Origin of the sequence: Chitinophaga tropicalis, from assembly GCF_009758205.1 — a bacterium.
Taxonomy (GTDB): domain Bacteria; phylum Bacteroidota; class Bacteroidia; order Chitinophagales; family Chitinophagaceae; genus Chitinophaga; species Chitinophaga tropicalis.
Genome location: NZ_WRXN01000025.1, coordinates 1 through 46,897 on the forward strand (window position 1 = coordinate 1; position 46,897 = coordinate 46,897).

Annotated in this window: 46 protein-coding genes; 21 read left to right on the forward strand and 25 right to left on the reverse strand. The window is 45.6% G+C overall.

The window, feature by feature from the left end:
- Positions 1-133: 133 nt before the first annotated feature.
- From GO493_RS29355 to GO493_RS29395, 9 genes are all read right to left on the reverse strand, one after another.
- Positions 134-1,114 (reverse strand): hypothetical protein, encoded by a 981-nt coding sequence (locus GO493_RS29355; protein ID WP_157309813.1) that lies wholly within the window; start codon positions 1,112-1,114, stop codon positions 134-136.
- A 55-nt stretch (positions 1,115-1,169) separates the two neighbouring features.
- On the reverse strand, positions 1,170-1,712 hold the full coding sequence (locus tag GO493_RS29360) for a D-glycero-alpha-D-manno-heptose-1,7-bisphosphate 7-phosphatase (RefSeq protein ID WP_232539154.1): 543 nt from the start codon (positions 1,710-1,712) through the stop codon (positions 1,170-1,172).
- A gap of 14 nt (positions 1,713-1,726) precedes the next feature.
- Positions 1,727-2,422, reverse strand: coding sequence for a nucleotidyltransferase family protein (locus tag GO493_RS29365; RefSeq protein WP_157309814.1), 696 nt, complete (start codon positions 2,420-2,422; stop codon positions 1,727-1,729).
- Positions 2,419-2,994 (reverse strand): D-sedoheptulose-7-phosphate isomerase, encoded by a 576-nt coding sequence (locus tag GO493_RS29370; protein WP_157309815.1) that lies wholly within the window; start codon positions 2,992-2,994, stop codon positions 2,419-2,421. Before GO493_RS29370 ends, GO493_RS29365 begins: the two co-directional genes overlap by 4 nt.
- 18 nt (positions 2,995-3,012) lie before the next feature.
- A complete protein-coding gene (locus GO493_RS29375; RefSeq protein WP_317165475.1) occupies positions 3,013-4,032 on the reverse strand; it encodes a GHMP family kinase ATP-binding protein in 1,020 nt (339 codons plus the stop codon).
- Between the two features lie 96 nt (positions 4,033-4,128).
- Positions 4,129-5,259, reverse strand: a complete 1,131-nt coding sequence (locus tag GO493_RS29380; RefSeq protein WP_157309817.1) for a glycosyltransferase — start codon at positions 5,257-5,259, stop codon at positions 4,129-4,131.
- Positions 5,260-5,265: 6 nt separating this feature from the next.
- Positions 5,266-6,213: a glycosyltransferase family 2 protein gene (locus tag GO493_RS29385; RefSeq protein WP_157309818.1), complete on the reverse strand. Its 948-nt coding sequence runs from the start codon at positions 6,211-6,213 to the stop codon at positions 5,266-5,268.
- 51 nt (positions 6,214-6,264) lie between these two features.
- Positions 6,265-6,807 carry a DUF4199 domain-containing protein gene (locus GO493_RS29390; RefSeq protein ID WP_157309819.1) on the reverse strand — a complete coding sequence of 181 codons (543 nt, stop codon included), beginning with the start codon at positions 6,805-6,807 and terminating at the stop codon, positions 6,265-6,267.
- 15 nt (positions 6,808-6,822) lie between these two features.
- Positions 6,823-8,082, reverse strand: coding sequence for a dihydroorotase (locus GO493_RS29395; RefSeq protein WP_157309820.1), 1,260 nt, complete (start codon positions 8,080-8,082; stop codon positions 6,823-6,825).
- Between the two features lie 274 nt (positions 8,083-8,356).
- On the opposite strand from GO493_RS29395, the gene GO493_RS29400 reads away from it, so the two are divergent.
- Complete coding sequence (locus GO493_RS29400; protein ID WP_198315863.1) at positions 8,357-9,688, forward strand: hypothetical protein; 1,332 nt, start codon at positions 8,357-8,359, stop codon at positions 9,686-9,688.
- A 100-nt stretch (positions 9,689-9,788) separates the two neighbouring features.
- Here the strand turns inward: GO493_RS29400 and GO493_RS29405 are convergent, their stop codons facing one another.
- Positions 9,789-10,850, reverse strand: coding sequence for a saccharopine dehydrogenase family protein (locus tag GO493_RS29405; RefSeq protein ID WP_157309821.1), 1,062 nt, complete (start codon positions 10,848-10,850; stop codon positions 9,789-9,791).
- 106 nt (positions 10,851-10,956) lie between these two features.
- Here GO493_RS29405 and GO493_RS29410 point away from each other — a divergent pair, with 106 nt between their 5' ends.
- The 3 genes from GO493_RS29410 to GO493_RS29420 all read left to right on the forward strand — a co-directional run bounded on the left by GO493_RS29410 (position 10,957) and on the right by GO493_RS29420 (position 13,914).
- Positions 10,957-11,604 carry a TetR/AcrR family transcriptional regulator gene (locus tag GO493_RS29410; RefSeq protein WP_157309822.1) on the forward strand — a complete coding sequence of 216 codons (648 nt, stop codon included), beginning with the start codon at positions 10,957-10,959 and terminating at the stop codon, positions 11,602-11,604.
- Positions 11,604-11,957 (forward strand): GIY-YIG nuclease family protein, encoded by a 354-nt coding sequence (locus GO493_RS29415; RefSeq protein ID WP_157309823.1) that lies wholly within the window; start codon positions 11,604-11,606, stop codon positions 11,955-11,957. Before GO493_RS29410 ends, GO493_RS29415 begins: the two co-directional genes overlap by 1 nt.
- 166 nt (positions 11,958-12,123) lie before the next feature.
- Positions 12,124-13,914: a glycoside hydrolase family 2 protein gene (locus tag GO493_RS29420; RefSeq protein WP_232539155.1), complete on the forward strand. Its 1,791-nt coding sequence runs from the start codon at positions 12,124-12,126 to the stop codon at positions 13,912-13,914.
- 74 nt (positions 13,915-13,988) lie between these two features.
- Here GO493_RS29420 and GO493_RS29425 read toward each other — a convergent pair whose 3' ends face one another.
- The 4 genes from GO493_RS29425 to GO493_RS29440 form a co-directional block, all read right to left on the reverse strand.
- Positions 13,989-15,275: an amidohydrolase gene (locus tag GO493_RS29425; RefSeq protein ID WP_157309824.1), complete on the reverse strand. Its 1,287-nt coding sequence runs from the start codon at positions 15,273-15,275 to the stop codon at positions 13,989-13,991.
- 163 nt (positions 15,276-15,438) lie between these two features.
- Positions 15,439-15,921 carry a molybdopterin-dependent oxidoreductase gene (locus GO493_RS29430; RefSeq protein WP_157309825.1) on the reverse strand — a complete coding sequence of 161 codons (483 nt, stop codon included), beginning with the start codon at positions 15,919-15,921 and terminating at the stop codon, positions 15,439-15,441.
- 6 nt (positions 15,922-15,927) lie between these two features.
- On the reverse strand, positions 15,928-16,941 hold the full coding sequence (locus GO493_RS29435) for a cytochrome-c peroxidase (protein WP_232539156.1): 1,014 nt from the start codon (positions 16,939-16,941) through the stop codon (positions 15,928-15,930).
- Between the two features lie 20 nt (positions 16,942-16,961).
- Positions 16,962-18,959 carry a TonB-dependent receptor plug domain-containing protein gene (locus GO493_RS29440; RefSeq protein ID WP_157309827.1) on the reverse strand — a complete coding sequence of 666 codons (1,998 nt, stop codon included), beginning with the start codon at positions 18,957-18,959 and terminating at the stop codon, positions 16,962-16,964.
- Between the two features lie 390 nt (positions 18,960-19,349).
- Here GO493_RS29440 and GO493_RS29445 point away from each other — a divergent pair, with 390 nt between their 5' ends.
- Both GO493_RS29445 and GO493_RS29450 read left to right on the forward strand, forming a co-directional pair.
- Entirely contained in the window at positions 19,350-19,913 is a 564-nt protein-coding gene (locus GO493_RS29445; protein WP_157309828.1) for a YceI family protein, read from the forward strand.
- Between the two features lie 99 nt (positions 19,914-20,012).
- The gene (locus GO493_RS29450; protein WP_157309829.1) at positions 20,013-21,434 is read left to right on the forward strand and encodes an alpha-L-fucosidase; all 1,422 of its coding nucleotides are present in this window, start codon (positions 20,013-20,015) and stop codon (positions 21,432-21,434) included.
- Positions 21,435-21,484: 50 nt separating this feature from the next.
- Here GO493_RS29450 and GO493_RS29455 read toward each other — a convergent pair whose 3' ends face one another.
- Positions 21,485-21,985, reverse strand: coding sequence for an ankyrin repeat domain-containing protein (locus tag GO493_RS29455; protein ID WP_157309830.1), 501 nt, complete (start codon positions 21,983-21,985; stop codon positions 21,485-21,487).
- A 67-nt stretch (positions 21,986-22,052) separates the two neighbouring features.
- A complete protein-coding gene (locus tag GO493_RS29460) occupies positions 22,053-23,573 on the reverse strand; it encodes a catalase (protein WP_157309831.1) in 1,521 nt (506 codons plus the stop codon).
- A gap of 222 nt (positions 23,574-23,795) precedes the next feature.
- Between GO493_RS29460 and GO493_RS29465 the strand changes: the two genes are divergently transcribed.
- The 3 genes from GO493_RS29465 to GO493_RS29475 all read left to right on the forward strand — a co-directional run bounded on the left by GO493_RS29465 (position 23,796) and on the right by GO493_RS29475 (position 26,264).
- The gene (locus tag GO493_RS29465) at positions 23,796-25,079 is read left to right on the forward strand and encodes an HAD-IB family phosphatase (RefSeq protein ID WP_317165476.1); all 1,284 of its coding nucleotides are present in this window, start codon (positions 23,796-23,798) and stop codon (positions 25,077-25,079) included.
- A 113-nt stretch (positions 25,080-25,192) separates the two neighbouring features.
- On the forward strand, positions 25,193-25,630 hold the full coding sequence (locus tag GO493_RS29470) for an SRPBCC family protein (RefSeq protein ID WP_157309832.1): 438 nt from the start codon (positions 25,193-25,195) through the stop codon (positions 25,628-25,630).
- 121 nt (positions 25,631-25,751) lie between these two features.
- Complete coding sequence (locus tag GO493_RS29475; protein WP_157309833.1) at positions 25,752-26,264, forward strand: hypothetical protein; 513 nt, start codon at positions 25,752-25,754, stop codon at positions 26,262-26,264.
- A 47-nt stretch (positions 26,265-26,311) separates the two neighbouring features.
- Here GO493_RS29475 and GO493_RS29480 read toward each other — a convergent pair whose 3' ends face one another.
- Positions 26,312-26,530 carry a DUF6965 family protein gene (locus GO493_RS29480; RefSeq protein ID WP_157309834.1) on the reverse strand — a complete coding sequence of 73 codons (219 nt, stop codon included), beginning with the start codon at positions 26,528-26,530 and terminating at the stop codon, positions 26,312-26,314.
- A gap of 44 nt (positions 26,531-26,574) precedes the next feature.
- On the opposite strand from GO493_RS29480, the gene GO493_RS29485 reads away from it, so the two are divergent.
- Positions 26,575-28,161: an alpha-N-arabinofuranosidase gene (locus tag GO493_RS29485; RefSeq protein ID WP_157309835.1), complete on the forward strand. Its 1,587-nt coding sequence runs from the start codon at positions 26,575-26,577 to the stop codon at positions 28,159-28,161.
- Here the strand turns inward: GO493_RS29485 and GO493_RS29490 are convergent.
- Positions 28,138-28,344: a YwbE family protein gene (locus GO493_RS29490; RefSeq protein WP_157309853.1), complete on the reverse strand. Its 207-nt coding sequence runs from the start codon at positions 28,342-28,344 to the stop codon at positions 28,138-28,140. The two genes, GO493_RS29485 and GO493_RS29490, sit on opposite strands and share 24 nt — an antisense overlap.
- A 100-nt stretch (positions 28,345-28,444) precedes the next feature.
- Between GO493_RS29490 and GO493_RS29495 the strand changes: the two genes are divergently transcribed.
- A complete protein-coding gene (locus tag GO493_RS29495; RefSeq protein WP_157309836.1) occupies positions 28,445-29,290 on the forward strand; it encodes a LamG domain-containing protein in 846 nt (281 codons plus the stop codon).
- Between the two features lie 38 nt (positions 29,291-29,328).
- On the opposite strand, the gene GO493_RS29500 is transcribed toward GO493_RS29495, so the two are convergent.
- From GO493_RS29500 to cysC, 3 genes are all read right to left on the reverse strand, one after another.
- Positions 29,329-31,716 (reverse strand): ABC transporter permease, encoded by a 2,388-nt coding sequence (locus GO493_RS29500; RefSeq protein WP_157309837.1) that lies wholly within the window; start codon positions 31,714-31,716, stop codon positions 29,329-29,331.
- 123 nt (positions 31,717-31,839) lie between these two features.
- Positions 31,840-32,667 (reverse strand): sulfotransferase family protein, encoded by an 828-nt coding sequence (locus tag GO493_RS29505; protein WP_157309838.1) that lies wholly within the window; start codon positions 32,665-32,667, stop codon positions 31,840-31,842.
- A gap of 6 nt (positions 32,668-32,673) precedes the next feature.
- On the reverse strand, positions 32,674-33,234 hold the full coding sequence (gene cysC, locus GO493_RS29510; RefSeq protein ID WP_157309839.1) for an adenylyl-sulfate kinase: 561 nt from the start codon (positions 33,232-33,234) through the stop codon (positions 32,674-32,676).
- Between the two features lie 333 nt (positions 33,235-33,567).
- On the opposite strand from cysC, the gene GO493_RS29515 reads away from it, so the two are divergent.
- From GO493_RS29515 to GO493_RS29525, 3 genes are read left to right on the forward strand one after another with little or no spacing between them, the layout of a single operon-like run.
- On the forward strand, positions 33,568-36,285 hold the full coding sequence (locus GO493_RS29515; RefSeq protein WP_157309840.1) for an exo-rhamnogalacturonan lyase family protein: 2,718 nt from the start codon (positions 33,568-33,570) through the stop codon (positions 36,283-36,285).
- A 22-nt stretch (positions 36,286-36,307) separates the two neighbouring features.
- Complete coding sequence (locus GO493_RS29520; protein WP_157309841.1) at positions 36,308-37,003, forward strand: DUF6250 domain-containing protein; 696 nt, start codon at positions 36,308-36,310, stop codon at positions 37,001-37,003.
- Between the two features lie 10 nt (positions 37,004-37,013).
- Positions 37,014-37,784, forward strand: a complete 771-nt coding sequence (locus GO493_RS29525) for a rhamnogalacturonan acetylesterase (RefSeq protein ID WP_198315864.1) — start codon at positions 37,014-37,016, stop codon at positions 37,782-37,784.
- A 42-nt stretch (positions 37,785-37,826) separates the two neighbouring features.
- On the opposite strand, the gene GO493_RS29530 is transcribed toward GO493_RS29525, so the two are convergent.
- Positions 37,827-39,008: an AhpC/TSA family protein gene (locus GO493_RS29530; RefSeq protein ID WP_157309842.1), complete on the reverse strand. Its 1,182-nt coding sequence runs from the start codon at positions 39,006-39,008 to the stop codon at positions 37,827-37,829.
- 138 nt (positions 39,009-39,146) lie between these two features.
- Positions 39,147-39,776, reverse strand: a complete 630-nt coding sequence (locus GO493_RS29535; protein ID WP_157309843.1) for a response regulator — start codon at positions 39,774-39,776, stop codon at positions 39,147-39,149.
- Positions 39,777-40,205: 429 nt separating this feature from the next.
- Here GO493_RS29535 and GO493_RS29540 point away from each other — a divergent pair, with 429 nt between their 5' ends.
- The 5 genes from GO493_RS29540 (at position 40,206) to GO493_RS31465 (ending at position 43,897) form a co-directional block, all read left to right on the forward strand.
- The gene (locus tag GO493_RS29540) at positions 40,206-40,517 is read left to right on the forward strand and encodes a hypothetical protein (protein WP_157309844.1); all 312 of its coding nucleotides are present in this window, start codon (positions 40,206-40,208) and stop codon (positions 40,515-40,517) included.
- A 160-nt stretch (positions 40,518-40,677) separates the two neighbouring features.
- The gene (locus GO493_RS29545; protein WP_157309845.1) at positions 40,678-41,652 is read left to right on the forward strand and encodes a sugar phosphate isomerase/epimerase family protein; all 975 of its coding nucleotides are present in this window, start codon (positions 40,678-40,680) and stop codon (positions 41,650-41,652) included.
- 80 nt (positions 41,653-41,732) lie between these two features.
- Positions 41,733-42,164: a nuclear transport factor 2 family protein gene (locus GO493_RS29550; RefSeq protein WP_157309846.1), complete on the forward strand. Its 432-nt coding sequence runs from the start codon at positions 41,733-41,735 to the stop codon at positions 42,162-42,164.
- A gap of 237 nt (positions 42,165-42,401) precedes the next feature.
- The gene (locus tag GO493_RS29555; RefSeq protein ID WP_157309847.1) at positions 42,402-43,469 is read left to right on the forward strand and encodes a phosphatidylinositol-specific phospholipase C1-like protein; all 1,068 of its coding nucleotides are present in this window, start codon (positions 42,402-42,404) and stop codon (positions 43,467-43,469) included.
- 35 nt (positions 43,470-43,504) lie between these two features.
- Positions 43,505-43,897, forward strand: coding sequence for a DUF6266 family protein (locus GO493_RS31465; RefSeq protein ID WP_394350753.1), 393 nt, complete (start codon positions 43,505-43,507; stop codon positions 43,895-43,897).
- A gap of 9 nt (positions 43,898-43,906) precedes the next feature.
- On the opposite strand, the gene GO493_RS29560 is transcribed toward GO493_RS31465, so the two are convergent.
- The gene (locus GO493_RS29560; protein WP_157309848.1) at positions 43,907-44,170 is read right to left on the reverse strand and encodes a hypothetical protein; all 264 of its coding nucleotides are present in this window, start codon (positions 44,168-44,170) and stop codon (positions 43,907-43,909) included.
- A gap of 479 nt (positions 44,171-44,649) precedes the next feature.
- Between GO493_RS29560 and GO493_RS29565 the strand changes: the two genes are divergently transcribed.
- On the forward strand, positions 44,650-46,107 hold the full coding sequence (locus GO493_RS29565) for an McrB family protein (RefSeq protein ID WP_157309849.1): 1,458 nt from the start codon (positions 44,650-44,652) through the stop codon (positions 46,105-46,107).
- A gap of 31 nt (positions 46,108-46,138) precedes the next feature.
- Positions 46,139-46,396, forward strand: a complete 258-nt coding sequence (locus GO493_RS29570) for a hypothetical protein (RefSeq protein ID WP_157309850.1) — start codon at positions 46,139-46,141, stop codon at positions 46,394-46,396.
- Between the two features lie 139 nt (positions 46,397-46,535).
- Here GO493_RS29570 and GO493_RS29575 read toward each other — a convergent pair.
- Positions 46,536-46,897: transposase (locus tag GO493_RS29575; protein ID WP_198315523.1), on the reverse strand; the 362-nt coding region annotated here is incomplete at its 5' end.

A 46,897-nucleotide genomic window follows, 5' to 3' on the forward strand; every position in this document is an offset into this window, starting at 1 on the left:
ACCTATCTCTATGTGAGTTAAGTACCCTTCCCAATGCTTTATTCTGATGGGCCGCCGTATACGGAACCGTACGTACGGTGGCTAGAGGGGACAGGTAGGGAACTAATCCCTACCTTCCTACTCAATAATAATATTATTGCTTCTTCTTAGGCGCTGCCTGCTTTAGCTTCTCGGCATTAATATCTTCAGCAGTCCTGGGTTTCGTCATATTCTTCTGCTTCTGGTCCAGGGGTGCAACGACGGGGAACTTCCCTAGCTGCAATGCATCATGAAAAACCTTTTCCACGTGTACCCATTTCCCTGCCTTCCATTTAAACCCTTCATAATCAAGATCAGGTACAAAAGTAGAAGGCTTTTTAGGCTGGTTGGTCTCTGAAATGAGATGATCAAACACGATCATATCCATATCAGGGTTGTAACTCAGGCTGATAGTCGCATCTTTCTTGTATTCCAGTATAAACCTGTTACGTGTAGGTTTACGGATGGTATCTTCCATAAAGGAAAAATAAGGGCCGCCAAACACTGGTACGCTATCTTTAAATGTCAGCATATCCAGCAGCTTCTTCTGGCTGCGTATGTTATTGGCATCCCATCCAAAGAGGGTATAATAATCTTTGTTGAAGTAGCGGCGGTGTAAGATCTTATAGTACAGGCATCCATACCAGCTTTTAGGGCCGGCAATGGTATCTGGGTTATTCATGTAATCGGAATTATCGAAGAGAGGGAACAACTTCAGTTTCCCATCATCCGTTCTCACCTGGATAGCGCCATAATGGCGGTAGAAGCTGGTTTCCTGTTCCAGTCCCCAGGAAAAAATACGGAATGCGCTGTCCTGCGGGTATTGTATGGAGATTGTGCTCAATGAATCGAAAGGGAAGTAGAAGGAGCTGGGAGTTTTGAGCGCCTTTACCAGCAAAGGTATGAACCTGTCGTTGGCAGTCTGCCTGGTAGATTCATCTTTACCTCTCAGTATCTGTTGTGAATAGTACTGCAGGGAATCCTGCTGAATACGCAGAAGAGAATCGTTTTCAGTGCTTAATCTCACCCTTTGTGCATGTATGCCGGTGCATATCAGCATGAAGCTGAGAAGAAAAAAGAGACAGTTCCTGATCATATGTAGGTTCTGGTTAATGTAGCTGCTACCTGCTATTACGTTATATTAGTCAAATTTATTGTATGATCCGCGAAAATTCAAGCAAACTATCACAACGATAATCCATCAGCGGATGGGGGAATGGAAGTTCCGGTAACGTAGAAGGAATAAATACAGTGGTCATTCCTTGTGATTTACCAAATTTCATGTCACTCAGCGTATTTCCCACCATCACGGAACGTGAAAAATCGATCTGCGGAAAATCTGCCTGCGCCTGCAGCGCCATGCCTGGTTGTGGCTTACGGCAGGGGCTGTCATTATTCACATCCGGACAATAGTAGATCTTATCTATCCTTCCCCCTTGTTCCCTGATGATACTCAGCATATTATGGTGTATCTCTTCCAGTCCCTGTTCGGTCAGTAACCCTTTTCCTATACAACGCTGATTAGTGGTAAGTATGATCCTGCTGAAACGTTGTGCCAGGACGGGCAGGGCGGTTAATACACCGTCTTCAAAACGGAACATGTCCCAACTCAGTACATAACCGTTCTTTATTTCATTGTTGATGACACCGTCACGGTCCAGGAATAAAGTCCAGGAAGAATCAATTTGCATCATGTGAAGATAGTATCTTATTTGAGGAAGTCGCTCTGCGCCTGTGCATAATCTTCCGGAATACCAATATCAATAAAATACTGGTCAGCTATAAAGCCGTATACCTGTTTATTCTTCACTTGTTGCTCCAGCACCTCTTTCTCAAAAGAAAATTGTTGTGGCAGTTGTAACCCTTGCAGGTATTCTTTTGACGTCAGGTAAATACCTCCGTTAATAAGTCCCTGTTCACAGAATTTCTTTTCAAGAAAAGCAGTGATACGTGCATTCTCATCCAGTTCCACACTACCATAGCGTTCAAACTGCTGCATAGGCTTAAGCGCCAGTGAAAGCGCGCTTTGTTTTTCTTTATGAAAACTGTGATAATCAGCTAATGGCACATGGAAAAAAGTATCGCCATTCGCAACAAAAAATTCATTGCCCCTGATCTCAGATGAAGCCAGTATAATGCCGCCGCCAGTACCCAGTGGTTCAGATTCAATAACGTAGGAAATTTCCAGTGGCAGCTGTGTTTGCTGGCACCAGTCTATTACCTGTTCAGATCTATAACCGAGAGAAAGCACCACATGTGTAATACCTTGTTCCGCCAGGTATTGCAGCAGGTAATAGAGAAAAGGCCGATCGCCTATGGGCGCCATGCACTTGGGCTTATCTGCCACCACACTGCGTAGACGTGTCCCCAATCCGCCGGCTAAAACTATACATTCTGTGGTCATTCGCCGAAGAGGTTTTTTTCTACTATTTCGCAGATGATATGCCCTATGGTAATATGAGATTCCTGTATACGCGGAGTATCAGTAGAGGGTACGTTGATCAGGTAATCGCTGCCATCTTTCATTTTACCGCCTGCCTGGCCGGTCATGCTCACTACTATCATCCCTTTGTTCTTGGCTACTTTAATGGCTTCCAGGATGTTGGCAGAGTTGCCGGAGGTAGAGATACCTACCAGCACATCTCCCGGTTGACCAATACCACGCAGCATCCGTGCATATACCTGGTCATATCCGTAGTCATTACCTACAGCCGTAAGATAGGAAGTATTGCAATGCAGGGCCTCAGCATACAGCGGAGTCCTGTCTTTATAAAAGCGGCCGGAAAACTCCGCCGCCAGGTGCTGGGCATCAGCTGCGCTGCCGCCGTTGCCACAGAAGAGTATTTTATGTCCCTGTTGCAGGCTGCCTGTAATTACAGTCGCTACCTGCTGTATGGTCTGTATCAGTGTTTCATCTTTGCAGATAGCCTCTTTTACGGCAATGCTCTGCTGTATAACTTGTATAATATTGGTCATGGTCCCTTTTTTAAAAGATCAGATACACCAGGTGTTGATGCCATTGTGTGTAAAATGGTAGCGTTTCACCTGGCCGCCGAAAGCCTGTAAAGCATCTACCACACTGTAACGGCTATTACCTGGGCAATAGAAGATCATAAAGCCTCCGCCACCGGCGCCGGATATCTTACCACCGGAAGCGCCTGCACGTTTTGCCGCTTCGTAGATATCATCCAGCTGGGAGTTGGAAATGCCTTTGGCCATGTTCTTCTTATGCTGAAAACCATAATCAAGAATATCGCCAATTTTATCAATGGTACCGCGCAGCAGAGCTTCCTTCATCATCACCGCCTGTTCTTTGAGATGGTGCATAGCTTCTATAGATGCCTCTTTCTTCTCATTCACGTTCTTCTGCTGTTCAGATATAATGCTGCTTGACAGGCGGCTGGTAGAGGTGTAATAGAGCACCAGGTTATTCTCCAGCTCATCGAGGTATTTCTCTTTGATGCGCAGGGGATTGACGATGACTTTATCATTGTTATAGAATTCCATGAAGTTCACGCCCCCGAAGGTTGCCGCGTACTGGTCCTGTTTACCGCCCGCCTGTTTCAGGTCTTCCCGTTCTATCATATATGCCAGGTGCGCCATATCGTATTCTCCCAATGGCAGTTTCAGCCATTCTGCAAAGGCGCCCAGTACGGCCACTACCAGGGTAGAGGAGGTACCCAGGCCTGAACCGGCAGGTGCATCTACAAATGTGGTGAGCCTGAAGCCAGAGGGAATACCGTAGTCTTTCGCTACCCGGTTGATCACTCCTTTCAGCAGGTCCAGTTTCCCGTCTATAGGAAGAGGGAATACGGCATCGCAGGTAAGGAGCTCTTTCCTGTCGGCAGATTCAAAAATCACCTTGTTCTCCTTTATCGGTTCTATGGCTGCGCGGGCGTAGAGAGAAATAGTGGCATTCAGAATGGCGCCTCCATACATGTCAGAGTAGGGGCTTACATCGGTACCACCGCCGGCCAGGCCAATACGTAAAGGTGCTTTGCTACGATAAATCACAGTATTATCTGGTTTTAAAAACGGCAAGATAAAACAAATGCCATTGCATCCGTCTCTATGACGTTTAAAAAGAAGTTAAAATATATAATGAATATGTTATACAGTGGTGAGCCTGTGTATTTCTGCTGCCAGTCTGTGCCATGAATACTGCTGCTTTTCTATGCGCAGCGCAGCGATCATATCGGCTTCCCGGTTCTCTTTGTAGTACCTGGTTATGGCGGCGGCAATATCTGCCGGTATGGGCTCACACTGGAAGCCCACTACATTGTCAGGCACCATTTCCACCAGACCACCTACGCGGGTTACAACCATAGGTTTATCAAAGTGGTAGGCTATCTGGGAAATACCGCTTTGTGTGGCGCTTTTATAAGGCTGTACAACCAGGTCGGCCGCGCAGAAGTAATTCTTAACGGCATCGTTGGGGATGAAATCTGTATGCATCAGTACTTTGTCGCCCAGGTTCAGTTTTTCAAGCAGCTGCTGATAAGGGGTGGCGTCTTCATAGAACTCGCCGGCCACTATCAGGCGGATGTCCTGGTCTTTTACCTCCTGTTCTGCCATTGCCTGCAGCAGGAGGTCCAGCCCTTTATACTGGCGGATGAAGCCGAAGAAGAGGATGTACCGCTTATCCTGTTCCAGTTTCAATGCCTCCCGGGCCTGTTGTTTGGATACGGGCGTACCGTAGTTATCGTAGATGGGGTGTGGGATCAGGGAAGCCGGCTTCTGTGGCTCAAACTGCCGGAGGTCGTCCAGTACGGACTGGCTCATGGCAATGAAGGCATCTACGGGTTTAAGGAAATATTTTGTGAAGGCCACATCTCCCGGCCTTTTTTCATGTGGTACGACGTTATCGAGTATGGAAACTGCTTTGGTATGTTTGCGCTTTCCCAGCCGCAATAGTGAGCCCAGGCATGGCCCCATTAGCGGGAGCCAGTATTTGGTGACTATCATGTCCGGGTTCCATTTGCGTATCATACGGCCAACACGCAGCCAGTTGAGGGGATTGATGGAATTGATCCGCCTGTGGATACGGAGGTTGGCAGGAGCGGGTTCTGTAGCATACTGGCTTTTGCCGGGAAAGAGGAATTTGGGATACTGTACCGTAAAGGTCCATATCTCTACTTCTGCATCCTTCTGCAGTTCTTCCGCCAGTCGTTCGTTATAAGCTGCCAGACCGCCTCTGTAAGGCCATGCCGGTCCGAGGAGGAGTATTCTTTTTTTCCCCATCTGTAATTATTTGGTACGGTCAATTGTTGTTTCCACCAGGTATTCGTTCCTTTCCGGCGCATTGCGTGTTACCAGTTCCCCGATAAAACCGGTGAGGAACAGCTGTGATCCGATGATCATGGCCAGCAATGCCAGGTAGAAGATGGGGCGTTCTGTCATTTTATAGCCCGCAAAGCCTATCTTCATAACGGCCAGGTAGAGAGCAATGGCGAAACCCAGGATAAAGGAGAGTGTGCCCAGTGCGCCGAAGAGGTGCATAGGACGTTTCCCGAATTTGCTGATGAACATAATGGACGCCAGGTCCAGGAAACCGTTGATAAAGCGTTCCAGGCCAAATTTGGAAGTACCGTATTTGCGGGCGCGGTGTTCCACTACTTTTTCACCTATCTTCCTGAAGCCGTTCCATTTGGCAATGACAGGAATGTACCTGTGCATTTCGCCGTAAACCTCTATGCTTTTGATCACTTTCTTACGATAGGATTTCAGGCCACAGTTCATATCATGCAGCCTTACGCCGCTCATGCGGGTAGTGGTCCAGTTATAGAGTTTGGAAGGCAGGTTCTTGGTGAGGGCGCTGTCATAGCGTTTTTTCTTCCAGCCGCTTACCAGGTCAAAGCCGTCTTCTTTGATAAGGCGGTAAAGTTCCGGTATTTCGTCCGGGCTGTCCTGCAGATCGGCATCCATGGTAATGATCACATTCCCCTGGGCTGCTCTGAAGCCTTCATTGAGAGCGGCAGACTTGCCGTAGTTGCGCTGGAATTTGATGCCTTTTATATTCGGATTGGCGGTAGCCAGTTGTTGAATTACATCCCACGAAGTGTCTGTGCTGCCATCATCTATCATCCATACCTCATAGGAAAAACGGTTTTCCTGCATGACACGGTCAATCCATGCTGCCAGTTCCGGCAGGGACTCTTCTTCGTTTTTCAAAGGAACGATAACGGAAATATCCATGTTCTTATAGTAATATGTTAAGGATGTTTACCTATCTAATATAATACCAATCTATGCTGTTCGTTGTTTGCGGATGGTGAGCGCCAGCAGGAGCGATACCACAAAATAGAGGATAAGTCCGCGCAGGTAGAGCAGGAAACTGCCTGCAAAGGTCAGGCGGAAGTCCTGCTGTGCCTGCAGGTCTGCCAGTCCCTTTTCATAATCCTGTTGTGTGGCGCCCATAGCACGGGAAACATTCTCCATTGCCTTATAGCTTTCAATAGCAGATTGTTTCATCTTCACTGTAACAGAAGGATCAATATAATTGACAAGTATATAGGTAAACAGGGTACTCATGAGGGACCCTATCACAAATGTGGTAAAGACAGGCTGAAGGCCTTCCCTGATGCCAAGTATGCCGGATTGTCTGCGTTTCTTTTCAAGACCTGCCATAAGAGCGCAGATGGAATAGATGATAAGCAGTATGCCGGAAAATTTCAGGCTGAAAAGTACCAGGGCATCTGTGAGATACAGGACTATGCCTGCTATTACAGCTACCACACCGGCAATCAGTCCCCATTTGATACCAGGGTTAGGATATGTTGCATTACTCATACACAAAATGACATTTTAAAGTTGGGCATACTGGCCGTTGATAACTCCTTTCACACTGCCTTTCAGTTCCGCGCCAATATACGCTGAATTTTTGGACCTTCCTGCCAGGTCGGAGGTGTTGAACACCCATTCCTCTTCCGGATCAAAGATGGTGAGATTGGCGATGGCGCCTTCTTCCAGCTTGTGTTCCTGTAAGTTGAAGATCTTACGGGATTGTACGGAAAGCATGTCTATCAGCTTATCCAGCGGTACTTGCGGCAGGTGTTTGCGCAGTACGCCGAAAGCGCTTTCCAGTCCAACCATACCATTCTTCGCATATTCAAATTCCACTTGTTTGGCGTCCCAGTCCTGCGGCAGGTGATGTGTGGCAAAGCAGTCTATCACACCATATTTCACGGCTTCCTGCAGTGCTTTCACGTCTTCTGCAGTGCGCAGGGGAGGGTTTACTTTAAAATGAGTATCGTAAGAAACGAGGTGCCCGTCTGTCAGTGAGAGGTGGTAAGGCGTTACAGAGCAGGTAACCCTGATGCCTTTGCCTTTGGCTTCTGCTATCAGGTCTACAGATCTGCGTGTACTGATGCCCGTGAAGTGCAGTTTTGAATCTGAGTACTGTGCCAGTTCCAGGTCCCGCTGTATGATCAGCTCTTCCGCTATGGCTGGTTTGCCGGGCATGCCCAGCTGTGTGCTGTAGATGCCTTCGTGCATCAGGCCATGTGCGGAGATGCTCAGATCGTCAGGCAGTTGTATAACTGTGCCGTTCACTGCTTTTACATATTGCAGGGCTTTCAGCATGATACCGGGGGACTGTATAGGTTTCAGTCCGTCGGAAAACGCTACTGCCCCTGCCTGCTCCATTTCATACATCTCGGCCAGGGAAGTACCTTCCAGGTTTTTGGTCACCGCGCCTATGGGCAGTACCTGTACGGCGCTGTTGCGCGTTCTGCTGAGCACATATTCTACCTGTGGTTTGGTGTGCAGGGCCGGCTGGGTGTTGGGAACTATCAGTACAGTAGTGTATCCCCCTTTGGCAGCGGCTTTAATACCACTCTGGAGATCTTCCTTGTATTCCTGTCCGGGATCACAGAAGTGTGCAAATACATCCGTCCATCCGGTAGAGACATGCAGGTTAGTGCCGGTTACTACCTGCGCCTGGGGAGCCGAAATGTTTCCCCCGATCTGCCGGATAGTGCCGTTTTCAATTAAAATGTCTTGTTTTTGTCCGTGAAAAGAGGACGAAGGTGCAATTACCTGTACGTTTTTGAGTAGTATATGCATGCTTAGCTTTACTGTGTCTGTCCAAAAAATACCGGCCACAAAAGTAATAGAAAATAAGCTTAAGGAGAGCAGCCTATAGCGGCATTTTGTAAATAAATGATAATCAATTATATATTGATGTATTTTAACGTGGGTTTTAAGCTGTGTGCAGCATAAAAAATCCCTCCCTCAAAAAATTACTTATTTTCGTGCCCCTGACTTCCCTCTCCGGGAAGCTGTATATGACTCTATTTGCATTGGCGATGTAAACATTCATCATCGATAAAAAACGTAAATGAACTTCAGGAAGTTTTTAAAAGGGACGGCAGCTGCAATGGTTCTCGTCACCGTCATGTTTTCAGACAGTTACTCACAAGGCTTTAAAGACGGAAAGATCTGGCTGAATGAGGATGGTAGCAATTATTTCAAATTCACACTTGTTTCGCAGGTATGGTTACGGAATACCGACATGAATCCCGGTAGTACCATCAACGGTTATGAAAAAGACAATTTTACGGACATTGGCATCAGAAGGGCCAGGATGCAGGCCTTTGGCCAGATCACTGACCGTGTGTTCCTGTATACCCAGATCGGGATGAATAACTTCAATTATTCGTCAGACAGGAAAGCGGGTTTCTTTATTCATGATGTGGTAGGTGAATATGAGGTCGTGAAAAAGAATTTATCGCTTGGTGGTGGTCTGACTGCCTGGAACGGGCTTTCCAGGTTCTCGGCGCCTTCTGTAGGTAGCATCATGGGAATTGACGCTCCCCTGTTCGAACAATCTACCAACGATGTAACTGACCAGTTCCTGCGTAAGCTGGCTGTATATGCAAAAGGTAAATTAGGAAAGCTGGATTACCGTGTTACTATGAGCAGTCCTATGTCTGTACAGAAATCGAACGGATACAGCGCCGCCGTAGGACCTAATTCCACATTCTCTGCAAAACCCGCTAAAATGCAATGGCAGGGTTATTTCCAGTGGCAGTTCCTGGATGAGGAAGCTAATACCACAGCCTATGCAACAGGTACTTACCTGGGCGCCAAAAAGGTGTTCAACATCGGCGCAGGTTTCCAGTACCAGCCAGACGCAATGTGGCATGCAGGCGCCGCCGGAGATACTGTTGAAACCAATATGCAGCATTTTGCTGTAGATGTATACTATGATGCTCCAATCAACCCGTCTACCGGCAGCGCTGTCAGTGCATATGCTGCCTACATGAATTTTAACTGGGGCAAGGGATACCTGCGTAACCAGGCTACCATGAACCCGGCCAATGGTTCCAGCAGGCCGGAGATCCTGAATGGCAGCGGTAATGGCTACCCTTCATTCGGCACGGGCAACCTGTTGTACGGACAGGCGGGTTATAAATTTAAAAACAACCTGATAGGAAAGACAACCCTGATGCCTTATGCAAGCCTGCAGTATGCGCATTACGACAGGTTGAAAGAAGATATGAAGTTCTGGGACCTGGGTGTGAACTGGCTGCTGAAAGGGCATACGTCAAAACTGACCATGGCTTACCAGATCAGGCCTGTTTATGAAACGATAGCAGGGCAGGATAAGGCCAGTCTGACTACACATAAGGGTAGTTTCATTGTGCAGTACCAGGTGTTTTTGAATTAATTAGATGAATGACTGGCCACTGGCTAGTCTTCTTCATCAAAAAAAACGCTTTTGCCTTCGGCAAAAGCGTTTTTTTTGATGAAGAATCTGTGTTAATCAATCAATTTCTTTTGACCCCAGGTATTTCCAAAACCAGATCCTCCCCATACGCACTTCCTGGTGTCTGATACCCTGGTTTATAATTCCCTTCCAGTATTTTTTTAGAGATCGTGAGGATAGCATCTGTTGTCAATGAATATGCTTCCGGACAACTCATGTGCGCCGTCAGGGTTTCTCCTTTAGCATTGGTGGCTTTTCCCCACACCAGGCTGATAGCCTTATCCCGCATGGCATCGTCAGGCCCCGCGGATGATTTTGGGATAGAGATAGCAGCTACCAGCTTACGCATAAAAGAAGTACGCAGCAGCCAGTTAAATGCAGATTGAGCTTTCAGCAGATACCATGCTGCTTTATTGATGCTGGTATAGGCAACAATGTTAGGAATGCCCGTAGTGAAATAAGCAGTGCTCACATCTCCCCAGGGAAGGCTCATCACAAAGATCTTTTCCTTACGCCCGGGAAATTCCAGGGTCATACCACGTTTCCCAACAGGCTCTGGCACCAGTTTACCATCCTTCCGCACCGCTCCCGGCATACCTAGTTTATGCAGGGTAGAGATAGTGGTGCCACGTGAAAGAGCGCTTCCAAGTATTGCAAATGCCATGCTGAGGTGTGTAGCATCAGGCATACGGTTCTTCAACCAGAGAGCCAGGCAGTCTGTCGGCACTACATCAAATCCTGCTCCCGGCAATATCATAATATTACTCGCTTTCGCCCTGCTATCCAAAGCCAGCAGCATATCAAACACGTCTGTATCCCCATTCAGGTCTATATAATGAGTGTTGGTAGCCAGGCAGGCTTCCACCATTGGCTGAGCCGTGATATGATAAGGGCCGGCAGCCTGTACAACAAGCGGTACATCCTGTAAAGCAGCTTTCAGTGCATTGCTGTCAAAGAGGTCTACTATCCTGTAAGGTAGATTCAACCTGGTGGCCAGTGGTTCTATCGCCTCTTTTCTTCTGCCTGCAAGGATAGGTTGCAGGCCGTATTGATGTGCAAAGCGGGCAATCAGCTCGCCGCTGTATCCATTAGCGCCGTAAAGCAGGAATGTGTTTTGTTGCATGCGGGAAAAATACAAAGAATATTGGGAATAGTTAATATGAGATACCAAACATTGTTTTTAATATTTAACAATGTTAAATATATTTGCACCTGTTAAACGATGTAGTATGAAGAATAAAGAGATCCAGGAACAGCGGATGAGGGGGTATTTCCTTGATGCCACCAAAGAAATGGTAAGAGCAGAGGGACTGAAAAGTCTCAGCGTGCGCAGCATAGCTGACAAGGCGGGATATTCCTATGCCACAATGTACAGCTATTTTAAAGATGTGAATGACCTGGTATTCCTCTGCGTACAGGACTTTTATGAAGAATGCCGTCAGCAGGTAACGGATCAGACAAAGAAGAAGGAGAGGGGATTGAAACGCTTAAAGGCAATGGTCCGCGCCTATGCAGATTTCTTTGTACAATATCCCGGCATTTTTGAGCTATTCTTCCTGGAGCGTATGGGTAATTTCAAAGAGAGCGATGTGATCAACCTGTCATTAGACAGGATATGTGAGGAGGAATGGAACTATTGCGCTGCCAAAGGAATTATCAGGGCCGAAGAGATAGAGGGAATGAAAGCTCGCACCAGGTATACAATATTTGGCCTGCTGCTTATGTATCTGAACAGAAGGGCGCCATCATCATACACAGAGTTCCTGCACTTATTCAATGCTCAGCTGGACACCATCCTGGAAAACTCAAGGCCGGAACAAAGCAGCACTACCGTGAATAATTCTCTGATCTCAATTAAAGTAGGAAATAACAAGTGATGAAGACGAAGAAAGAATTAAAGGAAGAATATAAACAGATGAAGTTCCGCATGGGAGTGTTCCAGGTAAGGAATACCATCAACGGAAAAATATATGTTGATAGCAGTGTGAACCTGGATATGATCTGGAACAGGCACAGAACACAGCTGAATTTTGGTGTGCATCCTAACGTACAGCTACAACAGGAGTGGAATGAAATGGGAGCAGATAATTTTGTTTATGAGATCATCTCCGAAATAGCACATAAGGAAGATGAGGTGATAGATTATGCCAAAGAAGTGAAACAGCTTGAGGTGATGTTTATAGAAGAGCTGAAACCTTTCGGAGAAAAAGGTTATCACAACGTCAAATAAATGTTCTAAGCAGTTTTTACGACACCTGAAGAAATACAAAAGGCCCTGGTAATTAATTGTAAATATGACATGAAAAAGCCCTAATTTAACCGCGGGTATTACCCGGTATTTACTACCTTTCGGATATAACCCGGTAAGAACGATGATGAGTTACAAAAGCATATTTATGGCATTACTGGCGCTTGCATGGAGTACAGCATTTGCGCAGGACAGCCTGATCTCCAACATCACCAGCCGTGAAGCCACAAGCCTGAACGGCCGCTGGCAATATATCGTTGATCCATATGAGACAGGATTTTACGACTACCGCTTTAAAGAACGCAGGGAAGATGACCCGGAAGCCTATTGGAACAGGGCAGAACAGGCAAACAGGACAGAGCGGAAAGAACATGGTTACAGCGGGAAATATGAGCTGGAAGTGCCGGGCGACTGGAACCATCAGCAACCACAGTTCGTTTATTACGAAGGCAGCATCTGGTACAAGCGTTCTTTCGATTTTATAAAGCATAAAGAAGGCAGCCGCTATTTCCTGTATTTTGGGGCGGTAAATTACCGTGCAGATGTTTACCTGAATGGTAAGAAGCTGGGCATGCATAAAGGCGGATTTACCCCGTTTAATTTCGAAATACCGGCATCCCTGCTGAAAGAGAAAGACAATTTCCTGGTGGTAAAAGTAGATAACAGGCGTTATGCAGATGAGGTGCCTACACTGAATACCGACTGGTGGAATTACGGTGGTATTACCCGCGATGTAAAGATAGTAGAGCTGCCGCAATCATTCATACGTGACTTTGTATTACAGTTAAAGAAAACTTCTTCTTCAGAGGCAGAAGGTTACGTGAAATTCAATGGAACACCTTCCCCGGTTACTATCGAGATACCTGCGCTGAAACTGAAACAGCAGGTGCCTGTTTCCAATGGAGAAGTAAAGTTCAGCTTTAAGCTGCCGAAAGCAGAGCTGTGGTCGCCTGAGCATCCGAAATTGTATGATGTGGTGATCACATCATCGTCAGATAAAGTAACAGATAAGATAGGGTTCAGGACTGTTGAAGCCCGTGGAAAACATGTGTTGCTGAATGGTAAGCCCATCTTCATGCGTGGTATCTGTATACATGGGGAGATCCCCCAGGATGTACGCAGGGCATACAGCGATGAGGATGCCAGGCAGTTGCTGGGACAGGCCAGGGAACTGGGATGTAACATGGTAAGGCTGGCACATTATCCCCATGATGAAAGGATGGTAAGACTGGCCGATTCCCTTGGAATACTGGTCTGGTCAGAGATACCTGTTTACTGGACCATTAACTTCGGCAGTGCGGAAGTACTGGAGAAAGCAAAGGCCCAACTTACAGAGATGATCACAAGAGATCATAACAGGGCCAGTGTGATTATCTGGTCTGTCGGCAATGAAACCCCGGTAAGCCCCGTGCGTACTAACTTCATGCATAACCTGATCACCCGGGCTAAAGAGCTGGATGGAACAAGAATGGTATCTGCCGCACTGGAAGTGAACTATAATTCAGGTAAAGACCTGAACATGGTGGATGACCCGCTGGGAGAGTTCGTAGATCTTGTAGCATTCAATGAATACCTGGGCTGGTATGGAGGATTGCCCGATAAATGCCGTACAACCAACTGGGGCACTATCTATGACAAACCTTTCTTTATAAGTGAAACAGGGGCAGAGGCTAAGGCCGGTTTCCACGGTGATTCCCTGACCCGTTTCAGTGAAGAATACCAGGAATGGTTTTTTAAGGAGCAGCTGGATATGCTGAGCCGTATGCCTGAAAATTTCTGTGGTATTACGCCGTGGTTACTGGCGGATTTCCGTTCTCCCAAAAGGAATAATCCTTTCTACCAGGAAGGATGGAACAGGAAAGGAATGTATGATGATAAAGGGAATAAGAAAAAGGCTTTCTATATCCTGAAAGCCTGGTATGACTCCAAACGGCCGTAGGCGCGTTAGCGCTCTATACTCAAAAAAAATGCTCCGCCAACGGCGGAGCATTTTTTTTGAGTATATTTTTAGTGCTATACTTTCTTCTTCGCATAATCAAAAACCAACTGGCAGAATACTTTCACACCTACATCCAGTTTGGAATCATCAATAAAGAAGTCCGGTGTGTGATGTGCCGCTGCCTTTGCCGGGTCTTGTCCGGGAGGCAATCCACCAAGAAAAAAGAAGAATGCCGGTGCTTTATCACCGTAAAAAGAAAAATCTTCCGCCCCGGTAGTCCATTCTGATTCCTTCACGTTATCTTTCCCTGCCGCCGTTTCGATGGAAGGCAGCATCAGCTTTACAAGCTCCGGGTTATTATAAGTCACTTTCGTCTTTGTATCTATTGTTACTTCAGCAGTTGCGCCGGAGGCTTCAGCTATTTTGGTTGCCGTGAGCTTCATTTTTTCATGAACACTTTGCTGCATTTTAGTGTCTAATGTACGTATCGTACCTTCCATCACCAGTTCTTCGGGGATGATGTTGCTGCGCACACCACTATGTATTTTGCCTACAGTGATCACTACCGGGGCTTTAGTCAGTTCCGACTGGCGACTCACAATATTCTGAAATCCCTGTATGATCTGGGATGCTACGGCTATAGGATCAATACCGGACCAGGGCTGTGACCCGTGCGACTGACGGCCTTTTACCTTCACGGTGAACCAGTCGCTCGATGCCATTACCGATCCCGATTTATATTTCACTGTACCTATAGGCGTCTGTGAATTGATATGAAGGCCAAAGATGGCATCTACTTTAGGATTCTCCATGACGCCTTCTTTGATCATGAGTGGTGCACCTCCTTCTTCATCGCCCGGAGCGCCTTCTTCTGCGGGCTGGAAGATGAACTTAACGGTACCGGGCACATCTTTTTTCATGCTGCTCAATACTTCAGCTGTACCTAATAAGATGGCTATATGGGTATCATGTCCGCAGGCATGCATGACCGGCACTCTTTGACCCAGGTATTCTGCTGTATCGGTGGACTTAAACGGGAGGTTGGCCCTTTCATAAACCGGCAGGGCATCTATATCGGCGCGGAGGGCTACTACAGGGCCGGGCTTACCGCCTTTCAGAATAGCCACCACCCCGGTTTTGGCAATGCCGGTATGTACTTCCAGTCCCAGTTTCCTGAGATGGGCTGCAATAAACTCAGATGTTTTAAACTCACGGTTGGAGAGCTCAGGATTCTGATGGAGGTGTCTTCTCCAGGATACGACGGAATCTTTTACGTTGGCTACGTTCCGGTCAAGATCTTTGATCTGTGCAAAGCTAAAGATGGGCACAAAGGAGAGCAATGATAACAGCTGGTACTTCATAAGCGCATTCAGATTTTAGTTGTTACTACAAAATAACAATTTATCCTTTAGGGTTACAGCTCATTTTTTCAGCTGCTTATAATACCGGGAAAAACATCGCCCAAAATGCTTTTACAACAGATAAAAGCATTTTGGGCGATCAGGTTCGCAGCAACCGGTAGTACTATTTAGCAAAGCGGATAATAAATTCAGTCACCTGGAAGCTGCTTCGGGCAGGTTTCTTTTCTCCCGGCACTACCAGCCTGAAAGGGCCTTTCCCTGCAGGTAACGGACCACCTTCCAGCTGATCGGCAAGGATAGCGGTCCTGTCGGTAAAGCTGGTATCCAGTTCTGCAAGAGAGAAAAGTACCTCATAGCCATCAGCACATTTTACCAGCATGTACTTGGTCAGGTTCTCTCCCCGCAGCTGTTTACCTGTGGTAACACCTGCCAGGTCCAGTATTTCAGGGATGGTCACGCCTGTGTACTTATGTTCTTTCCCGTCCCTGTCTTTCAATGCAACGGTAGTACGTTTCATCTTCGAAAGGCCGGCAGCTGTGAGCTGAAGGGGATGTGTTACTTCCCCGGTTACACTGAGAGAAGCTTCCTGTGCAGATGCCTGGTGCAGGGAAAAACAGGCCAGGAGAGCAATGAGATATACCTTCATATCTGATCATTTAAAAGGATTGGAAAAACGTTTATCGGTTATAAAAGTTGAATCAGTGAGCAGGTGCAGAAAGGCTACAAGATCTTTCTTCTCCTGCATTGTCAGTTTCTGCCTGTTCTCAAGGAAAGGGCTGAGTGTAGCGCTGGCCTGTATATGATCGCTGTAATGGTCAGCCACTTCTTCCAGTGTTTTGAAGCGGCCGTCGTGCATATAAGGAGCTGTCAGTGCAATATTGCGCAGCGTAGCTACCCTGAAACGGCCATTGTCATATTCCTGCCCGGTAATGGCTTTACGGCCTGCATCTTCGGGAATACTGTCCAGTCCATTATTATGAAAAAGCTCACTGAATGTTTTGGGTCCGCCATGACAGTGCCCGCAACCGGCTCCTCCAGGATCAAAGAACAATGTAATGCCGTTCAGTTCTGATGCTGTGGGCTGGTATTCTCCCCGCAGGTATTGATCGTAGGTTGAATTGGAGGATATCAGTGTACGTTCAAATTGGGATAGCGCCTTAACTATTTTATTGTCTGTAATGACATTGCTGCCAAAGGCGTCCCGGAAAAGCGCAGGGTAGATGGGAGATTGCTGTAGCTTTTGAGCAGATATTGCTAATGCCTGTCCCATTTCATGTGGGTTTGTAAGCGGTGTCTCTGCCTGCTTTTCAAGCCCTTCAGCCCTGCCGTCCCAGAAGAAATTCCTGACCCATAACAGGTTAGCGAGAGACATAGAATTGCGTGGAGTAGGTGTACCGTCAACGCCTATGCTGAATTGCAGTCCATCGGTAAAAGCCAGCTCCTGTTTGTGACAGGAAGCGCATGATATGCGGTTGCCGGAAGACAGTGCTGTTTCATAGAACAGCATCCGTCCCAATCTGACGCCTTCTTCTGTAAGAGGATTATCCTCAGGAATGTTGATCCTGTTGCCGAAATAGGACGGATATTCAACTTTATAAGGCCTTGGCGGTCCCTGCTTCCATATACTGCCTGTACCTGCCAGGCAGGCAATGAGTAGCAAGACCATTTTCGCAAAGCGTTTTATCATTATAAACGGTAGATCAGGTTTGCAAAATAGTTTCTGCCTGGCTCAGGATAGCCTTCGGCCAGGGAGTAGTTTTTGTCGGTGATATTGTTGATGCCTGCTTCGACAGAGAAGTAGCGCCAAACCTTTACCATTGCTCTTGTATTCAGCAATACAAAGCTTCCTGTGGTAGTGCCGTAAGTGGTGCTGTATCTTTTGGAATTATACTCTGAGTTGAGCTGGATACCATATTTATCTTCGTGCTGGTATTGAAGAAAGGCAAACAGTTTATGCTCAGGTACATCAATAAAGCGAAGTGCCGGATTGGTAAGATTGTTCCGTTTGATGTAGGTGTAGTTGATCCCTGCCCTGAGATGAGTAGCTATACGGTATTCTACTGCAGCTTCTGCTCCCATATATTCTGATTTGCCGGCATTCTGCAGCTGGCTTTGCCATACATTCCTTGTAGAATCGAATTTTACATTATTTACGGTGAGTATAGTATTGTTGATCTTACTATAAAATAACGCTGCTTCGACGGTCAGCCTGTTATGGAAAGAGCCTTTGTATCCCAGTTCATAGTTCAAAGCATATTCAGCGGCAAGGTCAGGGTTGGGAATAGCTGTGCCCATGCGGTAGGAATAACGGTCTTTCGTAGTGGCGAATCTTGTTTTCCTGGCAACAGAAGCATTTAATACACTGGTGCTGTTAAGGCTGTACTGTAATCTACCCTGTACGTTAAATGCGTTATTGCTGTTGTCAGGGTAGGGGGAGATGGCTTTTGTAGTACTGTTATAGTTCTCTGCTTTGATGCTGCTGCGGTTATTATAACTGAAACCTGTGAGCAACAACAGTTCCGGAGCAATGATCAGATGATTTTCAAAGCCAGCGGTGAGGGTCCTGTCAGACATGGTGCGGGTCGGTTCACCTTCATTGTGTTCCCTGTGTACGTCCTGTTTGTATTGAACGGTTACGCTGTAGTTGTCCCGTCCGGAGAATGCGCTGTGGCCATATTCTACTATACCGCCAAAGGTGTAATCGTCATAATAGCTTTTAAAGGCATAAGGGCGGGTGATGGTGGTAAAGGTACCGTCATCGTATGAGTTCAGCTGGTTTTTGAATTTATCGTAGTACAGTCTTGTTTTAAGATACTGTGTGCTGTCAATCCTGGTATTGCTGATGAAGTAGAGGTTTTGTTTATCCCAGTATGGCCATTGCCAGTACCGCGGACTTTTATACTGACTGTTAAGCGTGTCTGTGCCGGTATACACAGGAGATCCCTTTTTACCGTGCTGGTACTGGTAGCTAAGGGCGTATTCTGAACGCTGGTTGGGCCGGTATCCTATTTTAATATTGTATTTCTCGTCCATATTGTAGGAGTTATTCCTGCTACCGCCGTTCTCTATGCGGGTGGGTATGAACTTATCGGAGAGGGGGAAGGAATCCCTGTCCAGTCTTGAATAACCGGCCTGTATATAGAATTTTCCCAGGTTGCTGCCTACGTTGATGTTGGTACGATAACCTCCTGAAAGCCATCCGCTGGCTCCGTTCAGTTCAAATGCCTTTGCCGGTTTTCGGGTAACGAGGTTGATAGCGCCGCCAAGTGCATTAGGGCCATAGATCACGGAGGTATATCCTTTGGAAACATTCACTTCTGCCAGATCGAAGGTGGTGAAGCGGGCAAGGTCTACATAGCCGTCATAGGGAACGTAAACGGGTATACCGTCAATCAGCAGGGGGACCTGGCGCAGGTCAAAGCCCCTGAGATAGATCATGGCTTCATTGCGGGCGCCAACGGCAGAAAGGTTAATACCGGGCAGCAGGTTGAGGGCTTTAGATACATCGTTCTTTGCGAAATCCTGCAGCCGGGTGGCGCTGATCGTTGTTCCCGGTTGTTTGCCCTGGTCAGTGATAACTACTTCACCAAGGGTAAAAATGCCTGGCCTGATACTGTCTTTTGCCTGCTGTGCCATGGCTGTGTGACTGATAATGGCTGATAGAATAAGTAGTCGTTTTTTCATGCCGGGTTGATATTTAACCGTTATTCCCGTAAAAATATAACGATAAGACGGATTTGTACAGACTTTTTTATGAAGAGGGGGCTTTTCTTTCCGGAAGTGATGGGTATTATTGGCAATACTTTCTTTTGGGAAGTACTGTGATGCAGAAGTGCAACCGCAATACATGCACTAAACATGCTTAAGACATGCCTGAAAGATGCTTGAAAGATACTTGAGAGATACCTGAACCACCAAGGAACATACAGGGAACGTACCTGGCACTATGCTTTTAAGGTGGACTAGATCCGGGTAAAACAGGGATATATATCATTTTTTTAACTGATGTTCATCATTCTGCAGGGCTAAGGCTGCCGGTAACTTTGTTACCGAATCAAGGAAAAAGAATCACTTATGAAAACAGTAATGAAAACAGTCACCCTGTTATTGTTGATCCTATTATCGGGATACGTCCCTTACGCTCAGCAGAGAAATGATTTTAATCTCTCGCTCAGTGGCACATCTACTATGCATGACTGGGAGATGAAGAGCAGTAAAATGGCCTGTAATGCCACATTTACTTTTTATGATGACGGGGATCTTGGCGGACTTACGCAGCTGAACTTTGTCATGCCTGTAGAGAGCCTGAAGGGAGACCGTACCGGTATGGATGCCAATGCTTACAGGACGTTAAACACAAGCAAGTATCCCACCATTACCTTTAATCTTACTTCTGCTACTGTATCGCCTGACGGAAAAATAATCAGGTGTAATGGTAAGCTCACTGTTGCGGGCGTGACAAGGGATATTGACCTGGTGGCTAATGCAAAGGTTAACAGTGATAAGAGCCTGAATGTTAAAGGCAGCAAAACCATCAACATGACAGACTTTGAGATTGAACCTCCTACTTTCCTTATGGGAGCCTTTAAAACCGGCGATGAGGTGAAGATATCGTTTGATCTGACCTTCAGGCACTGATCGACCTGTTAAAAGGTTATCAGGATAAGGCAAAATATGCGCAAAAGCGATCAGTTATTTACGGATATTGCTGGCTGTTTCTAAAAAACAGGTCCATACATGAGAAAATCGCTGACCGTTTGTTCGGTATTATTATCCTTTATGCTGCCCGGAAAGCAGTTAATAGCACAGGCTAAAGAAGGGGTGCATGAAATGTCTGCAGGTTACGTAGCGCCTAAAGATCCGCTGGTTATCAAAAAATTATCACAATGGCAGGACCAGCGTTTTGGTCTGTTTATGCACTGGGGTACTTACTCTATCTGGGGTGAAGTGGAAAGCTGGAGCATCTGTCCGGTGGATTGGGTTGTAAGGAAAGGTCCTTACAGTGATGATTATAACGTTTATAAGAAGACCTATGAGGAGTTGCAGCACTCATTCAACCCGGTTGATTTTAACCCGGAGAAATGGGTAAAAGCTGCCAAAGCAGCGGGCATGCGTTATGTAGTATTTACGACTAAACATCACGATGGTTTTTGCATGTTCGATACCAAAGAAACTGATTATAAGATCACAAGCCCTAATACACCTTTCTCCAAAAATCCGCGGAGCAATGTGGCTAAAGAGATATTCGACGCTTTCCGCAAGGACAGCTTCATGATCGGCGCATATTTTTCCAAGCCTGACTGGCACAACGATAACTTCTGGTGGAAGTATTATCCGCCAAAAGATGAGAACATCAACTATGACCTGAAGAAGTTCCCTGAGCGCTGGAAGAAGTTCAATGATTTTACTTATAACCAGATCCAGGAACTGATGACAGGTTATGGCAAAGTAGACATCCTCTGGCTGGATGGCGGCTGGGTAAGACCTGACGGTAAACAGAGCCTGAACATGGATACTATTGTTGGTATGGCGCGTAAGAATCAGCCGGGACTGATAGTAGTAGACAGGACCGTACCGGGCGAGTATGAGAACTATACTACTCCTGAGCAGTCAGTGCCTGACAAACCACTGCCTTACCCATGGGAAACCTGTATGACAATGGGATATTCCTGGAGCTACAGTCCGCGGGATGAGTTTAAACCATCACGCCAGCTCATATCTACACTGGTGAAGATCGTATCAAGAGGTGGTAACCTGTTGCTGGGTGTTGGCCCAAGCGATAAAGGCGATTGGGCTCCTGACGTTTACAAACGCCTGGAAGACATCAGTGGCTGGATGACCATCAACGAAGAAGGTATACATGGTTCCAGACCAGTAGCGCCTTATTCTGAGAATAACATTTATTTCACTCAGTCCAAAGATCAACGTTCCCTGTATGCTTATATGCTGTCAGACAGTGATGAAGTAAAACTGCCTGCAGAGGTAAGCTTTGCAGTAGAGAATGTGAAGAAGGTGCGTAATGTGGTTTTACTGGGCAGTAAAGCAAAGCTGCAATGGTCTTATAAAGACGGCAGGCTGGTTATTAAAGTACCGAAGGCTCTTCAGCAGCAAAGCGGTTTAAAATACAGCGCCGGCTTTAAGGTGAGTGTTGAGGCATAGAGAACAGCATTTGTATATAGAGGAGCTATCCTGTAATGGGATAGCTCTTTTTATTTCAGCAGTGCTATAACTTCTGTATTTTCCTGTATAATAGCATGGTCCAGCGCGCTTTTCCCCCAACGATCACGGATATTCTTATCTGCCCCTTTTGATAGTAGTAACTTAACAACTTCTGCATGACCAAAAGTAGCTGCAAAGATCAGTGCAGTAGCATTGTTATAATTGCGGATATTGGGATCTGCCTTGTATTGCAGTAATAAGCTGACAGCTTCTGTATTTCCTTTAAAACATGCTCCCATCAGGGCAGTATTACCTGCAAGATCCTGTACATCCGGTTTGGCATGACGTTTCAGCAGTTGTATGGAGGCTTCCTGCTGATAGTTATAGATAGCAATGATAAGTGGAGTAGAGCCGCGTTGATCTGTTGTATCCAGGTTGGTGTAGCTTTCCAGGGTGATGGTGTCATTTGTCCTGGCTGCATTAAAGATATCCTGGGCATAGGTACATGAAGTGATAAAGCAGAAAAATATAAGCAGGTAAGATCTTGTCATAAAAAATAAGTTATAAAATAGAGGCCCCCCTGCGGGGGCCCCTTGGGTTATCCTGTCCTATTAAATCTTATCCCCTGAAGATTGCTTCTACTTCCTGTCTTGTAACGTTCAGCGCTGCTGCCAGGCGTTTGCCAAGGTCTGCGTCAGCCATATAGAAATGTCCTACCATTTTCTGCAATACGGTACGGTTCTTTATCTGAGACATATCGCCCACCAGGTTCTTTACCAGGTGGTCTTTGTCTGTATCAGAAAGGGAGCGGTAAAACTCGCCCGCCTGTTTATAGTCGTTCGGTTTGCTGATCTTCTGTTGAACACTGGTGGTGTTGAAGGTAGCAGTTGAATATTTATAGTTATTGTTGTCTTTATATTCGTTTGTTGACTCACTTGGCTGATAGTTGATATCAGATGATTTCTGCCTGTTGCTGAAGGCGCCATCCTGGTTGTTGGAATTTACCGGTACTTTGGGCGCGTTGACAGGGAGAGCCTGGAAATTGCTGCCTATGCGGTAACGCTGGGTGTCGAAGTAGGAGAATAAACGGCCTTGCAGCAGTTTATCTTCGGAAGGTTCAACACCGGGTACCAGTGTACCCGGTGAGAATGCTGACTGTTCTACCTGTTCAAAGATATTATCCGGGTTCCTGTTCAATGTCATTGTACCTACCAGTACTGACTTCACATCTTTTTCGGGCCATATTTTGGTAGGGTCCAGCGGGTTGAAATCCAGTTTCTCGAACTGTTCCGGTTTCAACATCTGTACGTAGAGGTCCCAGGATGGGAAGTTCTTTTTGCCGATGTTCTCGTAAAGGTCAACAGTGGCGTGCTGGAAGTCTTTTCCCTGTATTGCTGTCGCTTCTTCGGCAGAAAGGGTTTTAACGCCCTGCTTTGATTTCCATGTATATTTTACATAGGTTACTTCACCTTTCTCATTTACCCATTTAAAGGCATGTACGCTGGAGCCATCCATTTCGCGGTAGCTGGCGGGAGTGCCCAGGTCAGAGTAAACGCGTACCAGCATATGGGTTGCTTCAGGCTGGTGGGAGAAGAAGTCGAAAAAACGTCCGGGGTCCTGTTTATTGGTAACAGGCGAGGGTTTGAGAGAGTGTACCATGTCAGGGAACTTGATGGCATCACGGATAAAGAATACAGGCAGGTTGTTACCTACGATGTCATAATTACCCTGGTCTGTATAGAATTTTACTGCAAAACCGCGTGGGTCTCTCAATGTTTCAGGAGAGCCGTTGCCGTGAATAACGGTAGAGAAACGTACAAATACAGGTGTCTTTTTACCTTTCTGTGCAAAAAGGGATGCTTTGGTATATTCAGAGAAGCTGGCTGCGGCTTCAAATTCTCCGAAGGCGCCGGCGCCACGGGCGTGTACCACACGCTCCGGAATACGCTCACGGTCAAAGGAGGCAAGTTTTTCAATCAGGTGAATGTCTTCTAATAATACGGGTCCATTGTTACCAACTGTTTTGGAATTCTGGTTGTCGCCAACGGGGGCGCCTGTGTTCATTGTTAACTGTTGCTGCGCTATTGCTGACGTAAAGGAGAAGCCGGCAATCATCATTGAAATTAGCTTACGGTTCATTGAAAAGGTGTTTGTTGGTGCAAAAGTATCCGGCAGGATCGATAAAGAAAATCGATAATAATCATGACGAGATAGATGATATCTATTTCTAAAGGCTAACTTCAAACAGGTGACTACTTTGGCCATCGACGAGACCCATTAGAGAATTTTCAAGATTCTAGTAAAATATTATCAAAACATATATTTTTGTACTTCTTTAGAGTATAAAAAATCAATATACCAGTGAGCGGGAATTATTATGTTATAGACTTTGACAGTACATTTACCCAGGTAGAGGCATTAGATGAACTGGCGCGTATTTCTTTGAAAGATCATCCCGAACGGGAAAATATCTATAGAAAGATAGAAGACCTGACCAACCAGGCCATGGAGGGTAAACTTTCCTTCAGGGAAAGCCTGTCAGGAAGGGTAAAGCTGCTGGAAGCCAATAAAGAGCATCTTTCCCAGCTGGTGAAACATCTTAAGAAACAGGTTTCTGCTTCGTTTTCCCGCAATAAAGGTTTTTTCAGGCATCATGGTGATAATGTGCTGATCGTTTCCGGTGGTTTTAAGGAGTTTATCACGCCGGTGGTATTGCCTTATCATATCAGGAAGGAGAATATTTACGCCAATACATTTGTATATAATGATGAGGGGAAGATAGTAGGGTATGACAGTTCCAACCCGCTTTCTGAAGAAGGAGGCAAGGTAAAGCTGCTCAGGCAGTTAAACCTGCCGGGAGATATTTATGGTATAGGCGACGGGCACTCCGACTTCCAGCTGAAGGAGTTTGGGCTGATCAAGAAATTCTATGCATTTACTGAGAATATCGAGCGTAAATCCGTAGCTGAGAAAGCCGATCACATCACTCCCAGCTTCGATGAGTTCCTCTATGTCAACAATCTTCCGTGCGCTATTTCATACCCTAAAAACCGCATTCTTTGCCTGGTAATAGGAGATGTACCCGGCGAAGCGGTGAAATACCTGAAGAAAGATGGTTTCTCTATTAAGCATGCTGATTCCTTTGAAGAGAAATATGCCGCTGAAGCAGGTATTGTACTGATGGGAAATGGTGGAGAAATTGACCCAACGCTGCTCAGGCAGGCCAGTAAGCTGAAAACTATCGGCTATCTGGGTAACAGTAAAAAGCATGTAGATCATAGCATCTGTACAGAGATGGGCATAGTGGTGTTTGATAATATTAAAAAGGCTGAATCCGTAGCAAAGCATATTGCGCGTTTCATTAATAACGGAGATACTTTCAAAAGCGCGAATTTCCCTAACCTGCAGTTGCCGGAGGTGGCCAATGCACACCGCCTGATCCATATTCACCGGAATGTACCGGGAGAAATGGCCCGGATCAACCAGGTATTTGCGGATAACCAGGTAAACCTGGCTGCACAATACCTGATGACCAACAGCCAGATCGGGTATGTCATTACAGACATCAGCGGCGACTATGACAAGCAGTTGCTGAAAGATCTGAAAAAGATAGAGAACACGATCAAATTCAGAGTTTTATATTAAGAAAAAGCAGCCTCTACAGGCTGCTTTTTTTGTCGCATCTGCACCCCATAAAAGTCGTGTAAATCACCCTTCATTTTTAGGAAGCTGGTTTAAATTTGGAAAAAACAAATTCCATGGAAAAGAGACAATTTAAAACCAGCATTAATGCCTCCAGGCAGCACGTTTGGGAACTGCTGTGGGGCAAGGATTCTTATCCTGAATGGACTTCCGTTTTTGCAGAAGGGTCTCATGCCGAGACAGACTGGCAAAAGGGTAGTAAGGTATTGTTCCTGGACGGACAGGGAAGGGGAATGGTTTCCCGTGTGGAAGAGAATATTCCCAATGAATTCATGTCTTTCGAGCATCTGGGAGAAGTAACAGATGGAAAGGAGGATACAGTAAGCGAGAAGGTGAAACAATGGGCCGGGGCACATGAGAATTATACTTTAAGGACTGTGGATGGCGGAACGGAGCTGGTCGTAGATATGGATGTGGCAGAAGAGTTTGAGGAAATGTTTTCAGAAGTGTTCCCGAAAGCTCTTAATAAGCTAAAGACAATGGCGGAAAAATAGGTGTGATCTGTTGGATGTTTCAGGGTTTTTGATGTATATATCCGCGGTTTTGAACCAGGATTGAGATGAGTTGTTGTATCATTTCAGACTTTTACTTCATCAATCATCTAAAATCTGATTTATGGCTAGCTCTCTATCAACCCTCGGTATCATCCACACCGCCATTTCTGTAGTAGCCCTTGTCTTTGCCGCTGTTTCCCTTGTCCGTGATGCGCGGATCGTTCCTCATAGCAAAACGGGCATTTATTACACGATAACCAATGTTTTGGCCTGCCTCACTTCCTTCGGGCTTTCCAAAGAGGGAGGGTTTAATCCCGGTCATGCCATTGCTATTATGATCCTGGTACTGCTGGCTGTTTCCTATGCCATGGGGCGTGCCTGGACTGACAGACCTGTAGCGTTATATATACAGACGTTCCTGATGACTACCACCGTTTTCCTGTCACTGGTGCCTGCTATCAATGAAACGCTTACACATCTGCCTCCATCGCATCCTATAGCGGAAAGTAAAGCTTCACCTGCAGTACAGACGGGACTTAAATTGTTAGTAGTGGTATATCTGGCGGGGCTGTTATTACAGTTCTTCAGGATAAGGGGCTGGGTAAGGAAGCATGCTCAAAAGATCTCTTTCTGAATTAAAAAATGCTTTTGCCTTTTAAAGGCAAAAGCATTTTTTTAAGATTATTGTGCAGATAATATTTCTTTCACAAGAACCAGACGGTCATAGAAAGGTTCAAAGATCCCGACCCCTTTTCTCAGTTTGATGATTGTCAGGTGACTGTCCACGAATGCAGGTACGTTTGTAATAACCATTCCTTTCATTATTTCTATTTTCTCCGGTAACTGGGCTGTACGATAAAATTCTTCCATCTCCTGGATATCTTTGTCGGCATATTTCATGGCGCAAAAGTATATTTTTTTTGATTTTTAATTAATTTAACCCAATGAACAGTGCATCAAAGGGTTTTTCCAGAAGACATTTCATGAAGATGAGCACCGGCTTGATGGCAGGATCTCTCATAACAGGCAATTTCAGCGGCTTATTCAGCGAAGGGCAGGCTACGGTTACAGTAAATGCTGCCAGGGTCACCGCAGATATTTCCCCCCTTATTTACGGGCAGTTCATTGAACACCTGGGCAGGGCTATTTATGGCGGTATCTACGATGAAAATTCTCCATTGAGTGATAAGAATGGCTTCAGAAAAGATGTGCTGGAAAAAGTACAGGCATTGCATACACCTTTGATGCGCTACCCGGGAGGTACTGTCACCAAGATCTATCATTGGAAAGATGGTATTGGGCCGAAAGCAGAAAGGCCTGTACGCCGTAACCTGATATGGGGGGGAGAGGATAACAACCATGTGGGTACGGACGAGTTTATGACCTGGAGCAATCAGCTGAATGCAGCGCCTTTCTTAACGGTGAACATGTCTACCGGAACGGCGGAAGAAGCATCTGACTGGGTGGAATACTGCAATGCCTCAGGAGATACTTATTATGCGGCGTTAAGGCGTAAAAACGGGCATGCAGCGCCATATAATGTGAAGTACTGGGGACTGGGCAATGAAGAAGCCGCTAAAGAAGATGCAGGCGTATTACAGGACCCGGCAGATTATGTAAAGAAAGCCTGGTATTATGCAAAGCTCATGAAACTGCAGGACCCGGGTATTGAGCTGATCATGGTGGGCGATGATGAGCACTGGAATAAAACGATACTGGAAGGATTACACCCTATCTGTAATTATATCTCGTTACATCTCTATGCCGGTTCTCAACCGGGTAAAACCAACTCCCTGTTCAGCTCTGTTGCAAAAATGGAAGAGAAGGTGATCAGTACGGCAGCGCAGATCAAAGCGCTGACACCTGCTACACTGGACACTTTCAGTAAATGGTACCGCTTTCCCGGCAGAAAGGGGCCTGTAAAGATAGCGCTGGACGAGTGGGGGATATGGGAATCCGGCGGGAAAGGGGCTTACGGACTGGAGCAGACCTACAACTGGAATCATGCCCTGGGCGTAGCCAGTTTCCTGAACATGTTCCAGCGTCATGCAGATGTGATAGGGATGGCCACATGGGCACAGACAGTCAATGTACTGGCTCCCCTGATGACGGACGAAAAAACGGTTGTCTGCCAGACAATTTATTACCCCATGGCATTGTACCGGCAGCTTTGCGGGAGCAGGAGCGTATTGTCTACCGTAAATTGCGGCGTTTTGCCGGATACGGAGCAGCTGCCGCAACTGGATGTAGCTTCTTCTATTGATGATGCAGGCAAGGTGCTGACCATTGCCCTTGTAAACCGTAGTGCAACAGAGAATATAGATGTACAGCTGAAAGTAGAGGGCGCTAAAACACGTGGCCAGTGGACGGTACATGAGCTTAACGCTCCGTCAATGGATGCTGTCAATACCTTACAGGAACCGGGAAAAAATGTGGTGGAGCATCGTACCAGGACGTTGCCGGCAGATACGAGGCGTTATGCCATGCCGGCGCATAGCATCGCCATATTACAGGTCGGCCTCCTCAATTGAGGCCACTCTTCCTATCTGGCCATCTTCCAGCCTTACTTTGATACCACGGGAGTGGTAAGGGGAGGAGGTGAGAATATCTTTTACTATACCATATGTCAGCTTCCCGCTGCGCTGGTCCTTTTTTAGTATGATAGCTACTTCCAGCCCGGGGTAAATATTTTTTCTGTATTGTCCGTCGTCCATGATCTCTTTATTATAATACAAAGGTAAGTTTTCTTATTTTTATCAAGCCACAGGTTACCCGTAACCCCCGTTGTTATCATTTTATCACAAAACCCACAGTATGAAAACTTTTATTAGACTGCTTTTGTTTTCTTCCTTCCCGGTATTATTCTCCTGTCAGAAAGAAGCTCCCGTAAAAGAGAGTACGTCGCTTTCACTGGCCGATCGACAAATAGCTGCTACCACAGCTTCTACCTGGGAAACGGTTATAGATGGTTCCACTTTTGCAAATTATACGGCTTTTGAAGCTGCCTGGAATTACCTCTATCCCTGGGGCTCTGACCATAACGGTACTGCCAGGATGTACGGTAGCTCAACAGATCATAACCATATCTACCTGGGCAATAATGTCCTCACCATTAAGGCAACGAAGATCTCCTGGAATGAAGGTAACAGTGGCGCAGATCCTTATCTGCCTATTCATTATCATTCCGGTGCTATCAATGCCAAAACGCATGTCCTGGTGAACGATCAGTTCCCGAACTGGGAAGTGAAATGCGATTTCCAGGTACCAACAGTAACAGGCTCCTGGCCTGCTTTCTGGCTGACCGGCGTAAATAGCTGGCCTCCGGAAAGTGATATTATGGAGTTTAAAGGTAATGCCACCAACTGGCAGAATACCTTCAGGACTTCTTCCGATGTTTCAAGTACACTTACTACAGTATCTTCTCCCGGCAGCTGGCATACTTACCGCGCCTGGATCACGAAGGTGAGCGCTACTAACGTGGATATCCACTATTATATTGATGGGGTATGGAAAGCAGTGCACAATGCCAATTTTGTGGGCAAACCTCTGTATATTATCATCAACATGCAGATGGAAGGCTCCAGCGGTAGTCCCGGCCCTACGGCAGATACGTACCTCAATGCCCGTAATATTTATGTAGGCCGTACAAGGGAATATTAAGTGAACGGGTACCTGTGGCATTTAACCCCGTGAGTCTATCATTCTATGTTCAGCGACCTGGCAGGAGCTTTTAAGGCAGCCCTGACAGACTGAAAGCTGACAGAAACCAGTGCTATCAGTATTAAACCGCCGGCGGCAAGGAGCAGCATCCACCATTGAATACTGATATGGTATGGAAATCCATCCAGCCATCTGTTCATACCTATCCATGCAAGCGGAGTTGCAATCAGGATAGCTATTGCTATCAGTTTCAGAAAGTCTTTGGTTAACAGGAAAATTATGCTTTCTACGGTAGCTCCCAATACTTTTCTTACGCCGATCTCTTTTGTTTTTGCTTCGGCCATAAAGGTAACGAGGCCATATAGTCCCAGGCAGCCTATGAGGATAGCTACTAACGAGAACGCCTGTATCAATGCAAGTAATATCTTTTCAGTAAGATAGAACTGCCCGGTAATATCATCCACAAATGCAGAATGAAATATGTTGTCAGGATATAATTCATTCCAGGTCTTTTCAATAGCCTGCACGGTAGCCTGCATATTGGCCGGATTGAGTTTGATGGCAGCCATCTGGTTTTCCTGGAAGTAATTCATGATAATAAGAGGCTGTATGGCGTTGTGAAGGTCTTCAGAGTGGAAATCGGCCACTACACCAACAATCGTTTTATCCATTCCCCAGATACTTACCTGTTTACCGAGTATCTCTTCAGGATTGCGTACGCCAAGCTGTTTTACCATCATGGCGCTTACAATAGCTTCTGTATGGAGAGAATCATTGCTGAGAAAATTCCTGCCTGCTATCATGTGCAGGCCGAACAGGGGAATGTAGTTCATATCCCCGATCTTCAGGTTGGTAGTAAAAGGTTCAGGAGTTGTATGATGATCGTATGAGAAAGACACAGGATGTTTTCTGGGAGATGCGGGAATTTCCAGGCCTATAGTGACCTGTTCCACCCCGGGTGTCTGCATCAGTTTTTCACGAAGCAGTTGTTGTTTTGATATGCCGGAAGGGGGCATATTAACAGTGAAGATGGCTGTTTTATTAAAGCCCAGGTCAGTTTGCCGGATATAACGTACCTGTGCTGTCATGACAATAACAGCTATGATGAAAAGCTGGGCTATAAAGAACTGAGTGACTACCAGCACTTTCCTGAGGGGAACGCCACCTATCTGCTGTGTGGTGATTCGTCCGCGGAGAGCGGTATCAGGCCTGAACCGGGCCAGTACCAGTGCAGGGTATAACCCTGCCAGCAGGACCACGCCTGTTATCAGGCAACCAAACCACCAGAGGGAGGCAGGGCGCAGGAGATTGAGGACGGAGAGATCTGCTCTTAAAACGGACAGGGCGTTGTTCAGCAAGGGAAGGTTGAGCTGTACCAGCAGAAGCGAAAAGAAAAGGGCTATGAAAGTAAGCACTCCTGTTTCTATGAGAAATTGCCCTATCAGTTGCCGGCGGTTACTGCCTACTGCCTTGCGGACGCCCACCTCTTTGGAACGCTTAAGCGCCTGTGCTGTAGCCATGTTCACAAAATTGATACAGGCGGCTGTTACCAGCAGTATGCCTATAATAGCCAGTGTGTAGAGCAGCGGACGGGGTACTGTGCCGCCATATCTCATATTATAGCCCAGTTCTGTAAGCGGGAGTGGATGAAAATCAAAGGTCTTTGCCTGCTCTGCAGAAAGGTATTCCTGTTTCGTGGTGTTGATGGCCTCCTGTAATGCGGGGCTGCCGGTGTTTTTGCGCATCACTACAAAGCACATGGAAGAAGGATTGTCCCACTGTTCAAGGATGCCGGGAGTATTACTAAGGCTGGCAATGGTGTTATAGGAGATCATGACCTCATAACTTAGCCTGGTATTGGAAGGCGGTTCGGCAATAACCCCTGTAACGGTCAGGTTGGCCTGGTTATCAAAACGGAGTACTTTACCGAGTACATCTTCAGTACCAAAGTATTTTTTGGCGTAACGGTCAGAAAGCACTACGGTATTGGGAGCAGACAATGCGGTGGAAGCATTGCCTCTCAGCCATTTTACATCAAATACCTGGAAGAACTGGCTTTCTGTAAAGCAGATATTGCGTGATTCTTCAAACCTGGAAGTAGTTTCCGGTATACTGATCACCCGGCCAAAGAGGCTTTCCACTCTCACAGCAGTTTCAACGGCGGGATAATCCTTCCTGAGAATGGCTGCCAGCGGGCGGGGAGTAGCATCTGAAGGAAGAACGGAGTTCCTGTTGATATCTGTTACTATCCAGTAGGTCCTGTCTGCTTTGGCATGATAGCTCTCAAAGCCTGACAGATAGCTGACAAGCAGGAAGATGAGGATGCCGCAGGACAAGCCTATTGTTAATCCCAGTATGTTTACGGTACTGGAAGTACGGTTCCTGAGCAGGTTGCGTAAAGATATCTTCAGGTAGCTCTTAAACATGATGCCTGTTTAAGAGATAACTTACAATAAAATTGCCAGTTTCTGAAACGCCGGATGGTAGCCGCCTGCCGCATGCCGGCCTGTTCGCAAGTGTACAATGTTTGTCCGTTAGCGGACATTTCTTCAGATAGCCTGTTTACGCAATTGCTGTTGCACATCCTGCGCATGGGAAATGATAGCTTTGTCCCTGATATACTTTTCAATATCCAGCACATTGCTTATCAGCTTTTCCTTGTACACTTTATCGAATTGATAATATTCCAGGTCAAAATCCCATTCGGCCGCCAGGTGTTTGAACACAGAGGGGCTGCTGGCGGAGAGGGTGGTGTGATCTACTACCAGGTAGGTGGCAGCAGGAAGCTGTTGCAGGTGCTGAAGGATGGATTCATTGTAGTTGATCCATACTTTCAGGTAGTGCTCACTGTATTTTTTGAGTAGATGTTCCTTCCGGTAGCGTTGTTTGAAATACTTCCAGACAAAGTAAGGAAGCCCTTTTTTCTGTTTATATTTATGAGCGCTCTTATTGTACAAACGGCTGATCAATGAGCTGACCACACTTCTGTAATCCCGCAGGATAACGAGATACCGCGCATCCGGCAACATTTCCCGGTAAAAGTCCAGGAACAGGCAGGTACGCGGATCTTTCCAGCCCCATTGAGACTGTGCTTTTGTTTTATCTTTCAGAAGGTTTCTCAGCTCATGCTTTTGTCCGTCAGACAGAGACGTTACGGACCTGTGTATGAGGCCATCATCCGGCAGTTCATTATCATTGAGGATGTTCCTGTGCCAGTTGTAAAAATCGAGGTCTTCGAAATGTCCGTCTTCGTTACCGATACCGGCTCCCATGAAGTTGTTCCCTACGTGCAGGCCACAGCGGTACAGCCATTGTGTAATGAGAGAAGTGCCGGAACGGTGCATTCCTGTAATAACCAGAACTTTATTATTTATCATGCTCTTTTAAACAGACGCAACGCGTAATGAAGAATTATTTTTTCTTGCAGCAGATGTGATAATGAAACCGAAGAGTTCATTGACACAGGTGCTGATACTTTTTTTATCTGTGCGCAAGTGCAGGTCCGGGTTACGGGGAGCCTCGAAGGGATCGTTAATACCTGTGAGATTGGTGAGCCTGTCTGGATGTCCCTCCGGCAGCAAAGCTCTTTTGTATAATCCCTTGGTATCCCTGGCAATGAGCTCGTTTACCGGGCAGTCTATATATACTGTCCTGACGTGCTCATAGGCCGCTGTCAGTTCATTACGGACTGCATCATAGGGATTGATAGCGCTGATAATACAGATAACCCCGTGACAGGAAAGCCTGCTGGCCACAAAGCCCAGCCGCCTGATATTCTCACAGCGGTCTTCTTTGGAGAAACCCAGGTCTTTGCAAAGGAATTCACGGTAGTTATCACCGTCAATGATCTCGATGGGAGTGCCGAAAGCTGCTGCTTTCTGTTTAACATTTGTAGCAATTGTAGTTTTTCCCGCCCCCGATAGTCCGCATAGTTGAATGATCATCGCATATAAATTTACAGGTTGACAACAGCTGCAGTTAAGGATTACAGGTTTAAATGGAGGCAGATTACAGGTATAATGGGAGAGATGTGGAACAGGTAGTTCGCGTTCCTGTTCCTGGTTTTCATTGATTATCTAAAATAGGTGATACGACGTTAAAAAAGGCAGGATTATAGATGAGGGCAGAAATTTTATCGACCAGTGGAAGCGTTTTTTAACCGGCTGCCGGATGAATTTCAATGAAACATCCAGACTTTAAGCCGCACATCAAAAAGGGAATTAAACTTTTCTTTTTAATATTACATTTGTCCACTCGTTTAGTAGACTTTATAATTCATGGAAAAACGATCATTATCAAGACGGGATTTTGTTAAGCAAACAGGCATCTTTACTGCCGGACTTCCCGTTGTATCTGCATTACCTTCTTCATTTACCGGAATGGCCGTAGCAGAGCCAGTATCATTGCACTGGCTGGATAATAAAGCGCCGGGCTTCACGGCAGGTGTTACGTGGGGAGTGCCATGGCCCCGTGGAACAGTAAAAAGGGACACCGGCTTTGTACTGCAGGATGGCGGTAGAGAACAGGTACCTGTGCAGTCGTGGCCACTGGCCACCTGGCCGGACGGGTCTCTTAAATGGAGCGCCCATGCCATTGGCGCCGGAAAGGGATTGACGGCGGGACTGGAGCTGACGCCTGCTAAGCAGGGTATTGTAAAAGGTGGTGTGAGTGTAAAGGAACAGGCAGACAGTATACTGATAGATAATGGTCTCCTGCAATGTGAAATAGGCAGAACGGGCTCTGCGTTTATCCGTAGTATTAAGAGAAATGGAAAGGTCAGTGCGTTGTCCGGCAAGCTGGTATTGCAAACGCAGGACGCATATGGGACGGAAGGAGAGGGTGTGGTAACAAGTGAATGGTATGAGGGGAAGATAGATAAGGTAACTGTAGAGCAAACGGGTCCCATACGTGCTGTAGTGAAAGTGGAAGGGCGGCATACCAATGCTAAAGAACGCAGCTGGCTGCCGTTTGTGCTGCGGCTTTATTTTTATGAGAACAGTGAATCTGTCCGTATCATACATACTATTGTTTACGACGGTGATGAGCATAAGGACTTCATCCGCGGACTGGGGCTTCGTTTTGACGTACCGCTGAGCGGCGAGCTAACGGACAGGCACATTCGTTTTGCAGGAGAAGGGCAGGGTATTTTTGCAGAAGCTGTAAAGGGACTGACGGGGCTGCGGCGCGATCCCGGCAAGGAAGTGCGTGAAGCCCAGGTGGCAGGTAAAGCCACTCCTGCAGGAGATTCCCTGCCGGACGGAGTAGCGCCCCGTTTGCAGTATATCCCTGCATTTGGCGACTATACACTCTTCCAGCCTACACCAGACGCTTTTGAGATACGCAAACGTACCCGTGAAGGGTATGGATGGATACAGTCGGCCTATGGAAAACGTGCCGCCGGCACGGGTTATGTAGGTACTCCGCAAGGCGGGCTGGCCTTTGGTATCAGGAATTTCTGGCAAAGTTGTCCGGCACAGCTGGATATCAGGAACGCGCATACGGAAATGGGACAGGTTACGCTGTGGTTGTGGGCGCCAAGTGCTGCTCCGATGGACCTGCGGTTTTATCATGATGGCATGGGGCAGGACACTTTTGCCAAACAGCGTGAGGGACTGGAAATTACCTATGAAGATTATGAGCCCGGATTTGGTACGCCTATGGGCGTTGCCCGTACCAGTGAACTGCAGCTCTGGGCGTTGCCGTCAACACCTTCGAATGAGCAGCTGGCAGGTATTGCCGCCTATGTACAGGACCCGCATAACCTGACCTTCGCCATATCCCAATGGGAGAAGGCCGGTGTGCTGGGAGGCAGCTGGAATATACCTTACACCTCATCGCCGGAGAAAGAGAAGATAAAGGAACAGCTGGATTTTTATTTCGGTTATTATCAGCGGCAGGTGGAAGAAAGGCACTGGTATGGCTTCTGGAATTATGGCGATGTCATGCATTCCTATGACCAGGACAGGCATGTATGGCGGTATGATGTAGGTGGCTTTGCGTGGGATAATTCGGAGCTTTCTACTGATCTGTGGTTGTGGTACTTCTACCTGCATACCGGAAGAAAAGATGTTTTCCGTATGGCGGAAGCCATGACGCGGCATACAGGAGAAGTAGATGTGCATCATATAGGTCCTTTTGCGCCCCTGGGCTCCCGGCATAATGTTCAGCACTGGGGATGCAGCGCTAAACAGCTACGCATCTCCACAGTTGCCAACAGGCGTTTCTACTACTATCTTACTGCTGATGAGCGTGTGGGGGATCTTATGCATGCTGAAGTAGATGCCGCTTATACCCTGCGTACCATTGTGCCGGGACGTAAAGTAGGACAGCCGGTGGGCGATCCGCAGGGAGAATATGCCGGCGTTTCTTTCGGAACAGACTGGGGCTCTCTGGCGGCCGCGTGGCTGACGGAATGGGAGCGTACCGGTAATACAACGGCAAAAGACCGTCTGCTGAACAGTATGGCTACCATTGCTGCGCAGCCTAATGGGTTCTTTACAGGAAATGCGCAGATGGAGCTGGCTTCGGGCAAGTTCCTGCCGGAAAAGAAAGATAAAATCTCTGTATCCCATCTTAGCGCCGTATTCGGATTGCCTGAGATCTGTGCAGAGCTGGTAGCATTAGTCGATATGCCGGCATTTGAAAAGGCGTGGCTGCAATACTGTGAGTTGTACAATGCTTCGGCAGAAGAGCAGAAAGCTGTGCTGGGCAGACCTCTTGGTAAGCTAAATCTCAGACAGTCACACTCCCGGCTGACTGCTTTTGCCGCCCGCAGGAAGAAAGATAAGCAGCTGGCGGAAAGGGCATGGCGGGAGTTTCTTGGAGGGGAAGCGGGCATACGTAAATTCTCAGATACATTGCACACTATCGGCGGACCGGCAGTACTGAACCCTATCTCAGAAGCAGATGGTATCAGCACTAATGCGGTTGCCCAGTGGGGACTGGCCGCTATGGCGTTGCTGGACTATGCAGGAGATCATTATATTAATGGCTGACCGCCTCTCAAAACCAATAGATATGCGTTTGCTAATCACTGCCCTGGCGCTCTTACTCACCACCACCACAATAACAGCCCAACAAGCAGGAAAGTATAGGACACACAGCTTACTTTTTAAAGATAATTTTAAGAACGGACTGGATAGCACTACCTGGATAGCAGAAGTAGCGCCCGTTCCCAATTCAAGAGTATATGTAGAGAACGGGCGGCTGATACTGGACACAAAAGGAGGCGTTACAGTATGGCTGAACAAACTGCTGAGCGGTAACGTCAGTATTGAATACACGCGCAGAGTGCTTACAACAGGAAAACCGAACGACCGCCTGTCTGATCTGAACCAGTTCTGGATGGCTAAAGACCCGCGTAACAGCCATCTCTTTACGCGCAGCGGAGTACTGGAAGAATATGACTCGCTGCAGTTGTATTATGTAGGTATGGGAGGCAATACCAACAGCACTACGCGCTTCAGAAAATATGAAGGCAACGGCGAACGGAAACTGTTGCAGGAATATAAGGATACAGCGCATCTGCTAACGAAAGATAAAGTATACCGTATCAGGATCATTGTAAAGGACGGAGTGACCAGCTACTGGGTAAACGGAGAACAGTATTTCAGTTATGCTGATCCTTCTCTGCTGAAAGAAGGATACTTTGGTTTCCGCTCTACCTGGTCCAGGCAGGAGATCAGCAACGTTCGTATTTACCAGCTGCATTAATTCTATCGTTATGTATAAACTGTTACTGACAATTATGGCTGTGGTTTTCATTTCCGGTACACAGCAAAACAAACCGGCATTATATCTTATCGGGGATTCTACTGTAAAGAACGGGAAAGACAAGGGAGATAATGAGCAGTGGGGATGGGGGCATTTCATCGGAGAGTATTTTGATACCAGCAGGATCTCTATTCACAACAAGGCGCTGGGGGGTACCAGCAGCCGTTCCTTTCAGACAAGAGGGCTATGGGACAGCGTACTGGCTAAGCTGCAACCGGGAGATTATGTCCTGATCCAGTTCGGGCATAATGATGGTGGTCCGCTGGATGATACTGCCCGGGCCAGGGGAAGTATTAAGGGAGTAGGAGATGAGAGTAAAGAGATATACAATCCTATCCTGAAGAAGCAGGAAGTGGTGCATACTTATGGCTGGTATATTGCAAAGCTGATCAGGGAAGCCAAACAGAAAGGTGCTATACCTGTTGTTTGTTCACTGGTGCCGAGGAATGTCTGGAAAGATGGTAAAGTAGCGAGGGGATCGCAGGATTATGGTTTGTGGGCCAGGCAGACGGCTGAGAAGGAAGGGGCGTTGTTCATTGATCTGAATGCCCTTGTAGCTGATGTTTATGACAGGGAAGGGGAAGAGAAGGTAGCATCCACTTATTTTGGAACGAAAGATCATACACATACAATTGAGGCAGGCGCCAGGCTGAATGCTGCGGAAGTTGTAGAGGGGATAAGATCTCTGAAGACTTTAAAGCTAAACGATTATCTTAAATAGGAACAGATTGATTGCAGGCCACAGGCCTGCAATCTAAAAGAATCAAAATATCTCTGCCAGTTTAGTATCCAGTTGTTCATATTCTTCTCCACCGCTACCATACCTTGCAATGATCACTCCGTTTGGATCTATCAGCAGTTGAGTAGGAACGGCGTGAATACCGTACATGCTATATATATCGCCTGGTTGTGGTTTGCCATCTTCTTTGAATTTCTGAGTATCCAGGCCGCGGAGTATGTGATGCCATGCTCCCACACCATCTTTCGTTACAGCTTTTTTCCATTCATCCGGCTTACCGTCGTTATCAGCAATTCCCAGTATCTCAAATCCTTTATCCTTATACATTGCATATAATGATTTCAGGTGAGCGTTGTTCTTACGGCAAGGCAGGCACCAGCTACCCCAGAAATCCAGCAACAGGTATTTGCCTTTGAAATCCATCAGGCCTGTTGGTTTGCCGTTGATATCCGGTTGACTGAATAACTGCGCCCTGCTGCCTGGAGAACCGTTCTGTATCTTAGCCAGGATATCTGTCAGTTCTTTCCCGTAAACGCTGGTTTGCAGCCAGGGAGCCAGTTTACTGATATATTGCCTGAGCGTATCTGCTTTCATGAAAGTAGTGAACTTGCGGAGTTCTGCTGCTGTAACATAAGATTCCGGATGTGTGCGGAAGAAGCTGTAAGAGGCTGCCCTGGATTCTTCATACAGGGGTTGCAGTAATGCTTTGGCCGCATCTGCTTTTGCCTTCAATGTACGTAATTCTGTATCCGTCTTCCTTGCCTGGATAGCAGCCAGGTATTGCTTGCTGGCATCGTCATATGCCTGGAAGAGAGGCGCCTGTGCCTGTTGTACGCGGGCCCTGGCAGCCAGCAGCTCGGCATATTCTTCCTGTGAAGCCGATCCGGTGATAGCACCTTCTTTAAATATGGGGGAATTTACCTTTACCTGTACTTTTCCCGGGTCAAGGTAAAAATCTATGCCTTCATCCCCATCTCCGCTGATAGTGGCTATGACGGGTTCGCTTAACATGCCTGTAAAAGTAAATGTCCCATTTTTGATGCTTGTGCTGTCCTCTATGTAAAATCCATTGCCATAACGGAGATAAACGTGCCCGTTTTCTTTACCTGCAACAGATCCTGTGATTTCAAATGCCCCGCGTTTTTCCTGGGCGAAGCTCAGTGAGGTTACAAGCATTCCTGTAACAACGGAAAGTAGTCTTTTCATAGGTGTGTGGCGGGAATCTGTATTCCCATAATGGTGGTTAAGTGATTTTAGTTGCTTTCTGGATTCAATATAATAATTATTTAATAAAAGCCCAATGTTTTGAGCATTGAGGGAGAAGGGGATTAACTGAAGTGGTGATCAGGAATAGAGCTGTACTTTTTCTATCATTTCAATAACATTTGATACCTGTAATTTCTCGAAGATCCTTTTTTTATAGGTGCTTACGGTGGATATCTGCAGGCTGAGCTTATCGGCAATTTCAGCAACGCTGGCTCCTTTTATCAGGAGTTGCATAATATTATTCTCCCTGTTGGATAAACGGTGAATAGGGTTGCCTGCCGCTGTTTTTTTGTTAGAGATGTTGTTGAGCAGGGTTTGTTTAAGAGTGGGGCTAAGATATTTTTCATCTCTCAGCAGGCATTTAGCTGCATTTTTGATCTCTTCTATGCCTGTTTTTTTAGACAAAAAGCCATCAGCCCCTGCTTCCAGGTAGCGCCAGCCGAAGATCTGTTCATCATAGCTGGAGAAAATAAGGATCTTGATGTGCGGATGCCTTAACCTGATAATGTCCAGCATCTGATGGTTGTTCCCTCCCGGCATATCAATATCCAGGATAACCAGATCAAAAGGCTGGGTGGCAAGTATCCTGAGTGTTTCTTCAAAATCTGAAGCTTCAGATACGTGCGCATTATCTATCGACCTTTGCAATATTAGGCTGGTGCCATACCGGACAACTTCCTGATCATCTACAACAAGAATATTAGGCATAGTAAGTCATTATATAAAAATACGTTACAACATTTTAAATAACAATCCTGATACCGTTCCGGTTTTGCATTCCTGTAGTATTAATACTACATGTTGTAACAATAAATTCTAATTAAATAACATACAAAGATATGTAAATTCGTTTCATGTGAAAGAAAATCCCCTCCAATACTTTCTATCCTATCTATCCCTATACCTTGAGATGAGGGGCCTGTAAGAGCAGGCCCTTCCCAATGGTTCTCAAAAAGCAGGCCGCAAGGTTGATCTTTTCTCTCAGAAAAGCGGTTTTACCCTTAAATGGAAGGGTGTTTTTTGATATTTTATCTGAAAAATAACCTTGTTATGAAATATGATTCTTTTTTATTATCTTTAATCTTTATATATTAGTGGGACAACTTTTTAAACCAGCATCACCTTAAACCTCTACCTATGATCATTTACGGCCGGAACAGTTACCGGGTCAGATCAGCACAATTGGCTGAAATCGGGATCAATGAACAGATTCCGGGAATCGTACAATTTGAACTGCGGCAGAATTATGCGCACATTTACTGGATCCCTTTGTTTCCCCTGGGTTCCCAGTGGTGCATCCGGAAAACAGACAACAAGCTGTATGAAGTGAATGACAGCCTGCTACCGGCCCTGAATGCGCTTCCCAGGCCAAAGAACGGCTGGATAGCCTTTACAGGTCTTATCCTGATAGCGGCAGCCCTGTTATGGTTCAGCATTTTTGTAAGATAAGGCAGAAAACAACTTTATTATATACGGTCCGGGGCTCAGGTCCCGGATTTTTTATTTTTACATTATAGCCATACTCATCATATTGTGTCAGAAAATCTGAGTTTTTTCAGTATTTTCATTCCCGTACCATGCCACGCATGCCACGTTAAACCTAATCAACATGAGCTCAAGGAGAAACTTTATTCAACAGGCCGGTCTGATAGCTGCCGGATTAATGGTTAACCCCTCGGGGATTTTCAGCAAAGGAAGAGAGAACACCGTTCACAATATCGGGATCCAGCTATACACATTGCGTGAGCAGCTGGCCAAAGATGTAACGGACACCCTGGTAAGAGTGGCTGCAACAGGCTACAAACATGTAGAAACTTTCTATGGCTATAAAGCGCCGGGGCAGACAGAACAGTTCTGGGGCCTGGACACCAAAGGACTGAAAAAACTGCTGAATGCCAATAACCTGCTTACCCACAGCGGGCACTACCAGCTAAATGATTATCTCACCAGAGGCAACGGTAAAGACGAAGCCCTGAAAGAACAACTGGAAATAGCAGCAGAACTGGGGCAGCAATACCTGGTTGTGCCGGTGCCACCTATGGGTATCTGGGATAAGATGACCGGCAGCGATTACCAGTTTATGGCAGAACAGCTGAATAAAGCGGGAGAATCAGCAAAAAAGTCCGGTCTGAAGATCGGTTATCATAACCATTACTGGGAGTTCAAACAGCAGCCGGATGTGAAGATGTCAGGTTACGATGTATTGCTCAAAGAAACAGAGCCATCGCTGGTAAGTTTTGAACTGGACCTGTTCTGGGCAATCAAGGCTAACATGGACCCTGTAGAAATGTTCAGGAAGAATAAGGGAAGATATGTGATGTGGCATGTAAAGGATATTGATAAAAGCGCTTCAGAGAAAATTGCAGGTGGTGATGCAGATAAACTGACCGCTATGCAGATCCTGCCTAAAGTGAAATTTGCGGAAGTGGGTACAGGTTCAGTAGATTTTAAAAAGATCTTCGCAAATGCCAGCACTGCAGGTTTGAAGTATGCTTTTGTAGAGCAGGATAAGATCACGATCGATCCGTTTGAAAGTATTAAGGAAAGCTATGATTATGTAAATAAGAATTTGCTGAAGCATTGATAGTATCAGGAAGAATTAAACGTATGCTATAGGATATTGCTCCGGTAGCATACGTTTAGTTTTTAGTTAACATGTTCTGTATGAAATATACATTGCTATTGACCCTACTTATATTACCCCTGTTGAGTTTCTCACAGGAAATGGATAAACAGGAAATACTTACTCTTAATGAACAATGGCTTAAATCCTATGCTTCGCGGGATACTGCCACGCTAAGCAGGATATTTGCGGACGATTTCATACTGGTATCTCCCAAAGGAACCAAAATGAGCAAACAAGATGTGCTGACGAACCTCATGGCACCCAATCAGGAAACAGTCAGCGTTCATATTGACAGCGCTGAGGTGAGGCTCTTCGGCAATACAGGACTGATCACTGCTACCACTACTTTCATATTAAGAATTAACGGAAAAGAGATAAAAGGTAAAAATTGCTACTCCGATCTCTATATAAAACGAAATAATAAATGGGTAGCAGTAGCCGCACATGTTACTTTACTAAACATGCAATAGTCCCAAACCTCGTATTGAAGCAATCTCCACCATTGTTTTCTCCGGCACCTACATTTTGCATACCAGGAGAAAACAGGACAGCATAGACGGAATAGATAAGGACAGTTTATTTGAATGACTTCCCACATTTATGAAGAAGATAGCAGATGATTACTGCCGAATATGTTATCATTTTATGACCGGTATGATGTATGCGATAAAAGATTTTACCTTTACCGCTATCTGAAAAGAAATACTATGAAAATTTTAATGGCGGCCCTTTTGCTGACCACAGTGGCATTTGGCGCAGGACCCGGCCCGGAAGATAATACACCCATCAACAGGATACAGGTAATAGGCTCTCATAACAGCTATAAACAGGCGATAGACCCGGCTTTGCTGGACATGCTGAAAAAGAGGAACCCTCAAGCGGCAGAATCCCTGGAATATTGTCATATTGGCCTTTCAGAGCAGCTTTCGCTGGGGCTGAGAGGGCTTGAGATTGACGTTTATGCAGATAGCAAGGGCGGAAAGTATGCGCATCCGCACGGACTGGAGCTGGAAGGTAAAAACCAGGAAGCACCTTATGGTGCAAACGGTGTAATGACGGAACCAGGATTTAAAGTCTTCCATATTCCTGACCTGGATTTCAGAAGTCACTGCCTTACCTTTAAGCAAGGATTAGAGGAACTGAAACAGTGGTCTGACCAGCATAAAGACCATAGCCCAATCTTCATCACAATGAACGCAAAAGATGAAGCAATAAAAGACACCGGATTTACCGTGCCTGAAAAATTTACAGCAGCTACATTTGATTCACTTGATAAGGTCATAACAACTGTTCTTGGCAGGGAGAAGATCATTACACCTGACGATATCAGGGGCAAATATCCCACACTGGAAAACGCAGTACTGACCAATGGCTGGCCTGCTTTGAAGGTCTCAAGAGGTAAATTCATTTTTATCCTGGATGAAAAGGAAGAGAAGACAGCCATGTACTGTAAAGGACATCTTTCACTGAAAGGCCGTGCCCTGTTTGTAAATGTGCCTGCCGGTAACCCGGAAGCTGCTTTTATGATCATCAATGATCCTGTGAAGGACCAGGAAAAGATCCGTGAAATGGTGCAGAAAGGATATATGGTGAGAACGCGCGCAGATGCTGACACCAGGGAGGCAAGGGCAAATGACAAAAGCCATTTCGATGCGGCCTGTCAGTCCGGCGCCCAGATCATTACAACAGATTATTATCAGAAGAGTACTTTTTTCAAATCTGATTATGTGATCAGTTTTATGGATGGGGGTTATGTGAGACTTTCAGAGCGCTGATTTTAGAAGGAGGGGGCTATCGGGGGAATGCAGAAATTTCGTATAGCACTTATCAGCTAACACACGCCATTGCAGGTAATTATCCCAACTATGAAATTGACTATAGCAAACTTCGGCTTACAGAAGGACCGATCAATATGGAGGGGCTTAGTCCTTCCATATCGATAGTCGGTGATGGTTTGCTAGTTAATTGGATACCAGCTTCTAATTACCCGAATAGTACAGATCATGTAATGCTGCTGGCATACGCTCCGGAGCTAAAACAGGCTGTTTATAATCTATGTGGGGCAAAAAGAAGGGCTGGTCAGGAAGTGCTGGAATTGCTCCAGGCTTGGAAACAACAAAGAAGAGAGACTTATATGGCGTTTAGAGGAGAAAGTAATGTACAGTACAGTAATAGTATTTATACTGGGGGCTTCATTTTTTGATAAATAAAGCTAAAATTTCTTGTTTTTTTCGAAAACCTCATCTTCGAATTCAGCAAGTATTTTTGATGGTTTTATGCCTATTGCGAGGCAAATACTAAATAGACTTTCAACTTTAATATGCTTTTCTCCATTCAGCACCTTTAACAGCCATGAATGATCCATACTATTATCATCTCTGGCAGTTGCACGTAATCCTTTATCAGTCTTTTCAAGACTTTTTGATAAAACCTGACCTAACCTGACAGTAATATAATCTTTTAGCTCATTATCCATAGGAGCAAGTTGAGTAAATAGTTAAAAAAATATGGTGGCCGATCGACCACCATATCCAAATTTTCTTTATCTTAGCTGGGAAATAATTTTGCAACTTCAGATATAAGTTATGAAGCTGCATCTTTTAATTCTAGCCAGGAAAATAGGACATTCCTGGAGCGCCGGATGAGAAAGAAGATGACCACAACAAAGCGCGTGGGCCTTTCTTCGCCCGTCTGGCTTCAAATAACAAGTTGGGTACCGTGCGTTTTGTTTGTTAGCCGGTTCCCTATTGCCTCACTTTAAAGGCAAACTCATGATGTTCGAAAGTATTTTCTTCAAATTGTTAGCGTTGACCATTTCATAATTCAATTATCACTTTTTGATATACGCTGTCGAAAAATATATTTCGACCCGGCATTTTACTGTCCCTGTACAGCGGCATAGGTTGCGGCCGTTGGGTTCTTGTTACGGTCTTTTATAACTATATAAGCATTGTCATGAAGAAGGTTATTTATAGTAAAGAAGAAGATTATTTTTTGCAAAGCAAAGACGAATACAAAGCGTATTTAAATGCTGGTAAACTAAAGCCTTCTACCATTGGTATTATGGAAGGTGTAAAGGTATCTCTATATGATGATCCTGAAAATTATTATCCTTTAATAATACCGGTAAAAAAGAGAGCTAGTAATAGAAAAGCCGTACCGGACAATGTAAGTAATTCCTGCAAAGGGATTATGCAAAAAAACAATGAGGTAAAGCCGGAAAATAAGAATGAAAGTTCAATACAGTACCCTAATTATATAATGGATTATAGGGACTACAGCAGTTTTTCTACTATAATAGATTTCAAGCATCCTTATCGAAAGATATTGATGGCCATAAAAACTAAGCCCTTTGTGCTGCTTGCTGGCATTAGCGGTACTGGTAAATCCAGAATAGCAAGGACTATAGCCTATCAGACATGTCCTGCTAACTTACGGACGGTATCAAACAGTCCGGGTAATTTCCTTCTTATACAGGTTCAATCAAATTGGCATGAAGCTACAGAGATCATCGGTTATCCCACACAGATTAAAGGCAAATTGGAATATCGCCCAACTCCTTTTATAAAACATCTGGTTAAAGCCTGGTGCTATCAGGATGTACCTTTTATTTTATGTCTTGACGAAATGAACTTAGCTCCTGTTGAACGTTATTTCTCGCATTATCTGAGTATCCTGGAAAGCCGGAAATATATCGGTAAAAAGCTTTGTACGGATGCGTTTATTACAGCGGCGGAAATAGGAATGTATGTTGAAAGATCAGATGCTTTTTGGGACACGATAGCATTGCCATCTTCATACAGTAATATACGAGAGCAATTTCTTACAGAAGGTATTACCCTGCCGCCTAATTTAATAGTTATCGGCACTGTTAATATAGATGAAACTACCCATACTTTCAGCAATAAAGTACTTGATAGAGCTATGACCATAGAAATGAATGATATTGACATGTATTCCGGCCTTGAAAGTAAAACCTCTCATTGGGATTATCCTGATGAGCCAATAAAGCCTTCCCATTTGCTAAGTTCACAAATTACCGGTCATGAGGCTTATGCAGATAGGCCTGACATTGGTAACAAAGTCATTCCGGAGTTACAAAAAATTAACCATATTTTATGTGATTCAAAGTTCCGGTTTGGCTATCGTGTTCGTGACGAGATCCTATTATACTGTAAGCATAACGCTGATCTTATAGCAGAAAATAATGATAAATATGAATGGCTGTATTCATGCTTGGACGAAGCGATTTTTATGAAAATCATTCCCAGGATATTCGGGAGTACGTCAAATTGTGGAAATGTGCTCAAAGAATTAGTTGATTATACCAGGAATAAGTATAACCAGACCAATGAACGTCTATGCCGGATGCTTGGCAGGTTGGAAAGTTCCGGCTATACGCACTTTTGGTAATTCTAATATTAATAATTAAAAACAGAATCATATGAAAACGTTACAGACCAAAGACAGCGTAAACAAAGAATTACTTCCATTTGTTTACATCAGCTCGTTAGAAATGCCTAATAGACTGAGGGACCAGATTTGTCAGGCGTGTGATTGGAGTCTTCCAACATTTTATAGAAAATTAAGGGGGAGTACAAAAATAAGCCCGGCCGAGAGGAAAATGATTGTTCAGATTACTGATAGGGAACAAAAAAACTTATTAGAAAAAACGGCTGAGCTGTATAAACGTAATCCTTAGTTAGCATTGGGTGTGTAAAATAAACTGTGTCAATAAAACTTAAGTACCTAATAGACCTCGTTACTGAATGATATTTTTTCTGATGCAGCGGGGTATTGATTCCAAAGGTCCAAAAAATATCGTTCAGTAACGAGGTTTTTTATAGTTCCAATTTTAATCTATCAGAGAATATAATCGAAAGCTGAGATACTGTGATACTCCAGTTTTGAAGTGGTTGCGTCCATTTTTTTTGAATATTGAGAGTAGCCAGATAAATAAGTTTAAGTAATGCCATATCCGAGGTGAAAGCGCCTTTGGTTTTGGTCACCTTTCGAATCTGCCTGTGAAATCCTTCTATAGTATTAGTTGTATAAATAAGTTTGCGGATTGCTGCAGGGTACTTGAAAAAAGTGCTGAGTTTATCCCAGTTACGATTCCAGGATTCTAACACAACGGGGTATTTCTTACCCCATTTCATTTCCAGTTCAAGCAGCTGCCCCTCTGCCTCATCCTTGCTCACCG

Coding starts and splice junctions, on each gene's coding strand:
- GO493_RS29355 (WP_157309813.1), bottom strand. CDS start 1,114: ATGATCAGGAACTGTCTCTTTTTTCTTCTCAGCTTCATGCTGATATGC.
- GO493_RS29360 (WP_232539154.1), bottom strand. CDS start 1,712: ATGATGCAAATTGATTCTTCCTGGACTTTATTCCTGGACCGTGACGGT.
- GO493_RS29365 (WP_157309814.1), bottom strand. CDS start 2,422: ATGACCACAGAATGTATAGTTTTAGCCGGCGGATTGGGGACACGTCTA.
- GO493_RS29370 (WP_157309815.1), bottom strand. CDS start 2,994: ATGACCAATATTATACAAGTTATACAGCAGAGCATTGCCGTAAAAGAG.
- GO493_RS29380 (WP_157309817.1), bottom strand. CDS start 5,259: ATGGGGAAAAAAAGAATACTCCTCCTCGGACCGGCATGGCCTTACAGA.
- GO493_RS29385 (WP_157309818.1), bottom strand. CDS start 6,213: ATGGATATTTCCGTTATCGTTCCTTTGAAAAACGAAGAAGAGTCCCTG.
- GO493_RS29390 (WP_157309819.1), bottom strand. CDS start 6,807: ATGAGTAATGCAACATATCCTAACCCTGGTATCAAATGGGGACTGATT.
- GO493_RS29395 (WP_157309820.1), bottom strand. CDS start 8,082: ATGCATATACTACTCAAAAACGTACAGGTAATTGCACCTTCGTCCTCT.
- GO493_RS29400 (WP_198315863.1), top strand. CDS start 8,357: ATGAACTTCAGGAAGTTTTTAAAAGGGACGGCAGCTGCAATGGTTCTC.
- GO493_RS29405 (WP_157309821.1), bottom strand. CDS start 10,850: ATGCAACAAAACACATTCCTGCTTTACGGCGCTAATGGATACAGCGGC.
- GO493_RS29410 (WP_157309822.1), top strand. CDS start 10,957: ATGAAGAATAAAGAGATCCAGGAACAGCGGATGAGGGGGTATTTCCTT.
- GO493_RS29415 (WP_157309823.1), top strand. CDS start 11,604: ATGAAGACGAAGAAAGAATTAAAGGAAGAATATAAACAGATGAAGTTC.
- GO493_RS29420 (WP_232539155.1), top strand. CDS start 12,124: ATGGCATTACTGGCGCTTGCATGGAGTACAGCATTTGCGCAGGACAGC.
- GO493_RS29425 (WP_157309824.1), bottom strand. CDS start 15,275: ATGAAGTACCAGCTGTTATCATTGCTCTCCTTTGTGCCCATCTTTAGC.
- GO493_RS29430 (WP_157309825.1), bottom strand. CDS start 15,921: ATGAAGGTATATCTCATTGCTCTCCTGGCCTGTTTTTCCCTGCACCAG.
- GO493_RS29435 (WP_232539156.1), bottom strand. CDS start 16,941: ATGGTCTTGCTACTCATTGCCTGCCTGGCAGGTACAGGCAGTATATGG.
- GO493_RS29440 (WP_157309827.1), bottom strand. CDS start 18,959: ATGAAAAAACGACTACTTATTCTATCAGCCATTATCAGTCACACAGCC.
- GO493_RS29445 (WP_157309828.1), top strand. CDS start 19,350: ATGAAAACAGTAATGAAAACAGTCACCCTGTTATTGTTGATCCTATTA.
- GO493_RS29450 (WP_157309829.1), top strand. CDS start 20,013: ATGAGAAAATCGCTGACCGTTTGTTCGGTATTATTATCCTTTATGCTG.
- GO493_RS29455 (WP_157309830.1), bottom strand. CDS start 21,985: ATGACAAGATCTTACCTGCTTATATTTTTCTGCTTTATCACTTCATGT.
- GO493_RS29460 (WP_157309831.1), bottom strand. CDS start 23,573: ATGAACCGTAAGCTAATTTCAATGATGATTGCCGGCTTCTCCTTTACG.
- GO493_RS29470 (WP_157309832.1), top strand. CDS start 25,193: ATGGAAAAGAGACAATTTAAAACCAGCATTAATGCCTCCAGGCAGCAC.
- GO493_RS29475 (WP_157309833.1), top strand. CDS start 25,752: ATGGCTAGCTCTCTATCAACCCTCGGTATCATCCACACCGCCATTTCT.
- GO493_RS29480 (WP_157309834.1), bottom strand. CDS start 26,530: ATGAAATATGCCGACAAAGATATCCAGGAGATGGAAGAATTTTATCGT.
- GO493_RS29485 (WP_157309835.1), top strand. CDS start 26,575: ATGAACAGTGCATCAAAGGGTTTTTCCAGAAGACATTTCATGAAGATG.
- GO493_RS29490 (WP_157309853.1), bottom strand. CDS start 28,344: ATGGACGACGGACAATACAGAAAAAATATTTACCCCGGGCTGGAAGTA.
- GO493_RS29495 (WP_157309836.1), top strand. CDS start 28,445: ATGAAAACTTTTATTAGACTGCTTTTGTTTTCTTCCTTCCCGGTATTA.
- GO493_RS29500 (WP_157309837.1), bottom strand. CDS start 31,716: ATGTTTAAGAGCTACCTGAAGATATCTTTACGCAACCTGCTCAGGAAC.
- GO493_RS29505 (WP_157309838.1), bottom strand. CDS start 32,667: ATGATAAATAATAAAGTTCTGGTTATTACAGGAATGCACCGTTCCGGC.
- cysC (WP_157309839.1), bottom strand. CDS start 33,234: ATGATCATTCAACTATGCGGACTATCGGGGGCGGGAAAAACTACAATT.
- GO493_RS29515 (WP_157309840.1), top strand. CDS start 33,568: ATGGAAAAACGATCATTATCAAGACGGGATTTTGTTAAGCAAACAGGC.
- GO493_RS29520 (WP_157309841.1), top strand. CDS start 36,308: ATGCGTTTGCTAATCACTGCCCTGGCGCTCTTACTCACCACCACCACA.
- GO493_RS29525 (WP_198315864.1), top strand. CDS start 37,014: ATGTATAAACTGTTACTGACAATTATGGCTGTGGTTTTCATTTCCGGT.
- GO493_RS29530 (WP_157309842.1), bottom strand. CDS start 39,008: ATGAAAAGACTACTTTCCGTTGTTACAGGAATGCTTGTAACCTCACTG.
- GO493_RS29535 (WP_157309843.1), bottom strand. CDS start 39,776: ATGCCTAATATTCTTGTTGTAGATGATCAGGAAGTTGTCCGGTATGGC.
- GO493_RS29540 (WP_157309844.1), top strand. CDS start 40,206: ATGATCATTTACGGCCGGAACAGTTACCGGGTCAGATCAGCACAATTG.
- GO493_RS29545 (WP_157309845.1), top strand. CDS start 40,678: ATGAGCTCAAGGAGAAACTTTATTCAACAGGCCGGTCTGATAGCTGCC.
- GO493_RS29550 (WP_157309846.1), top strand. CDS start 41,733: ATGAAATATACATTGCTATTGACCCTACTTATATTACCCCTGTTGAGT.
- GO493_RS29555 (WP_157309847.1), top strand. CDS start 42,402: ATGAAAATTTTAATGGCGGCCCTTTTGCTGACCACAGTGGCATTTGGC.
- GO493_RS29560 (WP_157309848.1), bottom strand. CDS start 44,170: ATGGATAATGAGCTAAAAGATTATATTACTGTCAGGTTAGGTCAGGTT.
- GO493_RS29565 (WP_157309849.1), top strand. CDS start 44,650: ATGAAGAAGGTTATTTATAGTAAAGAAGAAGATTATTTTTTGCAAAGC.
- GO493_RS29570 (WP_157309850.1), top strand. CDS start 46,139: ATGAAAACGTTACAGACCAAAGACAGCGTAAACAAAGAATTACTTCCA.